Origin of the sequence: Streptomyces sp. Root1310, from assembly GCF_001426425.1 — a bacterium.
Classification (GTDB): domain Bacteria; phylum Actinomycetota; class Actinomycetes; order Streptomycetales; family Streptomycetaceae; genus Streptomyces.
Window position 1 is genome coordinate 741,596 of record NZ_LMEQ01000030.1, and the last position, 45,857, is coordinate 787,452.

44 protein-coding genes and 5 pseudogenes (1 of these 49 cut by a window edge) are annotated in these 45,857 nt (G+C 69.4%); 23 read left to right on the top strand and 26 right to left on the bottom strand.

All coding sequences use genetic code 11. From position 1 onward, the window contains the following. On the bottom strand, nucleotides 1–133 hold the 5' portion of the coding sequence (locus ASD48_RS45745; RefSeq protein WP_242432787.1) for a hypothetical protein. It extends 11 nt beyond the left edge of the window; the window shows 133 of its 144 coding nt (coding positions 1–133); its start codon is at nucleotides 131–133; its stop codon lies off the left edge, out of view. 281 nt (nucleotides 134–414) lie between these two features. Between ASD48_RS45745 and ASD48_RS30480 the strand changes: the two genes are divergently transcribed. After that, entirely contained in the window at nucleotides 415–2,637 is a 2,223-nt protein-coding gene (locus tag ASD48_RS30480; RefSeq protein ID WP_057604965.1) for a PA14 domain-containing protein, read from the top strand. Nucleotides 2,638–2,967: 330 nt separating this feature from the next. Here ASD48_RS30480 and ASD48_RS44495 read toward each other — a convergent pair whose 3' ends face one another. The 5 genes from ASD48_RS44495 to ASD48_RS30500 form a co-directional block, all read right to left on the bottom strand. Further along, nucleotides 2,968–3,183, bottom strand: coding sequence for a hypothetical protein (locus ASD48_RS44495; RefSeq protein ID WP_157880741.1), 216 nt, complete (start codon nucleotides 3,181–3,183; stop codon nucleotides 2,968–2,970). Between the two features lie 521 nt (nucleotides 3,184–3,704). After that, nucleotides 3,705–4,514 (bottom strand): PhzF family phenazine biosynthesis protein, encoded by an 810-nt coding sequence (locus tag ASD48_RS30485; RefSeq protein WP_057604966.1) that lies wholly within the window; start codon nucleotides 4,512–4,514, stop codon nucleotides 3,705–3,707. Nucleotides 4,515–4,832: 318 nt separating this feature from the next. Beyond that, the gene (locus tag ASD48_RS30490) at nucleotides 4,833–5,432 is read right to left on the bottom strand and encodes a snapalysin family zinc-dependent metalloprotease (RefSeq protein WP_057604967.1); all 600 of its coding nucleotides are present in this window, start codon (nucleotides 5,430–5,432) and stop codon (nucleotides 4,833–4,835) included. Nucleotides 5,433–5,738: 306 nt separating this feature from the next. Next, nucleotides 5,739–6,068, bottom strand: coding sequence for an NUDIX domain-containing protein (locus ASD48_RS45750; RefSeq protein WP_242432776.1), 330 nt, complete (start codon nucleotides 6,066–6,068; stop codon nucleotides 5,739–5,741). Nucleotides 6,069–6,441: 373 nt separating this feature from the next. Next, entirely contained in the window at nucleotides 6,442–6,966 is a 525-nt protein-coding gene (locus ASD48_RS30500) for a PadR family transcriptional regulator (RefSeq protein WP_057604968.1), read from the bottom strand. Between the two features lie 110 nt (nucleotides 6,967–7,076). Here ASD48_RS30500 and ASD48_RS30505 point away from each other — a divergent pair, with 110 nt between their 5' ends. After that, nucleotides 7,077–8,528, top strand: coding sequence for an MATE family efflux transporter (locus ASD48_RS30505; RefSeq protein ID WP_057604969.1), 1,452 nt, complete (start codon nucleotides 7,077–7,079; stop codon nucleotides 8,526–8,528). 5 nt (nucleotides 8,529–8,533) lie between these two features. Here ASD48_RS30505 and ASD48_RS44500 read toward each other — a convergent pair whose 3' ends face one another. The 3 genes from ASD48_RS44500 to ASD48_RS30515 all read right to left on the bottom strand — a co-directional run bounded on the left by ASD48_RS44500 (nucleotide 8,534) and on the right by ASD48_RS30515 (nucleotide 11,568). Then, nucleotides 8,534–8,692, bottom strand: coding sequence for a hypothetical protein (locus ASD48_RS44500; RefSeq protein WP_157880742.1), 159 nt, complete (start codon nucleotides 8,690–8,692; stop codon nucleotides 8,534–8,536). 229 nt (nucleotides 8,693–8,921) lie between these two features. Beyond that, nucleotides 8,922–10,418: an NUDIX domain-containing protein gene (locus ASD48_RS30510; protein ID WP_057604970.1), complete on the bottom strand. Its 1,497-nt coding sequence runs from the start codon at nucleotides 10,416–10,418 to the stop codon at nucleotides 8,922–8,924. A gap of 247 nt (nucleotides 10,419–10,665) precedes the next feature. Continuing rightward, on the bottom strand, nucleotides 10,666–11,568 hold the full coding sequence (locus ASD48_RS30515) for a LysR family transcriptional regulator (protein ID WP_057604971.1): 903 nt from the start codon (nucleotides 11,566–11,568) through the stop codon (nucleotides 10,666–10,668). A 209-nt stretch (nucleotides 11,569–11,777) separates the two neighbouring features. On the opposite strand from ASD48_RS30515, the gene ASD48_RS44505 reads away from it, so the two are divergent. The 3 genes from ASD48_RS44505 to ASD48_RS30525 all read left to right on the top strand — a co-directional run bounded on the left by ASD48_RS44505 (nucleotide 11,778) and on the right by ASD48_RS30525 (nucleotide 13,293). Then, nucleotides 11,778–11,924, top strand: a complete 147-nt coding sequence (locus ASD48_RS44505) for a hypothetical protein (protein WP_157880743.1) — start codon at nucleotides 11,778–11,780, stop codon at nucleotides 11,922–11,924. 78 nt (nucleotides 11,925–12,002) lie between these two features. Continuing rightward, entirely contained in the window at nucleotides 12,003–12,314 is a 312-nt protein-coding gene (locus ASD48_RS30520; RefSeq protein WP_057605068.1) for an EthD family reductase, read from the top strand. A 109-nt stretch (nucleotides 12,315–12,423) separates the two neighbouring features. Continuing rightward, the gene (locus ASD48_RS30525; protein ID WP_057604972.1) at nucleotides 12,424–13,293 is read left to right on the top strand and encodes a PhzF family phenazine biosynthesis isomerase; all 870 of its coding nucleotides are present in this window, start codon (nucleotides 12,424–12,426) and stop codon (nucleotides 13,291–13,293) included. Nucleotides 13,294–13,547: 254 nt separating this feature from the next. Here the strand turns inward: ASD48_RS30525 and ASD48_RS30530 are convergent, their stop codons facing one another. Further along, nucleotides 13,548–14,027 carry an acyltransferase domain-containing protein gene (locus ASD48_RS30530; RefSeq protein WP_057604973.1) on the bottom strand — a complete coding sequence of 160 codons (480 nt, stop codon included), beginning with the start codon at nucleotides 14,025–14,027 and terminating at the stop codon, nucleotides 13,548–13,550. Between the two features lie 293 nt (nucleotides 14,028–14,320). On the opposite strand from ASD48_RS30530, the gene ASD48_RS30535 reads away from it, so the two are divergent. Further along, nucleotides 14,321–15,349, top strand: coding sequence for an SDR family oxidoreductase (locus ASD48_RS30535; protein ID WP_057604974.1), 1,029 nt, complete (start codon nucleotides 14,321–14,323; stop codon nucleotides 15,347–15,349). 234 nt (nucleotides 15,350–15,583) lie between these two features. On the opposite strand, the pseudogene ASD48_RS30540 reads toward ASD48_RS30535, so the two are convergent. Then, a pseudogene (locus ASD48_RS30540) lies at nucleotides 15,584–16,137 on the bottom strand (M20/M25/M40 family metallo-hydrolase); the annotation flags it as partial. A gap of 122 nt (nucleotides 16,138–16,259) precedes the next feature. Between ASD48_RS30540 and ASD48_RS30545 the strand changes: the two are divergent. The 6 genes from ASD48_RS30545 to ASD48_RS44925 all read left to right on the top strand — a co-directional run bounded on the left by ASD48_RS30545 (nucleotide 16,260) and on the right by ASD48_RS44925 (nucleotide 21,980). Then, on the top strand, nucleotides 16,260–16,823 hold the full coding sequence (locus ASD48_RS30545) for a tellurite resistance TerB family protein (RefSeq protein WP_057604975.1): 564 nt from the start codon (nucleotides 16,260–16,262) through the stop codon (nucleotides 16,821–16,823). A gap of 370 nt (nucleotides 16,824–17,193) precedes the next feature. Then, nucleotides 17,194–17,565: a hypothetical protein gene (locus ASD48_RS30550; RefSeq protein ID WP_057604976.1), complete on the top strand. Its 372-nt coding sequence runs from the start codon at nucleotides 17,194–17,196 to the stop codon at nucleotides 17,563–17,565. 848 nt (nucleotides 17,566–18,413) lie between these two features. Beyond that, nucleotides 18,414–18,887 (top strand): carboxymuconolactone decarboxylase family protein, encoded by a 474-nt coding sequence (locus ASD48_RS30555; protein WP_057605069.1) that lies wholly within the window; start codon nucleotides 18,414–18,416, stop codon nucleotides 18,885–18,887. 179 nt (nucleotides 18,888–19,066) lie between these two features. Further along, nucleotides 19,067–19,987: an RNA polymerase sigma-70 factor gene (locus ASD48_RS30560; protein ID WP_057604977.1), complete on the top strand. Its 921-nt coding sequence runs from the start codon at nucleotides 19,067–19,069 to the stop codon at nucleotides 19,985–19,987. Between the two features lie 155 nt (nucleotides 19,988–20,142). Continuing rightward, nucleotides 20,143–20,976 carry an NAD(P)H-binding protein gene (locus ASD48_RS30565; protein ID WP_057604978.1) on the top strand — a complete coding sequence of 278 codons (834 nt, stop codon included), beginning with the start codon at nucleotides 20,143–20,145 and terminating at the stop codon, nucleotides 20,974–20,976. Between the two features lie 803 nt (nucleotides 20,977–21,779). After that, a complete protein-coding gene (locus tag ASD48_RS44925; protein ID WP_057604979.1) occupies nucleotides 21,780–21,980 on the top strand; it encodes a hypothetical protein in 201 nt (66 codons plus the stop codon). 86 nt (nucleotides 21,981–22,066) lie between these two features. Here the strand turns inward: ASD48_RS44925 and ASD48_RS30575 are convergent, their stop codons facing one another. After that, complete coding sequence (locus tag ASD48_RS30575; protein WP_057604980.1) at nucleotides 22,067–22,954, bottom strand: NmrA/HSCARG family protein; 888 nt, start codon at nucleotides 22,952–22,954, stop codon at nucleotides 22,067–22,069. Nucleotides 22,955–23,054: 100 nt separating this feature from the next. Here ASD48_RS30575 and ASD48_RS30580 point away from each other — a divergent pair, with 100 nt between their 5' ends. Continuing rightward, nucleotides 23,055–23,696: a TetR/AcrR family transcriptional regulator gene (locus tag ASD48_RS30580; RefSeq protein ID WP_057604981.1), complete on the top strand. Its 642-nt coding sequence runs from the start codon at nucleotides 23,055–23,057 to the stop codon at nucleotides 23,694–23,696. Here ASD48_RS30580 and ASD48_RS44510 read toward each other — a convergent pair. Next, complete coding sequence (locus tag ASD48_RS44510; RefSeq protein WP_157880744.1) at nucleotides 23,678–23,818, bottom strand: hypothetical protein; 141 nt, start codon at nucleotides 23,816–23,818, stop codon at nucleotides 23,678–23,680. The genes ASD48_RS30580 and ASD48_RS44510 overlap by 19 nt on opposite strands. Before the next feature lie 140 nt (nucleotides 23,819–23,958). On the opposite strand from ASD48_RS44510, the gene ASD48_RS44515 reads away from it, so the two are divergent. Continuing rightward, a complete protein-coding gene (locus tag ASD48_RS44515) occupies nucleotides 23,959–24,117 on the top strand; it encodes a hypothetical protein (protein WP_157880745.1) in 159 nt (52 codons plus the stop codon). 14 nt (nucleotides 24,118–24,131) lie between these two features. On the opposite strand, the gene ASD48_RS30585 is transcribed toward ASD48_RS44515, so the two are convergent. Next, nucleotides 24,132–24,719 carry a TetR/AcrR family transcriptional regulator gene (locus tag ASD48_RS30585; RefSeq protein ID WP_057604982.1) on the bottom strand — a complete coding sequence of 196 codons (588 nt, stop codon included), beginning with the start codon at nucleotides 24,717–24,719 and terminating at the stop codon, nucleotides 24,132–24,134. A gap of 166 nt (nucleotides 24,720–24,885) precedes the next feature. On the opposite strand from ASD48_RS30585, the gene ASD48_RS30590 reads away from it, so the two are divergent. Further along, nucleotides 24,886–25,287, top strand: coding sequence for an SDR family NAD(P)-dependent oxidoreductase (locus ASD48_RS30590; protein WP_057604983.1), 402 nt, complete (start codon nucleotides 24,886–24,888; stop codon nucleotides 25,285–25,287). 63 nt (nucleotides 25,288–25,350) lie between these two features. On the opposite strand, the gene ASD48_RS30595 is transcribed toward ASD48_RS30590, so the two are convergent. The 3 genes from ASD48_RS30595 to ASD48_RS30605 form a co-directional block, all read right to left on the bottom strand. Further along, nucleotides 25,351–25,704 (bottom strand): hypothetical protein, encoded by a 354-nt coding sequence (locus ASD48_RS30595; protein ID WP_199876027.1) that lies wholly within the window; start codon nucleotides 25,702–25,704, stop codon nucleotides 25,351–25,353. 33 nt (nucleotides 25,705–25,737) lie between these two features. Beyond that, nucleotides 25,738–26,604, bottom strand: a complete 867-nt coding sequence (locus ASD48_RS30600) for an alpha/beta hydrolase (protein WP_057604984.1) — start codon at nucleotides 26,602–26,604, stop codon at nucleotides 25,738–25,740. A gap of 66 nt (nucleotides 26,605–26,670) precedes the next feature. After that, on the bottom strand, nucleotides 26,671–27,666 hold the full coding sequence (locus tag ASD48_RS30605; protein ID WP_057604985.1) for an NADP-dependent oxidoreductase: 996 nt from the start codon (nucleotides 27,664–27,666) through the stop codon (nucleotides 26,671–26,673). A 140-nt stretch (nucleotides 27,667–27,806) separates the two neighbouring features. Here ASD48_RS30605 and ASD48_RS30610 point away from each other — a divergent pair, with 140 nt between their 5' ends. Continuing rightward, on the top strand, nucleotides 27,807–28,430 hold the full coding sequence (locus tag ASD48_RS30610) for a TetR/AcrR family transcriptional regulator (protein WP_057604986.1): 624 nt from the start codon (nucleotides 27,807–27,809) through the stop codon (nucleotides 28,428–28,430). A gap of 375 nt (nucleotides 28,431–28,805) precedes the next feature. Here the strand turns inward: ASD48_RS30610 and ASD48_RS30620 are convergent, their stop codons facing one another. Both ASD48_RS30620 and ASD48_RS30625 read right to left on the bottom strand, forming a co-directional pair. After that, nucleotides 28,806–31,118, bottom strand: a complete 2,313-nt coding sequence (locus tag ASD48_RS30620) for an FdhF/YdeP family oxidoreductase (protein WP_057604988.1) — start codon at nucleotides 31,116–31,118, stop codon at nucleotides 28,806–28,808. A 36-nt stretch (nucleotides 31,119–31,154) separates the two neighbouring features. Then, the gene (locus ASD48_RS30625; RefSeq protein WP_107104440.1) at nucleotides 31,155–31,751 is read right to left on the bottom strand and encodes an SRPBCC family protein; all 597 of its coding nucleotides are present in this window, start codon (nucleotides 31,749–31,751) and stop codon (nucleotides 31,155–31,157) included. Nucleotides 31,752–32,236: 485 nt separating this feature from the next. On the opposite strand from ASD48_RS30625, the pseudogene ASD48_RS30630 reads away from it, so the two are divergent. Next, nucleotides 32,237–32,683 (top strand): annotated as a pseudogene (locus ASD48_RS30630) (hypothetical protein); the annotation flags it as partial. A gap of 542 nt (nucleotides 32,684–33,225) precedes the next feature. On the opposite strand, the gene ASD48_RS45755 reads toward ASD48_RS30630, so the two are convergent. Genes ASD48_RS45755 through ASD48_RS30645 form a run of 3 tightly spaced genes read right to left on the bottom strand, consistent with a single transcriptional unit; the run spans nucleotide 33,226 to nucleotide 34,702 of the window. Next, entirely contained in the window at nucleotides 33,226–33,717 is a 492-nt protein-coding gene (locus tag ASD48_RS45755; RefSeq protein WP_242432777.1) for a TIGR03086 family metal-binding protein, read from the bottom strand. 59 nt (nucleotides 33,718–33,776) lie between these two features. Then, nucleotides 33,777–34,343, bottom strand: coding sequence for an SRPBCC family protein (locus tag ASD48_RS45760; protein ID WP_057604991.1), 567 nt, complete (start codon nucleotides 34,341–34,343; stop codon nucleotides 33,777–33,779). Then, nucleotides 34,340–34,702, bottom strand: a complete 363-nt coding sequence (locus ASD48_RS30645; RefSeq protein WP_057604992.1) for a metalloregulator ArsR/SmtB family transcription factor — start codon at nucleotides 34,700–34,702, stop codon at nucleotides 34,340–34,342. The genes ASD48_RS45760 and ASD48_RS30645 overlap by 4 nt, the downstream gene beginning before the upstream one ends. A 510-nt stretch (nucleotides 34,703–35,212) precedes the next feature. Between ASD48_RS30645 and ASD48_RS30650 the strand changes: the two genes are divergently transcribed. Both ASD48_RS30650 and ASD48_RS30655 read left to right on the top strand, forming a co-directional pair. Next, nucleotides 35,213–35,755, top strand: a complete 543-nt coding sequence (locus ASD48_RS30650) for a GNAT family N-acetyltransferase (RefSeq protein ID WP_079074069.1) — start codon at nucleotides 35,213–35,215, stop codon at nucleotides 35,753–35,755. 129 nt (nucleotides 35,756–35,884) lie between these two features. Then, entirely contained in the window at nucleotides 35,885–36,280 is a 396-nt protein-coding gene (locus ASD48_RS30655; protein WP_057604993.1) for a contact-dependent growth inhibition system immunity protein, read from the top strand. An 800-nt stretch (nucleotides 36,281–37,080) separates the two neighbouring features. Here the strand turns inward: ASD48_RS30655 and ASD48_RS30665 are convergent. Beyond that, nucleotides 37,081–37,602, bottom strand: coding sequence for a DUF2716 domain-containing protein (locus ASD48_RS30665; RefSeq protein WP_057604995.1), 522 nt, complete (start codon nucleotides 37,600–37,602; stop codon nucleotides 37,081–37,083). A gap of 123 nt (nucleotides 37,603–37,725) precedes the next feature. After that, nucleotides 37,726–38,175 (bottom strand): annotated as a pseudogene (locus ASD48_RS42715) (IS5/IS1182 family transposase); the annotation flags it as partial. 384 nt (nucleotides 38,176–38,559) lie between these two features. On the opposite strand from ASD48_RS42715, the gene ASD48_RS30670 reads away from it, so the two are divergent. After that, on the top strand, nucleotides 38,560–39,456 hold the full coding sequence (locus ASD48_RS30670) for an aminoglycoside phosphotransferase family protein (RefSeq protein ID WP_057604996.1): 897 nt from the start codon (nucleotides 38,560–38,562) through the stop codon (nucleotides 39,454–39,456). A 960-nt stretch (nucleotides 39,457–40,416) separates the two neighbouring features. On the opposite strand, the gene ASD48_RS30675 is transcribed toward ASD48_RS30670, so the two are convergent. Together ASD48_RS30675 and ASD48_RS30680 are read right to left on the bottom strand one after the other, a co-directional pair. After that, nucleotides 40,417–41,193, bottom strand: coding sequence for a hypothetical protein (locus ASD48_RS30675; RefSeq protein ID WP_057604997.1), 777 nt, complete (start codon nucleotides 41,191–41,193; stop codon nucleotides 40,417–40,419). A gap of 227 nt (nucleotides 41,194–41,420) precedes the next feature. Next, nucleotides 41,421–42,008 (bottom strand): ALF repeat-containing protein, encoded by a 588-nt coding sequence (locus ASD48_RS30680; RefSeq protein WP_057604998.1) that lies wholly within the window; start codon nucleotides 42,006–42,008, stop codon nucleotides 41,421–41,423. 236 nt (nucleotides 42,009–42,244) lie between these two features. On the opposite strand from ASD48_RS30680, the pseudogene ASD48_RS45765 reads away from it, so the two are divergent. The 3 genes and pseudogenes from ASD48_RS45765 to ASD48_RS30695 form a co-directional block, all read left to right on the top strand. Continuing rightward, a pseudogene (locus ASD48_RS45765) lies at nucleotides 42,245–42,468 on the top strand (alpha/beta fold hydrolase); the annotation flags it as partial. 308 nt (nucleotides 42,469–42,776) lie between these two features. Then, nucleotides 42,777–43,317: pseudogene (locus tag ASD48_RS44930) on the top strand (transposase); the annotation flags it as partial. 524 nt (nucleotides 43,318–43,841) lie between these two features. Then, entirely contained in the window at nucleotides 43,842–45,512 is a 1,671-nt protein-coding gene (locus ASD48_RS30695; RefSeq protein ID WP_057605000.1) for an FAD-dependent monooxygenase, read from the top strand. Nucleotides 45,513–45,857: the final 345 nt, after the last annotated feature.

The following is a 45,857-nucleotide window of genomic DNA, read 5'->3' on the forward strand; positions in this document are numbered from 1 at the left end:
CCTGTGGGGCGGTCCGCTCCGGATCGCGCAGGACGGGGGTGTTCCACGGCTGCACGGTCCCGTCCGCGCCGCCGGTGGCGAGCAGGGCCCCATCGGGTGAGAAGCCTATGACGCGTACCCCGGTATGTCCCATCTGCAGGGGAGATACCGTCCGAGGCTCCTCGATCCCGTACGCCTGGCGGCCACTTCGAGCAACCGACGGAATGCGCCGAGCTGCCGGAGCATCGCTTCCACGCATCCTGCGCAACCCCATCCCCTCGCCGACTTCCCCGTACAAACCACCTGCGCAAGTGATCTTTCGAATGGCACTATTGGGGCGGCATACACGTCTTGTCCTCATCTCCTCATCGAAAGAGTGAGCATCCGTAGATGCGAATATCTCTCGGCACGACGCGCCGTACAGGTGGTGCGGCCGTGCTCTCCTTGGCAACAGCCCTGGCCGGGCTCGCCTTCCCCACGACCGCGCATGCGGCCGTGACCTGCTCGGCCGGCGTGTGGAAGGCCCAGTACTACGCCAACACCACCCTCTCCGGCACTCCGAAGGCCACCGTCTGCGACAGCGCCGTCGCCGAGAACTACGGCTCCGGCGACCCGTCCGGCGTGACCCTGCCGAACGACAACTTCGGCGTCCGCTGGACCACCACCCGCAACTTCGGCTCCGGAGGCCCCTTCGACCTGAGCCTCGCCGTCCAGGACGGTGCCCGCGTCTACCTCGACGGCTCCCGCAAGATCGACCTGTGGCGAAACGTCACTTCGACCCAGCGGAAGACCGTACGCCTCACCATCCCGCGTGGGTCCCACACCCTGCGCGTGGACTTCGCCGCCTTCACCGGCACCGCCAACATCTCCTTCTCCTACGCGCCGGTCATCGGCGCCACGTACGACAAGACCGTCCCCCTATCCCCGGTCGGCGTGAAGTCCAGTTTCTCGGCGTCCACACTGAAGACGACCCTGACCTGGTCCCGCAACTACGAGATGGACATGGCCGGTTACCGCGTCTACCGCCGCGTCGCCGGCACCAGCAGCTGGAGCCTGCGCAACTCCACTCTGATCACGGGCACCACCTTCAACGAAGCGCCCCCGGCGACCGGCGCCGCCTACGAGTACGCCCTCCGCGCCGTCGACCGCTCCGGCAACGTCTCCCCGCTGTCCGCGGTGACGAGCGTCGTCAGCGCCGACAGGACGGCCCCCGCCGTGCCTACCGGGCTCACGGCCACGTACGACCCGTCCGCCGGCGCCCGGCTCGCCTGGTCCCCGGCGAGCGGGGCGAGCTCCTACGAGGTGCAGCGGGCCGTCGCGCCCGAGGGGCCGTTCGCCCCGGTCGGCGCGCCCCTTCAGGGCGCAGCCCTGACCGACCCGGCCGCCGCCGTCGGCACGACCTACTACTACCGCGTGCGGGCCAAGGACGGTGCCGGCAACGCCTCCGCGTACTCCGCGCCCGTCCGGCTCGACGCCGCCGAGGCCAAGCCGCTGCCGCCGACGGCCGTCTCCGCCACCGGCCGGCTCGACCGCAACACCGTCGGCTGGCAGTACGACGGTGACGCGTCCCACCAATTCCACGTCTACGGCGCCGACTCGGCCGCCGGCCCGTGGACCCGGTTGACCGACACGCCGGTCGCCGGCACCAGCTACGACGACCACGCGGCGCCCGTCGGCGAGGCGCGCTACTACCAGGTCAGGACGGTCACGACACTCGGCACGGAGTCGGACCCGTCCACGACTGCCTCGGCCACCCGAATCCGCGACGTCACCCCGCCGCACATGCCGTACGGCCTGGACGCCTGGGACGCCACGGACGGTGTGCACCTCGTCTGGACGCCCAACACCGACGACACGGACCACTATCTGGTCATGCGCAAGACGATGTTCGGCGCGTGGGAGCAGATCGCCGTGGTGCGGGACGGCACGTACCTGGACACCAGCACCGCGCCCGACGTCCAGTTCGGTTACACCGTCCGCGCCGTCGACGGCGCCGGCAACGTCTCCCCCCTGCCCGAGCCCGGCTACGGCACCGTCTACGGCAAGCGCCTGCCGGTCTACGAGAAGCCGGCCGCGCCCGCCTCGGTGACCGCGACGGCCGACAACGGCAACGTCAAGGTGGAGTGGACCCCGAGCACGTCGACCGACGTGGCCGGCTACTACGTCTACCGCACGACCGTCACGGACCCGACGACGGCCTACTCGGTCTCCCCGCTCATCACCGGGACGACGTTCACGAACGTGGACGTGCCCGCCGGCAATTCCTGGTACTACGTGGTGCGCGTCGTCAGTACCCACAGCCAGTGGTCCGACTACTCGCCGATGGCCGCGGTCACCGTGCCCTGCCCGGTCCTGACCGGACCGCCCACCCCCCGGATCACCGGAGGCGGCAGGGGCGCGGACTACGCCCAGCTCAACTGGCAGGTCGGAACGTGCGACCAGGGTGCGACCGTCTCGTACAACGTCTACCGGTCCACGTCCAGCGCGGACGTCTTCACCCCTGAGCGCCGCATCGCCACGGGCGTGACGGCACTGACGTACAAGGATCCCGGTCTGGCACGGGCGTACTACTACTACGTCGTCACCGCCGTGGCCGCCGACGGCACCGAATCGGCCCCGCAGGCAACGCCGTTCGGGATATCGATGATGGCACCCTGACGCCCCCGCTCGATCCCTCGGCCCCGTCGTCCGGACGCCTCATGCCTGCGGACGGCGGGGCCTTCGCGTCGGAGGGCGGCAGTGCGGTCAGGGTGACGGCTTCGTCCGGACCCGGCGCGCGGCGTCGACTTCGTCACGGCCCGCAGTGGCGGTCGGCAGCGATGAAGGGGCCCGAGCATCTCCCCGCAGCGCGACCGTTCAGTCCGAGGCGCCACATGCGTATGGCACGCATGGCCTGAACTCTCCCCCGAGTGCCACTGATAGGGCCTCGTCGTCGACCTCGGAGGACTGGAGCCCGGTGGGGTTCCCCGTCCTGCGAAGTCATGGTCGTCAGCGCCGACGGAAATAGAGGGAGGCCCCGACAGCCAGGGTGCAGAGCAGGCCCGCCACGCTGATCCAGAGTCCCGCCGACATGCCCGCGACCAAGGCGACGACACCGATGACGACCAAGGAGACCGCCCCCGCAAGAGCCATCCACAGCCCCATGGCAGCGGTGGCCTCGCCCACCGGGTTTCCTTCGCCGATCATGTTGCCGTCGTCAGGCATGAGTCTTTCTCCCGTTCAGGTCAGGACAGTGAATCTTGCCTCGCGCCTGCGGTCACGTTGCTGACCGTTTCGGCAGCGATCCCGTACCCCGCAACGGCCGGTGGGATTCAGGTAGGGCACTCCGGCAGCCGCCTGCCTCCTGACCTCCCGGAGGGCCGGGCAGCCACTGCCCTTGCGCATTGCTCGCACCGCGTTCGGTGCCCGCGCGGAACTGACGGGGCCTCGGTGTCCTGGCATCGGGGGCTGACGGGGGGACTACCCGTTCGGCTCCACGCCGGCGGCGTTCCGGTTCCTCGTGGGCGCCGCGCTCTCGCCCGTGCACCTGCGGCGCTCGGCCCGCCTCAGCCGCCCAGGCGGGCCACAGCGACCGTAGACGGCATGGCCCACGCTGTCCTGCCGGATGGTGCAGGTGAATGAGCGGCCGGCTCGTGTGCTCTACGCGTCGGTATGGCCGTGAGGTCCGCGGCCACACCGGCCCCCAACTGGCTCTTCTTCGGCGAACAGTGCCAGGCCACCGACTTCTACACGAGCAGTTCGCCGTCGATGACCGTGACTGCGCGGCCGGTGAGGAGGGTACGGTCGCCGCGCAGTTCGGTGCGGACGAGACCGGAGCGCGGGGAGGCCTGGAGGCCGGTGAGGCTGGGGCGGCCGAGGCGCTCGGACCAGTAGGGGGCGAGCGCCGTGTGGGCGCCACCGGTGACGGGGTCCTCGTCGATGCCGATGTTCGGGAAGAAGCAGCGTGAGACGAAGTCGTAGCCCCGGGAGGGGTCTTCGGCGCGGGCGGTCGCGATGATGCCGTGCCGCGCGTACCGCGCGAGGGCCGCGTGGTCGGGGGTGAGTCCGCGGACCGTCTTCTCGTCGGCGACCTCGATCACCAGGTTGCCGACGTTCGGGCCCGTGTCGTGGGCCGTCAGTGGTTCGGCGCCCAGCGCTTCGGTGACTTCGTCCGGGACGGTGACAGGGATCAGCGGCGCGGTAGGGAAGTCCAGTGTGATCGAACCGTCTTCGTCGGCAGTGGCGATGAGGACACCGCTGAGCGTGGCGAACCGCACCGGCCCTTCGTGGGCGCCCGTGGTGTGCAGGATGTGCGCGGTCGCCAGCGTCGCGTGTCCGCACATAGGTACTTCGGTGGTGGGCGTGAACCAGCGCAGGGCCCAGTCCGCCCCGCCGCCTGGGGGAAGGCGCCGGGTGAACGCCGTCTCGGCGTGATTGACCTCAAGGGCCACGCTCTGGAGCCAGGCTTCGTCGGGGAAGGAGTCGAGGAGCAGGACCCCGGCGGGGTTGCCGGCGAAGGGGCGGTCGGTGAAGGCGTCGACGATTCGGATGCGCATGGGGCGAAGCTAGCCGCCGGGTGGACCTACGCGACAAGGCCAATCGCGGGGAGGTGGACCGATGGGGAGGGATGGGGGAGGGGGGTCGTGGGCCGCAGGTTCCGGTCCGGAACTACGCGTTCCGGCGCCGCAGGGCATCGCGGGCAGACTGAAGGCAGTGGAGAAGGCCGCCCTGTGGATCCGGGGCCGGTCGACGACCTTCTTGCTGCGACCTCATCGCTAGCGTCGTTTCCGCGAACCGCGCGACAGTGTGGGGGACTGCGTCCCCGGGGATCTCGACGAGATACCCGGGGGCACGTCCGCTTGACGGCCGTGTGGTCAGGGCGCGTCGATGAGGATCCGGCCGTCAGTGGGCACGAGCGCGGCGATTCCGCTTGCGTAGGCGGACTGTACGCGGGAGCGCTCGGTGGCGTTCGGTGTGGCGTTGGTGCAGGCCGTGCCGGCGCTCGATCCTGACATCAGCTGTGAGCAGGGGCCGGGCTTGGTGTCGGGCAGGCCGAGACTGTGACCCAACTCGTGAGCGGCGATCCGGGTCTTGTCGTAGCCCTGGTCCACGGCCTGGCTGCCGAGCTCGACGCGGACCTGACGGCCCGGACGAACGGGGCCGAGCGTGGCCTGCGGCCAGCCTGTGGTGGCGACGATCACGATCTCGGCCACGGCGCCGGGCGCCGCTTCCACCAGATGGACGTTGCTCACGTTCGCGTTCCATGAGGCGACTCCGGCCGCGATCGCGGCTTCCCAGCCTCCGGCGCGACTGTCGTCGTAGCGAAGGGTGACCGCTGCCGCCTGCGCGGCGGACGATTCACTCGCGGGAGCGGGAGCGGGAGCGGGAGCGGGGGCGGCGGTCGCGGCGCCCGCCATGGCGAGGACGAGCGCTGCGGCGGAAGTGCCTGCCTTGAACCAAGTGCCGAGGGGCATTGCTGCTCCTTCATCCGTGGGGGGAATCCGGCCCCGGCGGGGCCGGGTACGCGAAGGAGCGGTAGGGGGCGTCCGGTGGGGCCGGACGCACCGTCGACCGCCCTCCGGGGCGTTGCGATGGTATGCCCTACGAGCCCGGTCTGCCATGTACCTGCCATGACGAATATCCGTCAGAATCCAGTCCGCAAGGCGAAATTGCCCGGCCGGCCACCGAACACCGCGGCCGCGGCCGAGCGGTTCAGACTGCCGGAGTGGGTGTTGGTGTCCTCGGCGGGCACGGTGGCCCCTGGGTGAGGGTGTTGGGGATCAGGCGTGAGTGATCAGGTAGGCGGGGCCCTCACACCGGCCGAGCTGGCCGGCGGTCAGCCGGCCTCCGTCGAAGATGAGCCCCACCTTGTTCAACGGCAGGCACGGCCCAGCGTGAAGGAAGTGAGTCAGGAGCAGCTTCGGCGTGTCCAGACCGAGTTCGAGGCCCGTCTCCTCGACCGCCTCTCGCCGTACGGTCTGCAGCGGGTCCTCGCCTGGGGTGTCCAGGTTGCCGCCGGGAATCTGCCAGAGTCTCGATCTCAAGCCGTAGAGCGAGCGGAGCTGGACCGGCCGGTCGTATTCGTCGCGGATGTACAGGAAGCCGTACACCGTGTGGTGGGGGAGGGTCTGCGCGTACTTGGGGGACGGTCTGCGCGTACTGCTTGGGCGTCATCGGCATGGGGCGGTCGGGCCGGACAGGGCGGTGGTCGAATGCGAGGGCCAGGCGGCCGGTCCGGGTCGATGCGCACGGTGTCCTCCGAGCTGAGCGGATCCTCGAAGGAGTGGTACGGGACGATCCGCTTCACGATGACGTCGAGTTCCCGCCCGGTGTCCCGGTCGTGGAAGACGACCGTGTCAACGACTGTGACGGCGCGCTTCTGCGGGGTGGCCACATTCACTTCGATCGTCTTGCGGCCTGCTCCCATGGTGGCGCGGGGTGACAACGGACTGCCGGCGGGGTAGCGCCTCCCTCGGCCCGTGTTCAACCTTCCAGGCTTTCGAGGGCCTCGGCCAGCCACTTCTTTTCCTCGGTGCCGGTGGCGCGAGCGATGCGCAGCATGCCCTGCTGGAAGAGGCTGGGCGCTTCCTCGGCTCGCACGGGCTTGCCATCGTGGTAGAAGAAGCTCGCCGGGATGTTGAGGAAGGTCTGCCGCCGACGCAGCACCGCCGCCTGCTCGGCACGGTCCGGGAGATGGTGCAGGAAGGCAAGCAGAGTGAAGAAGCGCTGCCCATCAGTGATTTCGGCCTCCTTCGGGCGCCGCAATCGGGCCAACAGTTCGGTGCGGCCCGCCTCGGTGAGGGACAGGATCCGACGGGGTGCGGCACCGCTTCCAGGCTCGGTGTGCTGCTCGACCAGACCCGCTTTCACGAGCCGGGAGATAGCCGGATAGAGCGCTCCGTCACTTACTGGGCGGATGTGACCACTGAGGCCCTGGATGCGGGCTTTCACCTCGTATCCGTGCAGAGACTCCTCGAAGAGGAAACCCAGAATCGACAGCTCCAGCATGCCCCGAGCTCCTTCCTGTGCCTGTCGGCGCGCTTGCCCGTCCCGTCCTGCCATGCTATCTCTTTTCGCTGTACCTCGATTAGAGGTACAGCGAAAAGAGGGGTGCGGTCATGGGGGCAGCAGAACACCGACGCGGGCTGGTGTCGCTCGCGTATCCGGTCTACTTCGAGCTACTCGCGGGGGTCACGGCCGGGATCATCAACATGGTCTGGGTGGCCCGGCTCGGCGGGAGCGCCGTTGCCGCGGTGGCTGTTGCCACGAATGTCGAGAACCTGCTGCTAGGCGTCATCCTGGTCGCCGGCTCGGGCACGACTGTGCTCGTCGCACGAGCCAGAGGAGCGGGGGATTTGGCAGCGATGCGATCCGCCGTGCGGGGCGGATGGGTCCTGTGGGCACTCGTCACGCCCCTGGTCGCGATCGGTGGATACCTGTGCCGCGAACCGCTCGCCCACCTCGTTCTCGGCGGCAGCGGCGGCGACTCGCTGCCCCTCGCCACTGGCTATTTCGCAATCGCATTGCCGGGAATCGCGGTGTTCTTCGCCACCAACGTCGTGGACGGCATCCTCAAAGGCGCGGGCGACACCCGCACCCCAATGAAGCTGGCGATCCTCGCGAACGGCCTGATTCTCGGGCTGGACCCCCTGTTCATCCTGGGATTCGACCTCGGGGTGCGTGGGGCAGCGATCGCCACAGTGCTGGGCCGGACAGTCGCGCTCGCCTGCGGCCTTGTGGCGCTGCGCCGCAACGGCGTACTGCGGCAGGCAGCCCAGGCAGCCCAGGCAGCCCAGGCAGCCCAGGCAGCCCAGGCGGCCCAGGCGGCCCAGGCGGCCCAGGCAGCCCAGGCGGCCCCGAACCGCGCCGGTTCGCTCAGCGCCGATGCGCGCAGGACCGCTGCGACCGGGCTTCCCATGTCGGCCGACTTCGTCGTACGAATGGCGGGGGCGCTCGCACTTGTCGCCATCGTCGCCCGGATCGGCGTCAGCGAGGTCGCCGCGTACGGGATCGCGACGAAGGCGATGTACGTCGCGACCATGGCCTTCTACGCGGTACGCCAGGCTGCCGCCATCCGCACCGCCCATCTACTCGGTGCCGGGCGCGACGAGCGACGGGCCATCGGACGGCAGGTGTTGCTCCTCGCCGGATCGCTGGGCTTCACGGCTCTGCTCATACTGCTAGCAGCCGGGCCGTGGATCATGCGTGCATTCGGCAGCGAGGGAGAGGTGGCCGAGGCGGGGGCGCTCTATCTGCGCTGCCTGGGACCGTACTTGGTCCTTCTCGCTTGCTTCATCGCGCTGGGCGGCGTGTTCGAGGGCAGCGGTGGCAGCGCCGCCCTTGCGCGGGTAACGGTGTGCGGCGTGGCACTCCAACTCGCACTTGCATACAGCCTGTCGGGTTCGGGGCTGCCCGGAATCTGTCTGGCCATGGCGCTGGCCATGGCACTTCAGTGCGCAGCCATCGCCAGGATGTATGGGCGCACGGAACATCCGACAGTCACAGACTGCGACAACAGTCGGCTGCAGATCGCCGTCGCACAACCCGACAGCCCTTCACCCGACAACTGACCTGCCTATTCAAGCAGTTGGAAGTCCGCGTATGTCGGCACGCGGTCCAGGGGCGGAACATCTTCGGCGCGCGCCACGACCTGGCGGATGAACTCCTCGACTCCCGGTTGCAGGTTGGGGCGGGCTGCTTGCAGGCGCCGCTCGACCTTCGCGAGCGCGGGCACTCCTTCCTCCGCGGGGAGCGGTGCTGCGCTGCGGTGGATGGCCGCGGCCAGGGCGCCGATCTGGTGGATGACGTACCAGATCCCTTCTTGTGCTCCGTCGGCCCGCCTACCCGGCTGCTGTCGCGGTCCCAGGAGGCGTCTGTTCAGGTGACGATGCGCCCCACCGCCTGCTCGGCGAGCTGTCGCACTTCCTCGGGCGGGAGGTCCGGGTGCGGGGGCGCGGCCGTGGTCATGCCCAGCCCGTTTCGGAGTAGAGGCGGCCGGCACGGATGCCCTCGATGGCCACTCGGGTGTAGGGAACGAGATTGTCGGGGAGCGCGGCCGGATCCCAGAACCTCCACCGGGTGCACTTGTCCGGCTCGCGCAGTTCCGGCTCGCCGCTCCAGGTCCGGGCGCGGAAGAACAGGCCCATGCGGGGCCGGTCCCCGGCCGTGTCGATGTGGTGGACGACGTGGACGAGTTCGACGTCCTGGCGCTCGATGCGCAGGCCGGCTTCCTCTCGCGCCTCCCTGATCAGGCAGGTGACAGCGCTCTCCTGCTCACAGTGACCGGCCAGGACGTGCCAGGTGGACGGTGCGAACTCGGAGTCGGGGTGGCGCAGTCCGAGCAGCACCGTCCCGTCGGGCCGCTCCAGGTAGAGGTGGACGCCGATGACGTTGAGGACCGTGCCGTGCGGCGAAGCTGGGCGGCACTCCTCGTTCGATGCGAGCCCACTTTGCGACGCAATGCTGGACGCGTTGGCCGGGCGGCTGGCGGCGTGGCGCCGTACGAGGTCGCACGTGGTGTCTGCGATACGCAGGCGGTGGAGGTCGCCGGGGGCGAACCAGGCCAGCATCACCCCTTCCGTCAGACGGAGGTCGCGGGGATCGCCGTTCCACTGGCCGGCGTAGATGGCGATGGGCACGCTCGCGCCGGCGTCATCGGAGGCGTACTCGGTGCCGAGCGGGGTCAGGTCGGCGAGGTCGAGGCCGGCTTCCTCGGCCAGTTCGCGCCGCACGGTGTGTTCCAGGGTGGCGTCCTGGGGCTCCCGGCCGCCCCCCAGCAGGGACCACATGCCCGGCTCCCAGATCCGGCCGGGGAAGTAGTCACGCAGGTGGAGCAGGTACTCGCCGCGGTCGTTGTAGATCAGGGCGGAGGCGTTGGCGGTCTGCGGCTCGGTCCGCGGCGTGAGCTTGAGCAGCTTCGCGCGCAGTGAGGGGGAGGTCACCCTGTCCACGGGTCGCCATTCGATGCCGCCGACCTCTTCCGCCTGCAGCACCACTGGCACCGCTGTTGCGGGGTGCAGGCGGAAGAGGAACCGGAGGTCGAAGTGCTGGTGGCCGGGTTCGCTTTTGCCGGGATGGGCGTCGATGTTTTGGATACCGATGCCGATGTCGAACGGCACGGCCTCGTAGCCGGGCCACGGTGCCACAGCCTCAGCCGGGATCCCGGTCTCCTCGTGCAGCTCCCGCAGCGCCGCCCCGGCAAAGGACTCGTCTGCGGGCTCGGGGTGTCCGCCAGGGGCGAGTACCTTCCCGCTCGCCAGATGCAGCACGTGCAGGACGTGGCCGCGCGTGTCGATGACGACCGCGCCGCAGGTGACGTGTCCGGTGAAGGTGGAGCGGCTGGCGATGTCGGTGGAACGTTCGAGGGCGTCCAGGAGGGCGCCGAGCTGCTCGCGCTCGTAAGGGTGGCGAGCGAGGTAGGTTTCGACGGTGGTGCGGACGTGGTGGAGCGATAGCGGCATAGGGCTACCTCAGAGGTGCGTGGAGCGGGACGAGTCGAGGTGGGGAGGTCAGCTCAGCCGCATCCCCTCCGCCGGGATCCCTTCGAGGGCGGCGGGGCGCGCGGTGGGCAGACCCACCGCTCGCATGCTGTGACGCGGTGGCCCGGTTCGCGCCGACCGAACACAAGTCCGCCGTCGCCGCGGCCGCACGGCGCAGGGTCTTCGGCCTCGCCACCGCAGACGTCCGTCTCGCCTGACCTCTTGCGCGTCAGTTCGGCAGCCAGTGCAGCTCGTGCGACAGGGCTTTGGCGACGGCACGGACGCGGCGGTGTAGTGGCGACTGCTCGCGTGGGAGGACCAGGTGGATCGTCAGACTGGGCGCGCCCCGCAGCGGTCGCCAGGTGAGACCGGCCGGTGATGCCGTGACCGCGGCTTCTCCGGCCGGGGCGAGGGTGACCCGGTCGCACAGGTCGCGCTGAGACATGTCGAATGAGACTGCGGGCGTGTGGAATTTGGGGTGTGGTCGGATGTCTCGGAACAAGGCGGACAGCTGATCATGGATCACGGGGTTGGCTGCACGGTCCGGGAGTCGCAGCGGATACGCGGCCGCGTCGGCGATCTCGATCTCCGGGTGTTCGGCCAGCGGATGGTGCTGCGCCAGCTGGACCCCGACGCGCTCACGCCGCAGCAGGAACCGGCGCACGCCACGGCCCGGCTGTTCACCGCGGGTGATCCCGGCGTCGATGCGGCCGTCGGCGACCGCGGGGGAGATCTCCGGTGTCGCCATCGGGACCGCGCCGACCTCGAGTCCGCCGTTGCCGCGAATCAGCCTGTCCACCAAGGCCGGCGCCGTCTCGGCCCCGGTGCTGAGGCTGTATCCGATGCGCAGCGTGCCCAGTTCACCGGCCGCCGCGCTCCGGGCGGTGTCCCATGCCCGGTCCAGCGCCGCCAGCGCGGGCGGCGCGGACTCCGCCAAGGCCGCACCGGCCGTGGTCAATACGACGCTACGCGTGTCGCGGACCAGCAGGGCCGTACCGAGTTCCGCCTCCAATCGGCGCATCCGGGCGCTGAGTGCGGGCTGTGCGATACCGATGCGTGCGGCCGCGCGGGTGAAGTTCAACTCCTGGGCCAGCACCAGGAAGTACCGCAGGCTCACCGTATCCGGCGCCACGTGCCCTCCCTGCCGATTGATAGCGATCCGTTCTGAGCCTATGCCGTACCGGTCTTTCCCTCGACCGCCCATCAAGCCCTAATCTGCGTGTATGACGATGCAACTGACGTCAGCAGTACGGGACATCGCACTCACGCACACCCCCGATTTCGAGTCCGCCCTCACGGCTCTCGCGAAGGCCGCGGCCACCGAGCCCGCTGAGCTCGACCATGGATTCTGGCGCGATCCGCCCCACCCGGGCCCTCCCCGATGTCGTCGCCTTCGTCGGCGACCTCCCGCTGTGGCTGGCCACCGATTCCCACGCGCTCCTCGAAACCACCTCCGTCCTCACCCGGATCGCGATGCTCCGCACTTAGCTGGGTCGGCGACAGTTCTTAGCAGGAGCTCCCAGGTAACCCGGAGTGTTCCGGTCTCATCTCTGGACAGAGGTCGTCATGCATAAGTTGGTGGTCCTGTATCCCAAGCCCGCCGACCCTGACCACTTCCGCGACTACTACGTGACCAACCACCTTCCACTGGTCATGGATTGGCCCGGTCTGCTTGCGTGGCGCTACAGCTTCGACGTGGCGGCGACCACGGGAGAAGCGCCGTATTTCGCGGTCTTCGAAGGTGAATTCGCTGACGCCGCCGCCATGGCCGCGGCGCGGGCGTCGCCGCAGGGCCAGCGAGTGGCCGCCGATGTCAGCAACTACGCCACCGGCGGTGCTGTCATCATCCACTATCCGGTGCAGGACGGCACCGGCTGAGGCAGGCCGGTACGCTCCGGGACGCGTTCGGTCAGCCGTGGCGGCCAGGCCCGGCTATCGGCGGACGCCGTTCGCGGTTGCCGGTTCGTTGAGCGTCAAGGGTGGGCCTATGTCCTGGCCGGATGTCACGGTGGTTGATGCGTGCGTGCGGCGCGACGGCCGGGGCGGTAGCCCCACGGCCGTCACCGACGACGACCCGGCGGCGACGGACGCGGACAGGCGTGCGGTCGCTGCTGCGTCCGGCACCTCGCACGCGGCGTTCCTCGGCCCGGGGCGGACGCCGGACGGTGGCTGGCCGGTCCGGTTCTTCACCGCAACCGCCGAACTGTCCGGCTGCGGCCACGGCACCGTCGCCGCGCAGGCCGTCCGGTTGACCCGCACCGCGCTGGGCGAGCTGAACGACAGCCAGCACACCGGCGGACGCACGTTCGACACCGTCGCGATCCGCAGCCCCGCCGGTATCGAGGTGTGGTTCGACCAGGGCCTCGTCGCGCTGCGTCATCCGGCACCGGACGAGCGCGCCGCGATCGTCGCCGCGCTCGGGCTCACCGCGGACGACCCGCATCCGACCGACGCGCCACGGATCGCCGCGCCCGGCGCACCACGCATGCTGGTACCGGTCCACGACAGGTCGGCGCTGCTCCGAGTCCACCCACACCTCGGCAGGCTGACAGCGGCGTGCCGGCGGTACGGGCTCCTCGGCTGTTTCGTGTACGTACCGCCGGCGGGCGACCGACCGGGTGCGGCGCGGATGTTCGCACCGGCGATCGGTGTCGACGAGGACGTCGCCAACGCCAACAGCACCGGCTGCCTGGCCGCCCACCTGCTCGACACGACAGGAGCGCAGACGGTCGCGATCGAGGTGGAGCAGGGCGACGCCCTCGGTCGACCGGCCAGCGTCCTTGCTTCGGCCCGACGCGGGCCGGCGGGCATCACGACCCGGGTCGGCGGGTTGGCGGTGGTCCGCGACGGACACTGAGGCGACGACGGGAGCCGCCCCAGATGTACTCCTCGTGTGCCAAGGGCTCGGTAGAGCAGGCTATCGGGGAGGGGGGGGCGAGCGGTGCGGGCTGTGTTTAGTGTCCACTCGACCGAGCGGACCATTGCGTCCCCGTTCTTGGCGAGCAAGTGTCGGTCGCCGCAGACCTCGTACAGCGCCCACGGGCACCGTCAGCCGTCAGCCGTCAGCCGTCAGCCGTCAGCCGTCAGCCGTCAGCCGTCAGCCGTCAGCCGTCAGCCGGTCGTCGGCGCGGACCGCGTAGGAGCGGACTCGCGCCCGTCGCAGCCCGAGGGCGCCAGCAGATCCACCTCCATCGTCTCGTGCAGGGCGCGGACATCGGGTACGACGGCGAGGCAGGCCAGCAGCGTGAGCCATCGGCCGGTCGGGCCGTGGTCGGTGAGGGCGGGGCGGGCAGGCATGGGGGTGTCGAGGCCCATCGTGGCGCGCAGGGCCGCGACCGTGCGCACCAGGAGCCAGCGCCAGGGCGTGCCGGGCTCGGTGGCCTTGTCCGCCGCCTCGGCGATCTCCGCCTGATCCGCGGCCGGCGCTTTCAGCTGCGCCAGCAGGGAGGTCAGGTGCTGCCCGGCCGGGAATTCGACCCCAGTGGCGTCGACGGGGGTGCGCTCCAGGGCCTCCGTCCATTCACGGTGGTCCTCGCCCAGTCCCAGGGCTGCCTGGACCTCGGCGGCGTCCGCACTCTCATTTATCGTCATAACGACGATAATCGTAGATCATGACGGCTCCGAGTCCCGCAAGCGGCCGTCGTACAGCGGCTGCCGGTGCCACCCGCCACGGTGGATCGCTGGGGCACGCGCAGCAAACGTGCTCGACAGCGGGGGCTTCAAGACCTCGGGAGCTGGGCGCGGCCATCCAGGTGCGGGCGCCGACTTCGCCGCATCTTCGCGGCCTGGCCGCGAAGGCCGGCGCACCGGGAGCTCCCCGCGTGCGCCCGGCGAGGCCGGGGTACTCGGCGGGTCCCTGTGAGGACCGGCGAGAGGAGCCGAGGGTGAGCAGCGCAACGGGCAGCAAGGTCGTCGTCACGGGTGCCACCGGAAATGTCGGCACCAGCGTGGTGCGGCTTCTGTCGGAGGACCCGGACGTGGCCTCGGTAAGGGGTCTGTCCCGGCGGATCCCGGACTGGTCACCGCGGAAGACCGAGTGGACGGTCGTCGACCTGGCCTCGGAACGGTCCGATCTCGCCGCTGCATTCGTCGACGCGGACGCGGTCGTGCACCTGGCCTGGGCGTTCCAGCCCACACACGATCCGGCGGCGACCTGGCGTACGAACGTCCTGGGCAGCATCCGGGTCTTCGAGGCCGTGGCCGCCGCGCGGGTGCCCGTCCTCGTGCACGCGTCCTCGGTGGGCGCGTACTCGCCGGGACCGAAGGACCACGCGGTGGACGAGTCCTGGCCCACGCACGGCTGGCCGGACGCCGCCTACTGCCGGGAGAAGGCCTACCTCGAGCGGACCCTGGACACCTTCGAGCGCGACCATCCCGGGATCCGGGTGGTGCGGATGCGGCCGGCGTTCCTGTTCAAGCGGCAGTCGGCGAGCGAACAGCGGCGCATCTTCGGCGGCCGGTTCCTGCCCGGCCCGATTGCCCGCCCCGAACTGCTGCCGTTCCTGCCGGACATTCCGGGACTGCGCGTCCAGGCACTGCACACCGACGACGCGGCCGAGGCGTACCGGCTCGCGCTGCGTACCGAGGTGCGCGGCCCCTTCAACCTGGCCGCCGAGCCGGCCCTCGACGCGGAGCTGCTCGGCGAGATGTTCGACGCCCGCCCGGTGCGCCTGCCCCGGACGGCGGCCCGCTCGGCTATTGCCGCCGCCTGGGGACTGCGCCTCCTCCCGGCCTCCCCGCACCTCTTCGACGCGGTGCTCAGGCTCCCGCTGATGGACTGCACGCGTGCCCGTGTCGAGCTGGGCTGGCATCCGCAGCACACGGCGCCGGAGGTGCTGGAGGAGTTCCTCCTGGGCCTGCGGGCCGGTGAGGGCGAGGCCACCGAGCCGATGCGGGGGCGCAAGGTGGGCTGAGCGCCCGGCGCCCAACGACGGCCGGGGGTATCGGTGGGCGCGGGTCCAGGGCCGCCGGACCGGATCAGATAGCGCGGTAGTCAAGTACACGATCGCATGAGATCGGCGGCGAACAGCTCGTGCACTTCGGATGGTGCGGCACGCTCGTGTCTGCCGTACGGCCTGCCGTACGGCCGCTGTGGGAGTCGGTGCGGGTCTCCGGCCGCGGCCCGTTCCCGCCGCGCCTGTGCACCTGATGTCGACGTCGGTGGTGGCCGACATGATCAGCCCGGGAACGTGGGGTACAGCCCGACAGGGCCGGGCGCCGCATGCTGCCCGAGCACGTCGGGGCGCGGCGCGCGACCGTACAGCCCGTCCGCCATCATCGCCGCCGCCCCGCCGCCGGTCTCTTCGCGGGCTGCCCGACCACCACCAGCGTCCCGGACCAGGCGTCCCGCCCCGCGGCCAGCGCCTGGGCCGCGCCGGTCAGCCAGGCCACGTGCAGGTCGTGTCCGCAGGCGGGCATCACGCCGGGGGTCTCGGAGGCGTACGGCAGTCCGGTCGCCTCCTGGACCGGCAGCGCGTCCATGTGGGCGCGCAGCAGGACCACGAGCCCGTCCCCGTTGCGGCACCCCGGCGACTTCGGTGTCGCCGATGCCCTCGGCGGTGTCGCACCCCGCCTTCCCCAGCCGTTCGGCGAACTGCGCGGCCGTGCGGTTCGCCTGGCCGGAGAGCTCGGTGTGGTGGTGGTGCAGGTCCCGGTAGAGGTCCTCCAGGTCGGGGACCGGGAGGTCGGCGGTGAGGTCCAGCGCGGTACGGCCGCGGTGGAGGTCATGGAGGGCAATCTATGCCGGGGTCCGCCGTGGAACCTTTTCCGGGGCGGGGCCGTTTCCGGGGTGAGATCGATCAGACGAGCACCGAGGTGACGGCAATGGCACTGTTCGACCGGCTCAAGGACCAGGCCAAGAGCTTGCAGCAGCAGGCGCAGGGCGGGCGCGGCACGACCGGGGGGCATGGTTCGCAGAGCGGTTCGCGGACGGGCTCGCACGGTGGATCCCGCGCCCAGCTGGTCGGCTTGCTGAAGAACCAGCTCGGCTCGATCAAGACCGAGCTGAAGAGCGGTGCCTACCGGGACGCGAGCATGGCGATGTGCGCGCTGGTCGCGGCGGCGGACGGCCATGTGGACGCGTCCGAGATGCAGCAGATGGAGTCGATGATCCTCAGCAACGAGGTGCTGCAGAACTTCCCGCCGGAGCAGCTGCGTCAGCGCTTCCACAAGCACGTGGAACAGCTCACCCGTAACTTCCCGCAGGGGAAGGCCGAGGTGATGCAGGACATCGCCAAGGCCGCCAAGAAGCCGACCGAGGCCCGCGCGGTGATCCAGACCGGCATCGTCATCGCCGGCGCCGACGGGCACTTCTCGCAGGCGGAGCAAATGGTCCTCCAGGAGGCCTGCGTGGCACTGGGGCTGAACCCCGCGGAGTTCCAGCTCTGACAGCTCGACAGCTATGACAGGGAAGCGGTCGCCGACGCAGGGGGAGTGCGTCGACTGCCGCTGTCCGAGTCGTTGTCGAAGTACGGCTGGCACTTGGCCTGGAACGTGCTGCCGTTGTACGGCAAGGGTTCAGAACACCCGCGCCGCCGCTGCCTGCCGCGAGATTGGCCCGCTTCATCCCGCGCGGCCGCGGCCCCGGCCGGCGCGCGAGTTCAGGGGACCTGCGCTAAGCCTCGTCGACCCTGGTAGGCGGCCAGCGGTGGGGCCGGTCTGAAGGCGACCTCTATAACACGCCAATCGGGGTAGCGGTCGTGTGGCGGCGGGGGCGTCACCTCCCGCCGCCAGATCACCGGCGTGACGGGGAAGCACCATGCGAACTCGACTCCTCACCCTCGTCACCGCCGCAGTCGCCTCCATGACGGTCCTGGCCGGCACCGCCTCGGCGGCCCCGGCGGACTTCAACGCCCCCTATGCCCGGGCTGCCGCCAAGGTTGGCGCGGACGGAACTCTCCTGGCCACCAAGAACGTCGCGTCATCGGAGCGCTTCAACGGGCAGCCCGCGGGCTACTACTGCGTGCGGGTCTCCGACCCCACCATGGACCTGCGCAACGCCGCCGTCCTCGCCACGATCACCACCATCCCGAACAGCAACTGCAACGGCTACACCCGCACCATCACCGTCGTGACGACCGACTACAACAACAACCTCAGCGACTTCCCCTTCACCGTCGCCGTCCTGTAGCGGCGACCTGAAAAGCGCCCCCCGCCGGGCGGGGCCAGGGAGATCGCCCTGGCCCCGCCCGGCGGCATAGCTATAGCTGCGCCACCCGGACGAGGCCGCCAGTGCGGCGCGCCTGTCGGCGGCGAGCTCCGCCGCTGCGCCGGGGCTCGGTGATCAGCAGTCGCCGTAGCCGACTTGGCCGAAGCTCCGCAGGGGCTGATCGCTTCGGGCGCGAGGGAGTGCCTCAGGTCGTTTCCGGTGCGCTCCGCTGAAGGGATGAGGGCTGTGCGCCGGGGGCGGGCAACGGCATGCTGCCCAGCCGCACACCGGTCGTCGGGGATCCCGACCGAGGGCATGCCCGTCGGGTGGTCGCGTTGCGGGACACCACTCACCGCATCACCGACGAGGTGATCGACGCGGGCACCTTTCACTCGCCGGTGAGCTGCCCGGCATGGTCGACCAAGAGCTCGCCGACCTCATCTGATGCCGGGGGATGGTTGTAGCGGGCGGTGACCTCGCCCAGCGGGTGGACACACTGTCCGGAGGCGCGCGGCACACCGCGTCGCTGGAAGACCTCGGCGACTCGGCCGGAGGATGGTCTGCCGCCACGGCGAGCACGCGGCCTCCGGTCAGCACGGTCGGGCCGACCGGGCTGACCGGGCTGACCGGTTCGGGCACCGGAAGCCACAGCACGTGCGCGTCGTGCTCTTCGGCGAGCAGCGCGGTGAACGGGTCGCTGCCAGCGACTCGGCCTGTGACATCCCGAGTCCGGTCAGCGGAGAGACGTGGGTCACACCGCGTCGTGTCACAGGCGTGAGGGCCGCCTCGTCTCGGGGGTGAAGGCATCGACGAACGTGGAGGAGCACACGATGGACGCGCGATTGACCTACTTCGCCAGCCCGACCGCCGACAAGGCGCTCAAGTACTTCATGTCGGTCGGCCGGGTGCTGAAGGAATCGCCGCTGCCCGCTACGACGCAGGAGTTGGTAGCGCTGCGCGTGAGCCAGATCAACGGCTGCGCGGTCTGCATCGACATGCACACCAAGGAAGCCGCCGCGGCCGGCGAGAGCCCGGTGCGGCTGAACTTGATCGCGGCTTGGCGGGAAGCAACGGTCTTCACCGAGGCTGAACGCGCCGCGCTCGCATTGGCGGAGCAGGGGACCCGGGTCGCGGACGCGGCCACCGGGGTCAGCGACGAGGTCTGGGCGCGTGCCGCCCAGCACTATGACGAGGAGCAACTCACGGCCCTCGTGCTGCTGGTCTCGTTCATGAACACGGTGAACCGGCTGAACATCATCACCCAGCAACCGGCCGGCGATTACCAGGTTGGCCAGTTCCACTGAACCCGCCACCGCACCCCGGCCGGGTCAGGCCTGCCGGGACCGGGACGCCATGCTCAAGGCCATGAGGTCGTCCGCGGGCGCGGGCGTTGTCAGGTCCGCTCACACATCGGATGATCTTCGAAAGATGCCTCGTCGGCACGGGTCCGGCCGGGCACGCAGTCCGCAAAGGGGGAGTCGGCGTGGGCAAGGTCGAGGAGTTCGAGGAGCTGCGGCCGCTGCTGTTCTCGATCGCGTACCGGATCCTGGGCAGCGTGGGTGAGGCGGAGGACGCGGTACAGGAGACCTGGCTCCGCTACGACGCCTCGAGAACCCGGCCCGTGTCGGCCAAGGCGTTCTTGTCAGCCACGGTGACCCGGATCGCGATCGACGTGCTGCGCTCCGCCCGGATGCGGCGGGAGAAGTACGTCGGGCCGTGGTTGCCCGAGCCGCTGCTGGAGGATCCGTACGAGGACCCGGCCCGCGCGGCGGAGCTGGCCGACTCGGTGTCGATGGCGGCGCTGCTGCTCCTGGAGCGGCTCAGTCCGCTCGAGCGGTCGGTGTTCGTGCTGCGGGAGGTCTTCGCCTTCGGCTTCACCGAGATCGCCGCCGCGGTGGGGCGCTCGGAGGCCGCGTGCCGACAGCTGCTCGTACGGGCACGCCGCCACATGCGCGAGGGACGGCCCCGGTTCGAAGCGGACCGCCAGGAGCGGCAGGAGCTGGCGAGGCGGTTCTTCGAGGCACTGACGCAGGGAGACGTGGACGGACTGCAGAAGCTGCTGTCCGCCGACGCCCAGCTCATCGGGGACGGCGGTGGCAAGGCACCGCAGCTGGCCAGGGCCGTCACCGGCGCCGAGAAGGTGGCCAGACTGCTCGCCACCGTCTACCCGCTCATGGCCCGGATCGACATCACGTTCGAACCGCACGAGGTCAACGGCCAGCCGGGCGCGCTCTTCCGTGACCGCGACGGCAAAATCCTCCATATCCTTGCCCTCGACACACTCGACGGGCAGATCCAGACGATCCGCGCGGTCATCAACCCCGACAAGCTCAGCCACCTCGGCCCGGTCGCCGACGCCTGGGCCGTCGACCAGGAAGTGAAGCAGATCCGTAGAACCCGGTGATCTCCCGACCAGCCTGACAGGGCAGGACCGGAGGTTTCAGTGCCGCATGCCGATGACCCTGGCGCACGGCTCGCCCGTGACGTCTTCCCACGATACGAACCGTGATCATCCACCGCGCAAGATCGATTATCGACACACCCACTGGGGGTTCAGTCATGATCCTGATTACCGGAGCCACGGGCGTCGTCGGCCGGGAAACCGTCCGCCTCCTGGTCGAGGGGGGAGCGAAAGTCGCCGCGGTCACCCGCGACCCGCACGCCGAATTCCCCGCCGGTACACAGCTCGTCCACCCCACGAAGGTTCCCACCCTCGGCGGCGTGGAGGCCATTCTGCTCAGCCCGCGTGCCGCCGGATCCACCGCTGTCGACCTGTTGGCCCGCGCCCGCGAGACGGGCGCGGCAAGAGCAGTCGTGCTGTCCGCCGTCACCGTGCAGTACCCGGCTGGGCACACACGCTTCCGGCAGCAGTTCCACGCTGTTGAGAAGGTCGCCCAGGAAAGCGGCCTGGACTGGACGATCCTGCGCTGCGCCGATTTCGCCGCCAACACCCTGGCATGGGCCGGGCAGATCCAGGCGACCGGGACCGTCCGGGGGGCGTACCCGCACGCGAGGACCTCGACTGTCGACGAGCGGGACATCGCCGCGGTGGCCGCCCTCGCCCTGACTCACCCTCACCACCACGGTCAGACCTACCTGCTCACCGGAGAGCAGTCGCTGAGCCAGCCGGAGAAGGTCGCCGCGCTCGGCGCGGCGCTCGACCGGTCACTGGCCTTCGTCGAGGCCGCACCGGACGAGATCCGCCGCGGCATGCTCGCCGCCGGACTGCCCGACGAGGTGCCCGACCGGCTGCTCGGCTCGCTGGCCGACTACGCCCGCGAAGCCGGGCCCACCACCGACACCGTACGGCGGCTGCTGGGCCGCCCGGCACGTACGTACGCCACCTGGGCGCAGGACCACCGCGCCGCCTTCACTACAGGAGGAACCCGATGAAATGCCGTCCCTCCTGCATCAGTTGCTTGACGGTGGCCTGGCCGCGCACATCTGCAGGCCGGTCACTGCGGAGCGTTGCCTGACCTGTCGTGTAGACGAAGTCACCGTGTCAGGCGTTATGCCTTGGCCTTGGGCCGCTTCCTCGACTGGGTGAGGGAGGTGCCATGCTCGCGCGGATCACCTCGTCACTGAGCCGGAGGGCTCGGAGCAGTTGAGCGCGATGCGGGGCGGGCAGGTCGCCGCTGCCGAACGCGCATGCGCGTACAAGTTCGCGGGCACGGCGACTGGCTCCCGGCTCTCTCCGACGTGGGCTGATTTTCGACGCCTCCACTGCCGATGGCTGCGGCACCACCAGAGCTCGTTCTCGTGGACAAAGCCAGGCGTGGTAGGCGCGGCGCGCGGTGATCTGTCGCAGCCAGGCTGCCAGGGCATCTCCCTGCGGACTGACTCCGGCGAGCGGCCCCTCTCGCCGCCCGACCCGCCGCTGCGGCTGCTGACCGTCGGGCACCCCCCACGCCCTCCTGTTCCTCGTGGCGGGCGCGGGCGATCAAGATGTACCCCTCCGATTTCCGCGACACCGCCGAGGACGTACGGATCACGCTGCTCGCGGCGCTGTGCTCCTCCCGCCAGGCGGAGATCACGGACGCGCTGGTGGAGTTGGTGGTGGCTCTGGTCCACAAGATCAACGCGCGGGCCGAGCGGCGGGTGGAGAGGCAGCTGACGGCGGAGCTGGAAAAAGCCGCGGCAAGGAGGGCATCCTCTTCAAGCTCGCCGAGGCGGCGATCGGCAAGCCGGACGAGGTGGTGCGTACAGCGCTGTATCCGGTGGTCGGGGAGAAAACGCTGCGCGACCTGGTGGCCGAGGCCAAGGCGAACAAGAAGGGCTTCAAGGCCAAGGTCCGCATCACCCTGAGGTCGTCGTACAGCTCGTACTACCGGCAGATGCTGCCGCCGCTGCTGAGGAAGCTGGCTTCAGGTGCAACAACACCGCCTACCGTGCGGTGATGGGCGCGATGAAGCTGCTGGAAAAGTACGCGGAGGTCGACGGCAAGCCCCCTCGCAGACAGCGGTGTACTTGGCTGCGTGGCCGGTTACGCCTGCTGGGAGTCCAGCTGTCCAAGGAGTCGCGCCTTGCCCGATCGGTTCAGCCAGGTGTCGAAGTCCATGAGGTTGGGGAAAGCCTTGCGTACGGGTGCGAGGTCGATGTCGTAGAAGGTTTCGTTCGCCCAGGTCATCACCTTCGCGACCTCGGGGGCGTGCTCCCACAGCATCCCGAGCGGAATCTGTGTGCGGGGGACGGTGCGGTCGGCGGCCTTGCCCAGCGCGTCGGCGATCTGTGGTGCCGTCAGCCGGTCACCGGCGATCTCCATCGTCCGGCCAACGTAGGTGTCCGGATCCGCGAGGGCCAGCGCGGCGAAGGCACCGACATCGTCGATGGCGACGAGGTTCATGACCACTTCGTCGTGCCAGGGCACGTTGAGTGAGCCGTTCTGGAAGAACCGCGCCGGGCTGGTGAAGTCCTCCATGAACCCGGCGGGACGCAGGATTGTCGAGGGCAGGCCCAGCACGTGGATGTGCTGCTCGATCTGCCACTTGTCGATGGGGCCCCAGCCATGCTCGACGTAGAAGCGGTTCTGCTGCTCCATGCCGCCGACTGAGGAGTACACCAGGTGCTGCACGCCCGCGGCCTTGGCGGCGTCCGCGATGTTCGTTGCCTGGGTGATCTCGTTGGGGTTGTCGGACTGGACGCTGTAGACGCCGTATGCGCCGCGTATCGCCGCGTCGAGGGAGGCGCGGTCGTCGAGGTTCCCGCGGACGAGTTCGGCGCCGGCGGCGGCGAGTTGGGCGGCGGCTGGAGCGGTCTCGTCGCGGACGAGGGCGCGGACGCGCCAGCCGGCGGCGAGCAGATGGCGGGCGGTCGCCCCGCCCTGGTTCCCGGTGGCGCCGGTGACGAGAACGGTCTTGTCGTACGTGTCCATGGCGGTCTCCTTGTACGTCTGACCCTCGAGGAAGGTTTCTGCACTTGATGCAAGTTTGCATTGAGTGCGAGTTTGCCGTCAATGCGGTAATCTGCTTGCCATGGTCAGACCCGAGCGCAACACCTCACAGCCGTCCTTGCGTGAACGGAAGCAGGCGCGCACCCGCCAGGCGCTGATCGACGCGGCGGCGGAACTGTTCGAACGCCAGGGGTACGACGAGACGACCGTGGCGGAAATCGCGGCGGCGGCGGAGATCGGCACCCGGACCTTCTTCGGGTACTTCGCCGGTAAGGAAGACATCCTCTTTCCCGACAGCGACGCGAGGGCCCGGGCCACGATCGCGGCGATCGCCGACCGCGACCCGGCCGACGGTCCGGTGGACGTGCTGCTGCGGGCACTCGACACCATCGCCGAGAGCGACGCCGACATGGTGAGCCCGATGGCCGCCGTGCGGATGCGGCTGTTCCGCACCGTCCCGGCGGTGCGGGGCAAGGCGCTGCAGGTCCAGCTCGCGGCCCAGCGGGAGATCGCCCGGGAACTGCACGTAGCGTTCCCCGACGAGTTGGACCGGGTGAGCGCGGCGGCACTCGCCGGGGCCCTAACGGGAGCGGTGAGTGGGGCACTTGACGCACTCATGGACGAGGAGGGCACCGACGGCGCGGACGCCGAGCGCCTGCGGACGCGGGTGCGGCAGGTGACGGAACTGGCACTGCAGCCGTGGCGTCAGGCCGCCGGGAAGTAGTCCGGGAGCAGGCGGGGGTCCTTGGCCCGGGTGAGGCGTTCGACTGCGCCGATCGCGTTCATCAGCGGGAGGCGGGCGAAGACGTCGCGCACGCACCGTCCGCCGGCGGTCTTGGGAACCATGAGGCGGACGTTGGGGCCGATCTGCAGGCGTGGAACGGAACATGAAGTACGCCTTGGCCTGGGCGTGGTTGCCGGAACGAACCCGTGATGCGGCACGAGTGGCTCTACCCGGACACCACGATCGAGGGGATCGCCGCCCAGTGGCTGGAACTCAGGCGCGCTTCGTCGTGGTCACCGACGGCGCGGCCGGCGCCCACGTCTTCCACGCCCGTGCGGCACGTATCAGCCGTCCCGGCCGGAAGGTCGCGGGTGGGGCCATGCCGCAGCCGGGGACTACATGGATGGTCACCCGGGCCTGAGGCTGGGCCCCGCTTCAGCGAGGCAGCAGGACGTCGACCTGCCTGTGGATGTCCTGCACGATCTCCTCGACGCTCAAGGCGATGTTCACGCTCGCCGCCATGCTGAGGAACATCACGGCGGACACGATGTGTGCCAGCGTCGCGGCGTCGTCCTCTGCTACCCGCTCGTCTCGGCGCAGCACGGCGGCGACGGCCTCCTCGGTCTGCGCGACGATGGCGAGTGCCGCACCGTGCCGGGGCTCCTCGGGATCGCCGAAGACCATCTCTCGCAGGTAAGTGCGTCCGTTGTCGATCTGGATGCGGTTGCACTCGACGATCGGCCGGACGATCGCCAGCACCGCATCCAGCACGCCCGCGACGGTCTCGGCGTCCGCCCGGCCCTGCTCGAGCGCTTCGATGTACTTGGCGTTCTGGACAAGGAGGAGGAGTTCGCCCTTGGTCTTGGCATAAAGGAACAGGGTCCCGGTGCCGATGTCGGCCTGGTTGGCGATCTGCTGGGTCGTGACCTCATCGACGCCGTGTTTGGCGAACAGTTCACTGGCGGCAGCGACGATGCGGTCGAGTTTCTCCTGCTTGTTCCGCTCGCGCCGTCCGACAGGCATGGCGGTGTCCTCCAGGGATAAATTCTGACTATAATCAGTTTTGATTGTACTCAATACCGTGTGAGCTCGACTGTGGCTCTGCTCATTCTCCCATCGGGGGGTGGCGTGTTGTTGCTCCACCCGTGCGCAGCCATGAACCTCGCATCCCCCTTGGAAGAGGGAAACCATGCCCTCCCTCGATGGAGCAGTAGTCGTCGTCACCGGCGCCAATGGCGGTAGCGGCACCCCCTTCGTCCACGAAGCCCTGGCTCGCGTCGCCGTCAAGGTCTACGTCACCGCCCGCTTCCCCCGCGTCTGGGACGATGAGACCCTTGACGTCACCGACCGCGCGTCGATCGCCGCGGCCGTCGCCGCCGCGGCGGATGTCACCGTGCTCGTCAACAACGCGGGCGCCCCGCCGAGCGCGAGCCTGCTGGACGTAACCGAGGCGAACATCCGGGCGCACATGGAGACGAACTTCTTCGGACCAGTCTTCCTCGCCCGCGCCTTCGCACCGGTCCTCGCCGCCAAGAAGGGCTCTACGACGCCGTCGAGGCCGGAGAAGACGAGGTCCTGGCCGACGAGTTGATCAGGGGTCAAGGCGGCTCTGAGCGGCCCGGTCGAGGCGTACCCGGACCTGCACAGCACGGACCTAATGGGTGTCAGCGTTGCTGGTTGGCGATGCCGATGTAGTGCCCGTCGGCGGGCCGGCGTAGAGGAGGTTGCGGCGGAAGACGTTGCTCTCGTCGGGGTATGCCAGCTTCGTCTGCTTGCGCCCTTTCAGGGGTGCAAGCGTCGATTGGAAGGTGACTTCCGCGACGCCGTCGATCTTCCGGTCTGCCGGGATTGCGGTCTGGACCCCGTCGATGGCCGGCCACAGGCCCGGGTTGTGCTCGGCGAGGTGGATCTGCCGGTACTCCTCCAGGCCCGGGGTGGCGGAGATGATCCCTGAGTGCGGGCTCTTCCAGTGGTCAATGCCGGTCTGGCGGGGCTGATCGGTGCGCACCCGCAGCAGGATCGAGGAGGTGTCAGGTGGTGGTCATCGGGCCAGGAAGTCGACCGCTACGGGGGCGAACTCCTGGTGGTACTGGAAGATGCCGCCGTGCCCGGAGTCGCGGTAGATGATCAGCTCGCTGCCCTTGATGCGCCGGTGCAGGTCCTCCGACAGGACCGACGGCACCATGCGGTCGTTGTCCCCGTTGGCGATCAGGGTGGGCTGCGTGATCGTCGACAGGTCGTCGGGGGCGGAGCGCCCCCACTTCTTGATCGCCTTCAGCTGCGTCTGGAACGCCTTGGTCTTGATGTCCACGTCGCGGTCGACGGTGCGCTCCTTGAGCCGGTTGACGAACGCGCGCGCGGCGGCCTTGCCGGTGGCATTGCGGTTGAAGAACAGGAACTCCTTGGGGTCCGAACGGGCCAAGGTGGCGCGCAGGATGTCCCAGTAGGTGACTCTGGCGACCTTGTCCATGTCCTTGCCGCCCTTGGGCCCGGTGCCGGTGAGGACCAGCTTGCGGACGAGTTCGGGGTGCTTCACCACCAGGGCCTGGGCGACCATGCCGCCGAGGGAGAAGGAGAAGACGTCGATCTTGTCGTACCCGAGCGCCTTGATGAAGGTGTAGGCGTCGTCGGCCATCGCCTCGACACTGTCCGGCACCTGACCGGTGGACGCCCCGACACCGCGGTTGTCGAAGGCGATGACGTGACGGCCCTTCGCGATGGGGTCGATGATGCGGGGGTCCCAGTTGTCCAGGGTCGCGGCGAGGTGGACGAAGAAGACGACGGGGATGCCGCCCTTCGGTCCCAGCTCGCGGTAGGCGTAGGTGACGCCACCGGCGCTGACGGTGCGGGCCGGGGCCTTCGCGTAGGAGGTGATGACGGCTTCGTTCGGGGTGTCGGTGCTGCTCATGACGGAGTCTCCTTGCGTGTGCTGTGTCGGTGTGTGTTTCGTGTCGTCCGTCGCGGTTGCGGCGGGTCAGCTGTTGGCGATGACGGCCTTGCCGCGGATGCCACCCTGGGACAGGGACTGCAGCGCCTGCGGGGTCTCGTCGAAGCCGACCACCTTTCCCACGACCGGGCGCACCGCGCCCTGGTCGATGAGAGTGGTGATCTGGCGGAGCTGGTCGCCGCTGGCGCGCATGAACAGGAACTCGTACGTCACGCCGAGCTTCTTGGCCTGCCTGCGGATCTTGCCGCTCATGCCTGCGACCGCCAGGCGCAGCAGCGGGTTCAGGCCGGCCTCGCGGGCGAACGCGGCGTCCGGGGGACCGGCGATCCCGATGGCCTTGCCGCCGGGCTTGAGCACCCGCAGGGACTTCTCGAGAGTATCCCCACCGATGCTGTCCAGCACCAGGTCGTAGCCGGCCAGGAGCTGCTCGAAGTCCTGGGTGCGGTAATCGATCACCGTGTCCGCGCCGAGCGCGCGCACGAAGTCCGCGTTGGAACCGCTGGCGGTCGTGGCGACGCTCGCACCGAGGTGCGCGGCGAGCTGGATCGCGATCGAACCGACCCCGCCGGCCCCGGCGTGGATGAGAACCTTCTGCCCGGCCCGCACCTTCCCGCGCTCTATCAGCGCCTGCCAGGCCGTGAGCGCCGCCAGCGGCAGCGAGCCCGCCTCTTCCATGCTGATCGAGGCGGGTTTGAGCGCCAGGTCGCCCTCCGCGACGGCGATGCGTTCGGCGAAGGTGCCGATGCGGTTCTGGTCGGGCCTGGCGTAGACCTCGTCTCCGGGCTTGAAGCCGCGAACCGCCGTCCCGACACCGATGACGGTGCCCGCGACGTCGTTGCCCAAGATCAGTGGCAGCTTGTAGGGCAGGATCTGCTTGAACTCGCCGGCGCGGATCTTCTCATCCAGCGGGTTCAGCCCGGCGGCCTCCACCCGCACAAGCACGTCGTGCTCCCCCACGGTGGGTTCGGGGACGTCCGCCTCCTGCAGCGGCTCCTTGTACTTGGTGACGACGAACGCTCGCATGGGGCGCCACTCCTTGTCTTCATCCTGTTTATCGAGTTTTGCGGCTAGATCAGCCAATTCGGCGTGACTTCCGGGATCCCGCCTCAATCCGAGTACACTCAATTATGAGTACGCTCAGAATTATTGTCAAGGGAGGCCCCATGGGACGCGGCCACATGCCGATCGGGCGCCGCGAGCGGGCCAAACAGGACAAGCGCGAGCGCATCATGACCGCAGCCCGCGAACTGTTCGCCGCACACGGCGTCAGCGGGGTCACGACACAGCGGATCGCACACCGGGCTGACGTCGCGATCGGCACTCTTTACCTGTACGCGTCCACGAAGGCCGAGTTGCTGATCATGCTGCAGAACGAGGAGTTCGCCGCCGCCATCGATTCCGGCCTCGCCGCCGCCAACGCCGCCGTCGGACAGGGCGTACTGGAGCAGGTCATCGCTCTCATCCGTCCCGTCGTGGAGTGTCTGAGGGAGCACACCGAGAACGGCCGCACATACCTGCACGAACTCGTCTTCGGCGACCCGGCCGAGCCCTACCGGCAAGCGGGTCTGGCCCTCGCCGGCCGCCTCGAGGACGGCATCACCGGCCTGCTCACGCGCAACGAGTGCATCGATGCCGCCGACGCGGCGACGCTGGCACGGGTGATCACCGCGATCATCCACATCAGCACCACCGCCACTCTGTACCTGCACCGCAGCGACGAAGCCGTCCTCGCCGACATCCGCGACCAGATCCACGCCACCCTGATGCCCCAGCACGGTGCGGCATGACCACTCGCTCGCGGCGGGCCAGGTGACCGGTGGACGGAGAACGGCCGTAGCGAGCCCGGCTTCACCGCAGTCCTATCGTGCGTTCTGCAGGACGGTGCCCTCGGCGAGATCCTTCGACTGCATCCCACCTTCACCTGGTCGCGCAGCTCGCGGGCCAAAACCGCCGTCGCCACTGTCCTCGAACGTGCCGGGCCCCCCGACCAGCGACTGCCGGAAGAGCCGGAAGAGCATGCCCTGCTCGGCCTGCGCCGCCCAGGGCCGTCCGGCGCTCTCCGCGCCCTTCGCCACCCGGGTCATGGCCGGCCTGCGCGGCCCGCGCATCTCCACCCGGGCGCGGGCCCCGCCGGGGCACGACGTCGCCGGTCCCGGTCCCGGTCAGACGGGTGCCGGCCGGGACCGGTCGCCCGTGGGTTCCAGGCGGACGACGATGCCCTTGGAGGTGGGCTGGTTGCTCATGTCGGCGACGCTGTCGAGCGGCACCAGGACGTTCGTCTCCGGGTAGTAGGCGGCGGCCGACCCCTTGGCCACCGGGTAGGACACGACCTCGAAGTTCTCGGCCCGGCGCTCGGTGCCGTCCTCCCAGACGCTCACCAGGTCCACCCGGTCGCCCTGGGCGAGGCCGAGCGCGGACAGGTCGGCCGGGTTGACCAGGACGACGTGGCGGCTGCCATGGATGCCCCGGTAGCGGTCGTTGTTGGTGTACGGGACGGTGTTCCACTGGTCGTGCGAGCGCAGGGTCTGCAGCAGCAGATGGCCCTCGGGGGCCAGGGGGACCACCGGCTCGTTGCAGGTGAAGCGGGCCTTGCCGGTCTCGGTCCGGAACACGCCCTCGTTGACCGGGTTGGGCAGCTGGAAGCCTCCCGGGCGGGCCACCCGGGCGTTGAAGTCGTGGAAGCCCGGCACGATCCGGGAGACGCTGTCGCGGATGGTGTTGTAGTCGCCCTCGAACCTCGCCCAGGGGATGTCCCCCGTGCCGTCGACGCTGAGCCGGGCGAGCCGGCACAGGATGGCGACCTCGCTGAGCAGCATGCGCGAGGCCGGTTCGATCCGTCCCCGGGAGGTGTGCACCTCGCTCATGGAGTTCTCGACGGTGACGAACTGCTCGCCGTCGGCCTGGACGTCACGCTCGGTGCGCCCCAGCGTCGGCAGGATCAGGGCGGTGTCGCCGCAGACGGTGTGCGAGCGGTTGAGCTTGGTGGAGATGTGGGCGGTCAGCCGGCACGTACGCATCGCCTTCTCGGTGACCTCGCTGTCGGGCGCTGCGCGCACGAAGTTCCCGGCCAAGGCGAGGAAGACCTTGACGCGGCCCTCCAGCATCGCCTTGATCGAGTTCACCGAGTCCAGGCCGTGCGGGCGCGGCGGGTCGAAGTCGAACTCCTCTCGCAGGGCGTCCAGGAAGCTGTCCGGCATCTGCTCCCAGATGCCCATGGTGCGGTCGCCCTGGACGTTGCTGTGGCCGCGCACCGGGCAGACGCCCGTACCGGCACGTCCCAGGTTGCCGCGCAGCATCAGGAAGTTGACGATCTCCCGGACGGTGGGCACGCCGTGCTTGTGTTGGGTGATGCCCATCGCCCAGCACACGACGACGCGTTCGCTGGCGAGGACCTCGTCGCGGACCTTCTCGATCTCCTCGCGGGTCAGTCCCGTCGCCGCGCGCACGTCGTCCCAGTCGACGGTGCGGGCGTGCCGGGCGAACTCCTCGAAGCCGGAGGTGTGGGCGTCGATGAAGTCGTGGTCCAGGACGGTGCCGGGGCGCGCGGCCTCCGCCTCCAGCAGCAGCCGGTTCAGTGCCTGGAACAGGGCGAGGTCCCCGCCGGGCTTGATGTGCAGGAAACGGTCGGCGATCTGGGTACCCCGCCCCACGACCCCGCGCGGCTTCTGCGGGTTCTTGAAGCGCCGCAGCCCCGCCTCCGGCAGCGGGTTGACCGCCACGATGCGGCCGCCGTTGCGCTTGGCCTCCTCCAGGGCGGAGAGCTGGCGCGGGTGGTTGCTGCCGGGGTTCTGCCCCACCAGGAAGATCAGGCCCGCGTGGTGGAGGTCGTCCAGGCTCACGGTGCCCTTGCCGACGCCGAGGGTCTCGTTCAGGGCGAAGCCGCTGGACTCGTGGCACATGTTGCTGCAGTCGGGCAGGTTGTTGGTGCCCAGGGCGCGGGCGAAGAGCTGGAAGACGAAGGCGGCTTCGTTGCTGGCCCGGCCGGAGGTGTAGAAGACCGCCTCGTCGGGCGAGTCCAGCCCTTTGAGTTCCTGCGCGAGGACGCCCAGGGCGTCTTTCCAGCCGATGGGCTCGTAGTGGTCCGATCCGGGCCGTTTGATCATCGGCTCGGTGAGCCGGCCCTGCTGGTTGAGCCACATGTCGGAACGGGCGGCCAGGTCGGACACGCTGTGCTCGCGGAAGAAGTCGGCGGTGATCCGGCGCGTGGTGGCCTCGTCGTTGATGTGCTTGGCGCCGTTCTCGCAGTACTCGTTGCGGTGGCGCCGGCCCGGGGCGGGGTCCGCCCACGCGCAGCCGGGGCAGTCGATCCCGCCCACCTGGTTCATGGTGAGCAGGTCGACCCCGGTCTTGCGCGGGGAGGTCTGCTCCAGGGAGTACTCCAGCGCGTGCACGACGGCGGGGACCCCGGCCGCCCACTTCTTCGGCGGTGTCACGGAGAGGGAGGTCTCCGGCTCCTCACCGGGCGGGTTCTGCATCGCTTGGCCTTTCTCTTGCCGTGTCGGGCGGGCAGGTCAGCCGACGGGCCACCGGGCGACACGGCTCCTGGGCGGTTCCGGAGTGTCGTGCTGGACACGGCCGTTGCGGATGGTGCCGCGCCAGGCGCCGCCCTCCTGGCCGAGCCCTTCGATGAAGTGCTTGAAGCTGACAAGTTCTGCGCGCACCAGCCGGGCGGCCAGCTCCGTGACCCTGGGGGAGTTGGTGAGGACCTTCACGGCGCCGTGCGGCCGCAGGAGCATCCGCACGGTGATCGCGGTGCCCCCGGACTCCGTGGGCCGGAACTCGACCTCGCCCTCATGGGTGGGATGCTGCTCCAAGCCCCGCCAGGCCAGGTAGGCGTCGGGGTCCTGTTCCACGATCTCGACCGGGAAACGGTGGCGCACAGGGCCGTAGCCGATGGTCCACGCGGTGACGGTGGGCCTGACCTGCTCGACGTTGAGCACCACGGCCGAGAAACGCGGGAACGTCTTGAACTGCGTCCACTGGTTGTAGGCCGTACGGACCGGCACCGCGACCTCGACCGTCTCCTCGACGTGCCGCTCGCGCAGCGGACGGCGGCGTGTGACGCCGTCGCCGCCGGTGTGCCCGTCGTCCTCTTCGTGCGCCATCATGGTCCTTCTTCCGGTGAGGAAGCCGGGCATCCGGACGTTCGGCCTCCCCTGGTGGGTCAGGGCACCACTTCCGGTTCCCCGCTCTCGGGCTTCGAGTCACCCGACCGCACCCGCGACCCCCTGTGCACGGGCCCGAGGGCACGTCCGCCGGGCTTCTCCCGGCGCCCGGCGGCCACCTCCAGCTTCACCCCTGGCCCCGGCCACCCGCCACTCGCCGCACCCCGGCAGGCGGCCGACGGGGCTTGTGTGGACCTAGCGCCGCGGCATCTGAGGCTCCACAAAGATCAGGACTGCGCGGTCCGGAACGCGAGATACCGGCTGAAGGCTTCGTGGCTGTCGGGTCCACCCCGGACGCGGCACGTTTCAGCAGACGCCGCCGGCGCCGTTGCGGCAACCGAGAGTGCCGGGGCTGCACCGGGGGCGGGCTATTTCGCCGCCCACCCGTTGAGCAGCCGCTGGTAGGCATCCAGACGCGGCGACCTGAGTCCCTGAGCGCGCCGCGCCTCGTGATCGCCACGGTCGGGTCTGTCGCGCTCATGATCGGTTGGCTGATCGTGGACGCGCGGCTGTGGCATCGATCAGCCGAGGCCTCGCGGGAGGCGAGGCAGAGGGCGAGGCTCTACAACGCCTCGACGGTCCTGACGGTGGGTATCGGGGTGCTCGTCTGCTACGTGGGTTTGATCGTCATCAACTGGGTGTGGGCCCTGTTCAGCCTCAACGGCCACGTGTTCGCGTCCACGACAGGAATCCCGCTTCGCGCCGCGGAGTACTGGACGTTGTCCTGGTTCGTGGCGCCGGTCGCCACGGTGGGCGGCGCGCTGGGATCAGGCCTGGAGAGCGACGAGGCGATCCGGGCAGCCGCCTACTCCAAGCGGCAACAGGAACGCCGCCGGATGCTCCAGGACGACGACGGGGACCAGGTGGTGACCTGAGTCGGAGACGGCCCCAACTCGAGCCCGTCCGGGAGCAGGTGTCAGTACCCCGCATCGGCGTCGGCCGCCCTGGCCGCCTTCAGCTTCGCAAAGCACAACCCGGTGCAGCCGGTCGAAGACTCCGGCCTTCCGCCACCGGTCACCGGTAGGCGCTTAGGGCGAGTACTTCGCTCATGACGACGGCATCGCCCACCGGCCCGCTCCCGGCGCGGAGTCCGCTGCATGGCGGCGAAGCGTGGGTGGGGGCGGGGGAGCGGCGGGACTGATTGGGCCGTGCGACGGCGCACGGGCACGGCGCGCGGCATCTGGCTGGGCGTTAATACGCTGCCGGTCACGGCCATCACCGGCGCGCTCGCCGCCACGGCCGTCGCGCTGCCGTTCGGGTGGGCTCTGCTCGCCGTCGTGACTCGAACGTCGGTAGCGCGCTCACGCCTCGTCTCTTCGTGCGTCAGTGCCTTCAGCCCGGTTCATGGTCATCGAACTGCCGAGTCACCACGCCAGATGAACGCGATTCGGCGGTCCCGGGCGCATAGCTCAGGGTCTCAGGGTGTGCGCCCGATGAAGGCGAGCAGGCGCGTCTGGACGTCGGCGCTCTCGGGAATCTCGACCCTCGGTCCGTACTGCCCGCTTGCGCGGAGCACGTCGTCGAGCGGCAGCATTCCGTCGAGCAGCCGGGCACACCTGACGGGGTCGAGGGTCTCCTCCTGGCCGCTGGCCCGCGCCAGGTCCCAGGTGTGCATGAAGACGTCGGCCGTGTAGAAGCGGTCGACCGCCTGGTGGAGCGGAATCTCGCCGATGTGAGGGTTCGACAGGACCTTGCCCGTGGTGACCGGGTCGTCGAGCAACGACTGCACCCCGTCGCAGTGGACCGTCCAGGCCGCGACCGGATCGTCGTCGACCGAGGGCCCCTGGGGAAGTTCGACGCCGGCCCCGGACTTCAGGAAGGCTGGGAACCATTCGACGAGATGGCGCACCACGTCCCGGGCGACCCATCCTTCGCACGGCGCCGGGTTGTCCCATGCCGCCGGGCTCACGCCGCGCACGCGCTCCGTGAAGGCTCCTGCGACGATTCGGTGTTCATCGGCTGCGCTCGTCATGGATTCAGGCCCTTCCCGTCGGTCCGAAGCTCCTCGGCGGAGCCGGTGCTGTGGTTGCTCTCGACGTCCTCACGGCCCGCGAGCAGTTCGTCCAGCCGCTCGTAGCCCTGGCGGACGCCGTCCTGCATGCCACTCTTGATGAGCGCGTCGCGGGCCTCGACGGACTCCATGACCGACGTCGTGGTGACGCGGGTCCGGCCGCCGAGGTCCTCGAAGACTGCCTTCTCCAGGCTGACGCTGTCCGGGAAACCGTCGTAGGCGAAGGTCTGCACGATGCGTTCCTGAGGGCGCACCTCGTGGAACACACCGCGGAAGCCGTACTCGGTGCCGTCGTCCTCGAGATGCACGTAGCGGTACGCGCCGCCGCTGCGCGCGTCGTACTCGTCGATCCGCATGGTGAGCCTGCGCGGGCCGAGCCACCGGACGAGGAGGTCGGGGTCGGTATAGGCCGTGAACACACGATCCCGCGGGGCGTTGAACTCCCGGGTGATGACAATGATCGGCAGTGCCGGGTCGGCCTCGATCCTCGTCTCGAGCCGGCCGTGGGCCCCTGTGGTGCTCATGATGCTTCCTCCTCGGACATGTTGTCCCGCGCGGGCCGTTCCTCCATCTGTTCGAGCACGGCGTCGAGTCGACGGAAGCGGTCCTCCGCCTCACGGCGGTACCGCTCGATCCACTTCGTCATCAGGTCGAACACCTCGCCTTCGAGGTGGCAGGGCCGCCGCTGGGCGTCCCTGGTGCGGCTGACGAGGCCGGCATCCTCCAGGACCTTGATGTGCTTCGACACGGCCTGGACGGTCACGTCGTAGGGCGCGGCCAGTTCGTTCACCGTGGCGTCGCCGCCGGCCAGCCTCGCGACGATGTCGCGCCGGGTCGGGTCGGCCAGCGCGGAGAACACCCGGGACAGCCGGTCGTCGACCACTCCCCACCTCCCATGTTCAACCCTTCGGTTGAATAACCGTACGACCGGGTCCGCCGCTTTGTCAACCAATCGGTTGAGTAAGCGCGGAGCGCTCTGCCGATCAGGCCCTGCATGTCCCACGTCGATCACATCGGCGAAGGCCGCCGAGGGCCGGCATCGCACGCCGACCCCCTTCGACCGGCCGCCCGTTGGGCATCTCCGCGATGCGTGTCGGGTCAGTCTCAGGACGCTCGATGCGTCGGCAGGTGCCGGAGGCGAGCGGGCGGCCGCCCTGGTGCTGTGGTGCTGGTGCGTGGCCGTGGACGCAATCGATCGTCCCGCCGAGGTGGAGCGGCGTGCCGATTGCCGGGGTTGACCTGCGTTCCGGGGAGGGGCACGCCGCCTGGCACGACTCAAGACGGTCGCATCCGTCGGCCCGCAGCGCCGTCGGGCGGCCAAGAGTCATAGGGCGCGGATCGAAAATGCCTGGTGAGATGGTGGAGAGCCCGGTTCGTGATCCAGAATGATCGGATGGTCACGCTCGAGACTCCCCGATTGATTCTGCGTCGCTGGCGCGAGGACGACGTTGCGCCCATGGCTGCCATCAATGCCGACCCGGAGGTCATGCGGTGGATCCGTGACGGCAGCGTCCGTGACGAGCAGCAGACTCGCGGCGGGATCCAGGCATGGGAGAGCGAGTGGGAGTCACAGGGGTTCGGCCTGTTCGCTGTGGAGATCAGGTCCAGTGGCGAGCTGGCCGGGTTCACCGGCCTTTCGGTACCCGGCTTCCTGCCGGAGGTACTGCCGGCGGTTGAGGTCGGCTGGCGGCTGGGACGTTCCTACTGGGGGCAGGGCTTGGCCACCGAGGCCGCTGCGGCAGCTGTGCGTTTCGGGTTCGAAGAGCGAGGGCTGGAGCGGATCGTCAGCATCGCTCAAGTGGGCAACGACGCCTCCGAACGGATCATGACCAAACTGGGGATGCGTCCGGTCCGTGAGACCGTCAGTCCCTCCGGCGGTCGGCGAGTCCGGGTGTTCGAGTTGTCGTCGGACCAGTACGTCACCAGCACTCGTTGACGGCGGCTACGAGGACGGTAGCCGGGCTCGTCAAAGACACCGCGCACTGTTCATCCGTGAGATCTCCCCGCCCCATGAACCGAGATCATCCACAGCTCCAGACCTCTCGTCGTAGGACACAATCGGGCGGTGACGCGATCCCCGAACTGTGACCGCTCCCTTGAAGAGCTTGAACGCGACCGCTGGCCAGCTCCTCCGGCGGACGCCACCCGCCTTGTCGCTGCTGCACACGCCTTGCGGCGTCGGCCGATCGGTGAGCTGGCAGTCGAGGACATGCGTCTGTTGATCGGGCAGGACATAGGACTGCCCTACCTCCTGCCGCTGGCCCTGAAGGTACTGCGGGACAACCCGATGGCAGGGGGAGACATGTACGAAGGTGATCTGCTGTCCGCGGTCCTCACCAGAAACCCAGCGGTCTGGATCGAGTCTCCCGAACTTGACCGAGAGCTTCGCGCGATCGTCTCGGCGTTGAGCGACCCACCACCTGATCTGCAACAGAAGGTTGAGGGGTTCATGACGCCGTAGTGCACTGACGCGGGATGTCGCCCATGGATGGGCAGACCGGCGTATCTACGGAACTTCTCGCGGGAGCGGGAGCGGGAGCAGGAGCGGGAGCGTGCCCTGCCGTGTCGCCGGTCGGCCGCGGGCGAGCCGGCGGACCATGAGGCCGATCATTGCCCAGCGGATCATGGTTTCGGAACGCGCCGGGCTGGTTTCGTAGTCCCGGGCGAGGCGGCGGTGGGCGGTGAGCCATGAGAAGGTGCGCTCGATCTCCCAGCGCTTGGGCTGGACCTGGAAGCCGCGCCGGCCAGGGTCTTTGCGGACGATCCCCAGCTCACGGCCGAGGACCTGGGTGGTCCGGTCGACCAGGCGCCCAGCGAAGCCTTGGTCCGCCCAGTCTTCCGGATTTGCGGATGGTCGAGTCCACAGCAGCGGCTGCTTCGCGCCATCTCGATCCTGGACGCTGGCCGCGACAACATGGACGCGACGAGCAGGCCGAGGGTCTCGGTGACCAGGTACCTCTCGCGGCCCTTGATTTTCTTGCCCCCGCCGAAGCCCCTGGTGGACGCCGGGACGGTGTCGGCGGTGCGGACAGACTGCGAGTCGATCAGCCCTGCGATCGGCTGTGCCTTTCGGCCGTCGGCTTTACGGACCCGGCCGCGCAGGACGTCACCACGTAGAAGATCGCGTCCACGATCGGCCGCAACGACTCCACCAACACCCACTGTTCATCCGTCAGATCCGACGGACACTCGCTCCCAACACCACTCACGCAGAGGTCGACCACCGCTCCAGGTGACAGGCACGGCAGAACGCGGTCGGAGTTAGCTCACTGCCCTGTTTGCCCTGCCTGCCTTGCGGATTGGCGGGCCGAGAACCCTGTCGACTTCCGTGGACACGGCGTGGAGGAGCTCCTCACCGAACAAGCAGAGAGACCCTTCCCAAGGGTGCCCGAAGCTGCCGAAGCGGAAGTCTTCCGCGAGGAAGATGAGATAGTCCCCGTCGGGATACGGACTCAGCGGCCAGGCCGGTTGCCCAGGACTGCCGACTCTCTGCGGTGCGAAGCGATAGGACGTGTGCTGCCAATCGAGGGCAAGCAGTGTGCCTGCCGGGCCGGCGCAGGAGGTCAACCCCTGCTCGACCACCGCGACCAAGCGGTCCAGGCGCTCGTCACACGGATCGTCATCGAGTACCGAAAGATTCCAGGTCACCGATGCGCAGGGTTCCTTGATGGCCGGCCACTTCGACGTACTTGTACTCGGCCGGAAGTCGAAAACCTCGTAGAAGCGGTTCCATACGCGACCGTACTCCGCCTCCGACAGCACCGCCACAGGATCGTCCATCATGGCGCGATCCTAGTGATCCACCTGAGTGGTGGCCGCTGAGAAGATCACTCACGGAAACGCGGATGGAACCAAGTTCGCAGATCCCTGACACGCAAGAGTCATGGGTCACAGCCACTCGTGGGTCCAGTCGGGAAGTTCGGTCTGGCCCTTCTCGGGGCGGTGCGGGATGACCAGGCCGGTACCCCGGAAACCGCCGTCCGCGATCACCGAGGTCTTCCCGAAGGCATCCTCGGCACCGGACAGTTCCCCCGCCTTGCAGTCTTCGACTGCGCGGCGACGGTGCGATCGCGGGAGGGGACCAGGGTGCCATCCACGCTTAGCACGGCGTCCCTGCGGAATCGCTTGCGCTGCTGGAGCGCAAGCGGCGGACCGAAGTGGTCGATAGTGCGGTCAGCGGTTGACCTGGACACCCCGAACAGCGGTGCCAGCTGCCGCAACATCAGCTGGTCCGCCTATACCTGGCTGAACCCGGTCCTCCAGCGGCAGACTCCGCGGCCGGCCCTTGCGGACGGGATCCGCACCCTCGCGCCGCAACGCGGTGATCAACTTGCCTGGACAACACCGCGCAGACACCCACTTGACGCCACGGCGTGGGCGGTGGCGTGATCACTGGCAGGTGATCAACGGGATCGATCACCCCGCAGCTCGGTCGATGCCGGTGTCCTGTTCGTGGTCGTTCGGAACCGGCGATCCGGCTGAGGTCGGGCACGCCGAGGACAGAGCGGTCGTCGATCTGGGCGAGCTTGGCTTCGGCGCCAGCGAGGCTGACGTTGAGGCCCTCTCTGAACTTTGGGGCTGTTCCGTCCCAACGTCTCTGATCTGTAGCTCCCTCTGATCTGTAGCTCCCTCTGATCTGCAGCTCTCTGAAACCGAATTGGTGATGCCGCCAGTGGGATCACAGCAACTGTTCCGGAGAGTGAGGCCGCTCCGCCTGCCGCCTCGGTACCGTGACTTCGCATGACCGACGCCGAGATCGAGATCACCGCAGAGCTGGTCCGCGACCTGCTGCAAGAGCAGCATCCAGACCTTGCAGGGCTGGCCATCCGGGAGGTGGCGGGCGGCTGGGGCAACCAAATGTGGCGCCTCGGGGACGAGCTGGCTGTGCGCATGCAGCGCATGGACCCCACTCCGGAGCTCCAGCTGAAGGAGCGGCGGTGGCTACCGGTGCTGGCCCCGCGCTTGCCGCTCCCGGTGCCGCTCCCGGTGCGGTTCGGCGATCCGTCCGAGCGCTTCCCCAAGCACTGGACCGTGATGACGTGGGTTCCCGGCGAGCCGCTGGACCACGGCGGGATCAGCCGCGGCGCCCACGCGGCCGACACGCTGGCGGGCTTCCTCCGGGCGCTCCATGTGGAGGCGCCCGCCGAGGCGCCGATCTCTACGGACTTCGGTGCCCATCCCAAGGACTGCACGGACGGCTTCGAGAACTTTTTCCAGGCCGTTGGCCCCGACGACGTCGCTGTCGACCTCCGGGCTGTATGGGACGACGCCGTTGCGGCCCAGGCGTGGGAGGGCCCGCCGGTGTGGGTGCACGGCGACCTCCATCCCGCGAACGTCGTCGTCTCGGACGGAACGCTCTCGGGCATCGTCGACTTCGGTGCTATGTTCGCCGGCGATCCGGCGTGGGACCTCGCCGCCGCTTGGGTGCTGCTGCCCGCGGGCACGGCCTCACGGTTCTTCGACATGTACGCGCAAGCAGACGAGGCGGCGATCCGGCGCGCCCGCGGGCTGGCTGCTATGAAGAGCCTGTTCCTGATGCTCATGGGGCGGAACGGAGATCGGGGCCTTCCCGGCGGCAAACCGCACTGGGGACCTGCAGGCCGGGCGGCGCTTGATCGTGTTCTGAAGCGCGTTTGATGCACGCTTCCTTGAACCTACTCTTCGACCGGCACCCGGAGCGCCCCGTCATCCTGGCGGGCCGAGAGCGTGAGGGGCAGCAGAGTTCTCCGGCCTGCCGAACTCATGGCCCTTGGGAGATGCGATCCCATGGTCGTGTAGGGCAGTATCGCCTCATGGTCGACTTTGTGCCCTCCCCAGACGAGGTGGCCGCAGCGCAGACACCCGACGGAGGCTGGACGAGAAAGCAGCTTGCGGAGTGGGGGGTTCCCTGGCCGCCGCCGCCGGGCTGGCGCAAGCACTTGGAGGCGAAGTGGAGGGGCGAGGATGTCGGGTCGCTGCCTCATGAGAAGCCGGACCAGGACACCCTGTTCTGACGCATCCCGCTGATTCGTCTCCTCCAACAACCGTTGCACTGTTTGTTGCCGGCCCCGAGTCCGAGCTGGCTTTTCTCTCCTGCGGAAGAGGGTTCTCCTGGCCAGTTGACCGCCGTCACCCATAGGGTGACGGGGACGTCAGCTCTGCTGGCAGCGATCCGCTCACGCGCCAGCGTACGGGCCTGCTTGGTGCCGCGCGCTGAGTCGGGCGAGGATCGTCGCGAGCGGCCTGATCTTGCCCCAGGGGGCCCTCGGGGATCTCGGTGGGGAATACCCAGATCCGGCTGGCGTCACGCGGCCAGGCGCCGTTCTCCGCGTCGAGGATTGCCTTGGTGACCTCGGTGATGACACTCGCACTCTGGCATCGCTGCCGATGCTCGCCCCGCAGACCGCAGACCGCAGACCGCAGACCGCAGACCGCACTAGCAACTCCTAACCCTGAGTGGAAGGGAGGTCTTCCCCGTGGGATGCCTGCGGCCGGCAGTCGCCCATGCGCCGAGCCCGTTCTCGCGAGCCGACCGGAGCCGAATGCGGGCGGCAGATTCCGGGAGCCGCGCACACGTGGGAACCGTGCGCCGTGGGCAGAGCGCAGGGGCGGGCCCGGTCAGTTGGCCGACGTGTTCCGTGTCATCTCGGCTGCCTCGGTGAGGGCGCGTTGTCTGAGATCGCCGAACAGCTGCATCGTGACGGCGGCCAGGACGTCGTCCCCGCCAACAGTGCGCCCGTCCCCGCGGCGGGTGGACAGGGCGAGGAGGGGGTCCTTGAGCAGTGGGGCCGGGGCCGGCTCGCCCGGCACCACCAGGCTGACCGTCCCGAACCGCTTGACCCCGCCCTCGCGGACTACCTTGGCCGCGTCCCGGGCCAGGGCCGTCAGGAACACGCTCGCGATTCCGTCCAGGTCGCGGACCATCGCCGGGACGGCCCTCACCTGCCGGCTCCCCAGCAGCCTTTTCACCCCGGCCTCGAACCGGTGGGCGCCGGCCACACCACTTGGTGTACGCGCCCCGCGGCGCTCACGAAGAGACACGAGCGCACCGTCGGCGTTGCGTACCTCGCCCATCAGGCCGTGGAAGGTCGGGCTGTGCAGGTACCACGCCGATCCCACCTCCACCTCGATGTTCCGGTCGATCGCCGAGATGAGGTCCTTGGGAATCAGTCTCGTCCTGGCCTCTTCGGCCGCCGCGCTTCTCGCGCCGTCGATGATCTCCGTCAGTACGGTCCGCGTCACCGACGCGGCGGCCCACGCGGCCGGCCGGGAGACGTGCAAGGAGGTCACGTCCCTGAACACCGCTTTGACGAGCTGAGGCTTGAACGGCAGGTCGGTCACGACGGAAGCGGTCTGCGGACCGCTGCGCTCGGTGCACAGGAGTTGTGTGGTCATCGAAGAATGTGCTTTCTGCTGTCGGAGGTGTGAGTGGCCCATGCCGCACCGGGCGGCGAGACCACAGAGTTCTGCGGAGGGCGTCGAGCCGGCGCAGGGCCTGCCGGGCGGGGCCGCCGGCACACAGTGGTGCAGGCGGCCCCGTCCGGATTCTCGGCGTTCCGGCGACCGGGCGTGCGGCAGGGGGTGCTACCCGGGCGACGCGCTGTGGTGCGGCGCCGTGCCGGTCAGGCGACCTGGTACCTGCCGACTTCCAGGAAGTGACGCAGTGCTTCGGGTGTGTTGTCGTCGAGGGCGGCGTTGGCTGCCGCGCGCAGGGCCGGGCTGATGGACGGGTCGGCGAGGATGCGGGCGATGGCGACGCGGTCGTCCTCGGCCTGGGCTATCCGATAGCCGGTCTCCAGCCAGGCGCGCATCGCCTCGGGGTCGTTGGCGTCCAGGAGGGCGTTGACCTCGGCGATGACGCGCCGGCCGCTGTCGGGGTCGGCCAGCAGGCGCGTGATGGCGACGTGGTCGTCCTCGGCCTGGGCTATCCGATAGCCGGTCTCCAGCCAGGCGCGCATCGCCTCGGGGTCGTTGGCGTCCAGGAGGGCGTTGGCTTCTCGTGTCACACGCCGGCCGCTGTCCGGGTCGGCGAGGATCCGGACTATGGCCACCCTCAGGTCGTCGGCGTCCGGCTCGTCCGCGGACGAGGACACCTGGGTCACCGTCACCGCGGTCGGTGCTGCTGTGGCGGCGAAGGACGGGGTGGCGAGCAGGAGGGCCGGGGCGAGGATGCCCGCGGCAATGCCGGGCGCTACGCGATGCAGTCGCAAGGGGAATGCTCCTTTTCGTGTGCTATGGAGGTGAGTTGAGGACGCCTCAGGGCGTTCACTTCGGTGATGCTGCCACGTGGGTCTGACAGTGGCAGTTGCCCGGCTGCGGTCGCAGGGCACCGTGGCCGCGGACGTGGCCGGTGTTTCATGGCGACGCGCCTTCGAGAAGGGCGGCCTTGAGTGCGGCTCGTGGCTGTCGGGGCATGATCGGGGCGAGACGATTCCTGGGGGCGGTCGTGGTGTGGTCCGAGCGTGTGGTGGTGCGCGACGGGGTTCGGCTTGTCTGCCGGGACCGGGGCGGACTGGGGCAGCTGGTCGTGCTGCTGCAAGGCTTGGCCGGTCATGCGGGTGAGTGGGAGGTGGTGGCCTCGCGGCTGATTGCCGGTATCGGGTCGTCGCGGTCGATCAGCGGGGGCACAGCGCGAGCGAGCGTCATCCGCAGGATGTCTCCCTGGCCGCAGTCGGGGGTCACGCACCAGCGCGTGACCTGCACCGCCGGTGGGTGGGATGTAGACGGTGCCTTCCGTTGCTCAGCGGTGAGTTGACTGACGGTCAGCGGCCGATAGACCGCTGCGGTCGTTGTCGGCGTGCACGCGCTGTACTGCCCGTCACCCGTACAACCTTCCGGTGAGAGCGCCGGTCTCGGGAAGCGGCGCCACACCACCTCGTGTTCATGCAACGTCCCGCACGACCCATGTCTTGGCGGCCGTCCACACCGTCCTCGCCATCACGCTCGGCGCCGGCGCCCTGTCCGTCCCGTCCCCCGCCGCCCCACTGCGGACCGCGGGCTTGCTGGACATGAACGACGCGGCCATCGACGGCTCCCACGTCCGGGCCCTCAAAAGGGGGCTCACATCAGACCTTCGCCGGTCGACCGCGCGCGCCCGGGCAGCAAGCACCACCTGATCACCGACCGCCACGGCACTCCCCTCGCCATCTCGCTGACCAGCGGAAACCGGCACGACGTCACTCAGTTGATGCCCTTGCTGGATGCGATACCCACATCCGCGGGCTCCGCGGGCTCCGCGGGCTCCGCGGGCACCCGAGGCACCGGCCGGGCCGACTGTTCGCCGACCGCGGCTATGACTACGACAAGTACCGCCGCCTCCTGCGGACCCGCGGCGTCACACCGAAGATCGCCCGCAAGGGCACCACCCACGGCTGGCCTGGGCCACACCTGCTGGGTCGTCGAGCGGACCTTCGCCTGAGCGGCTACGATCCGCTACGAGATACGCGCCTGCATCCACCTCAGCCTGCTCCAACTCGCCTGCACATCATCTGCTTGAGACGACCCCGAACTTCATTCTGAAACGATCAGTAAGCCCTTTCTGGGCAGCGGTTGTTCACCACTTCCGGTTCTGGCTCGCTTTCCGTGGGGCGGTCACACAACTCACGCCCGCGCCCAGTCCAGTCCAGTCCGAGGGCCGCGAGTGCGGCGAGACGTTCGGCGGTGAGCTTCCCCCGCCTGGAACGGCTGTTGGAGAGAATAGCCCCAGCTTCACCAAGCGCTCGCGGGGATTCCGACGACAGCGGCTGCCGATGGTGCGGACGATCCGTCGCGTTCGGAGAAAGCGCACCCTTCGCCGACGGGCGGGCGATCACGAACACCCCCGAGAATAAGTCGAGCTGGAGGCGGGGGTGGGTTGTGGGTCTCTTGCAAAGAACCGCATAACCGGTATATTTCTGGTCGGTCAGGCGGGTGCCCGGCTCCGGGCGCGTCAACTCGCTTTTAGGGGGAGGGAGTTGTTCCGTTAGGGGAGGGGCCGGGTCTGTGTCATGGGCCGGGGTTTTTGTTTGTTTTGTCCGTGTGGTTGTTGGCGGGGGAGGCCGGCGATGGCGGGTGTGTCGGGTGTGGTTGAGGCGGATGTGGTGGTCGTGGGGGGCGGGCCGGTGGGGTTGGTGGTGGCGTGTGAGTTGGCGGGGTGGGGGGTGCGTGTGGTGGTGGTGGAGTCGGAGGTCGTGGTGTCGGAGCGGCCGAGGGCGACGACGGTGCATGCGCGTGCGGTGCAGTGTCTGGTGCGGCGTGGTCATCTGGAGGGGTTGGCGGGTGTGAGGGGCGGCCGTTTTTCCGGCCCCGGCTCGGTTCCCGGGTCGGGCCACGGCTCTGTCTCCCGGTCGGGGCCCAGGTCTGTTTCCCGTTCGGGTCTTGGCTTGGGTTCTGGTGCGGGTGTTGGTTCAGGTTCCGGTTCGGGTGTGGATGGTGGGGTGGTGTTTCATTTTGCGGGGATTCCGGGGCTCGTGGTATCGGCGCCGGGTGGGGAACCGGTGGCGGTGTTGAAGTGTGAGCAGGAGGTGTTGGAGCGTCATTTTGAGGCGCGGGCCCGGGGGTTGGGTGTACGGGTGTTGCGGGGGTGTCGGGTGGTCGGGGTGCGGCAGTGGCGGGGTGGGGTGGTGGTGACGGCGCGGGGGGCGTTCGGGTCGGTGGTGTGTCGGGGGTTGTTTGTGGTGGGGGCGGATGGGGCGCGCAGTGTGGTGCGGGAGCAGGGGGGTTTTGCGTCGCGGGTGTATCCGGCGTCGGTGTCGGCGTTGGCGGGTGACGTGCGGTTGGAGGTGGGGGGATCCTTGGTGACGGGGTGGCATCGTACGGAGCGGGGGTGGTTGGTGGTGAAGGAGGCGGAGGGGGGCTGGGTGCGGTTGCGGACGGTCAATGGTGCGGGGCCGTGTGCGCAATGGCGAGTGGCGCCGACTGTGGAGGAGCTGCGGCGTGAGGTGTCGTGGATCGTGGGGCGTGAGGTGGCGATCGGGGAGGGGCGGTGGCTGAGCCGGTTCAGTGATTTTTCGCGGGTGGCTTCTTCTTACCGGCGGGGGCGGTTGTTCTTGGTGGGGGATGCGGCGCATGTGCATTTCCCTGTGGGGGGGCAGGGGTTGAGTACGGGGTTGCTGGATGCGGTGGATCTGGGGTGGAAGCTGGCGTTCGCGGTGCGGGGGTGGGCGGGTGCGGGGCTGCTGGACACGTATGACCAGGAGCGGCGGCCGGCTGCGCAGCGGGTGATCGACCATACGCGGGCGCAGGTGGCATTGATGCGGCCCGGTCCGGAGCTGGAGCCGTTGCGGGCGTTGTTCGATGAGTTGCTGGCGGGGGGCGGGGAGGCGGGTGTGCTGGCGTCGATGGTGAGCGCGCAGGACACGGTGCTGCCGTCGTGCGGGCGTTCTCCGGTGTATTGGGAGGGGAGGTTTTTGCCGAATGTGGCGCTGGTGACGCGTGAGGGGCCTACGGATGTGATCGCGTTGCTGGCCGGGGGCGGGCCGCTGCTGCTGCTGTTCGGGCAGGGAGACGCGGGCGGCGGGTTCGAGGAGCAGGCGCGGGGGTGGGCGGGTTTGGTGCGGGTGGTGCATTGCGACGCGGTGCCGGGGCTGGAGCGTGATGCGCTGCTGGTGCGGCCGGACGGTTATGTCGCTTGGGCCTCCGGCCGGGAGGGGCGGGAGGGGCCGGCCGGCGTGCTGGAGGAGTATTTCGGTGCGCCGGTGCGGGTGGGGGAGGTGCCGGTCGGTGTGGTCGGCTGACCGGGTGGGGCGCGCGGGCCGGGCGGCCTACCCGGTGGGGTCGGCTGCCGGGATGGGCCGGCTGGCGAAGGTGGCCTGGCGAGGGAGGTGCAGGCCGGCACGGCCGGCTGGCGGGAGGTGCCGGTTGCGGCGGTGTGGCCGGCAGGCCGGGGGCGCGGGGGCGGTACTCCGGTGCGCCGAGGGCGGGGGGGCTGACCGGTGGGGTCGCCTGGCCGGGGCGGGCGGGCCGGTGTGGGGGGTTGGTCGGGGGAGGTGCGGGCCAGCTGACGGGCCGGGTGCTGGGGGTCAGCTTGTCGGGTGTGTGTGGGCTGGTGTGGGGGGTGTGCCGGGTGGTGGGGTTAGTGG

Coding starts and splice junctions, on each gene's coding strand:
- ASD48_RS44495 (WP_157880741.1), bottom strand. CDS start 3,183: ATGCCTGACGACGGCAACATGATCGGCGAAGGAAACCCGGTGGGCGAG.
- ASD48_RS30485 (WP_057604966.1), bottom strand. CDS start 4,514: ATGCGCATCCGAATCGTCGACGCCTTCACCGACCGCCCCTTCGCCGGC.
- ASD48_RS30490 (WP_057604967.1), bottom strand. CDS start 5,432: ATGCCCCTCGGCACTTGGTTCAAGGCAGGCACTTCCGCCGCAGCGCTC.
- ASD48_RS30500 (WP_057604968.1), bottom strand. CDS start 6,966: ATGCTGGAGCTGTCGATTCTGGGTTTCCTCTTCGAGGAGTCTCTGCAC.
- ASD48_RS30505 (WP_057604969.1), top strand. CDS start 7,077: ATGGGGGCAGCAGAACACCGACGCGGGCTGGTGTCGCTCGCGTATCCG.
- ASD48_RS30510 (WP_057604970.1), bottom strand. CDS start 10,418: ATGCCGCTATCGCTCCACCACGTCCGCACCACCGTCGAAACCTACCTC.
- ASD48_RS44505 (WP_157880743.1), top strand. CDS start 11,778: ATGGATTCTGGCGCGATCCGCCCCACCCGGGCCCTCCCCGATGTCGTC.
- ASD48_RS30520 (WP_057605068.1), top strand. CDS start 12,003: ATGCATAAGTTGGTGGTCCTGTATCCCAAGCCCGCCGACCCTGACCAC.
- ASD48_RS30525 (WP_057604972.1), top strand. CDS start 12,424: ATGTCCTGGCCGGATGTCACGGTGGTTGATGCGTGCGTGCGGCGCGAC.
- ASD48_RS30530 (WP_057604973.1), bottom strand. CDS start 14,027: ATGACGATAAATGAGAGTGCGGACGCCGCCGAGGTCCAGGCAGCCCTG.
- ASD48_RS30545 (WP_057604975.1), top strand. CDS start 16,260: ATGGCACTGTTCGACCGGCTCAAGGACCAGGCCAAGAGCTTGCAGCAG.
- ASD48_RS30550 (WP_057604976.1), top strand. CDS start 17,194: ATGCGAACTCGACTCCTCACCCTCGTCACCGCCGCAGTCGCCTCCATG.
- ASD48_RS30555 (WP_057605069.1), top strand. CDS start 18,414: ATGGACGCGCGATTGACCTACTTCGCCAGCCCGACCGCCGACAAGGCG.
- ASD48_RS30565 (WP_057604978.1), top strand. CDS start 20,143: ATGATCCTGATTACCGGAGCCACGGGCGTCGTCGGCCGGGAAACCGTC.
- ASD48_RS30575 (WP_057604980.1), bottom strand. CDS start 22,954: ATGGACACGTACGACAAGACCGTTCTCGTCACCGGCGCCACCGGGAAC.
- ASD48_RS30580 (WP_057604981.1), top strand. CDS start 23,055: ATGGTCAGACCCGAGCGCAACACCTCACAGCCGTCCTTGCGTGAACGG.
- ASD48_RS44510 (WP_157880744.1), bottom strand. CDS start 23,818: ATGGTTCCCAAGACCGCCGGCGGACGGTGCGTGCGCGACGTCTTCGCC.
- ASD48_RS30585 (WP_057604982.1), bottom strand. CDS start 24,719: ATGCCTGTCGGACGGCGCGAGCGGAACAAGCAGGAGAAACTCGACCGC.
- ASD48_RS30590 (WP_057604983.1), top strand. CDS start 24,886: ATGCCCTCCCTCGATGGAGCAGTAGTCGTCGTCACCGGCGCCAATGGC.
- ASD48_RS30600 (WP_057604984.1), bottom strand. CDS start 26,604: ATGAGCAGCACCGACACCCCGAACGAAGCCGTCATCACCTCCTACGCG.
- ASD48_RS30605 (WP_057604985.1), bottom strand. CDS start 27,666: ATGCGAGCGTTCGTCGTCACCAAGTACAAGGAGCCGCTGCAGGAGGCG.
- ASD48_RS30610 (WP_057604986.1), top strand. CDS start 27,807: ATGGGACGCGGCCACATGCCGATCGGGCGCCGCGAGCGGGCCAAACAG.
- ASD48_RS30620 (WP_057604988.1), bottom strand. CDS start 31,118: ATGCAGAACCCGCCCGGTGAGGAGCCGGAGACCTCCCTCTCCGTGACA.
- ASD48_RS30625 (WP_107104440.1), bottom strand. CDS start 31,751: ATGATGGCGCACGAAGAGGACGACGGGCACACCGGCGGCGACGGCGTC.
- ASD48_RS45760 (WP_057604991.1), bottom strand. CDS start 34,343: ATGAGCACCACAGGGGCCCACGGCCGGCTCGAGACGAGGATCGAGGCC.
- ASD48_RS30650 (WP_079074069.1), top strand. CDS start 35,213: ATGGTCACGCTCGAGACTCCCCGATTGATTCTGCGTCGCTGGCGCGAG.
- ASD48_RS30665 (WP_057604995.1), bottom strand. CDS start 37,602: ATGATGGACGATCCTGTGGCGGTGCTGTCGGAGGCGGAGTACGGTCGC.
- ASD48_RS30670 (WP_057604996.1), top strand. CDS start 38,560: ATGACCGACGCCGAGATCGAGATCACCGCAGAGCTGGTCCGCGACCTG.
- ASD48_RS30675 (WP_057604997.1), bottom strand. CDS start 41,193: ATGACCACACAACTCCTGTGCACCGAGCGCAGCGGTCCGCAGACCGCT.
- ASD48_RS30695 (WP_057605000.1), top strand. CDS start 43,842: ATGGCGGGTGTGTCGGGTGTGGTTGAGGCGGATGTGGTGGTCGTGGGG.